Genomic DNA, 57,671 nt, shown 5'->3' with positions numbered 1-57,671 from the left:
TGAAGCCTATATAAAACAAAGTTTTGAGGCGCTGCAAAACTGCCTGGCGAAAGCGCCGAAACTGAATCAGCTGCTGGAAGAAAGGATTCATATATTGATGAACCAATACAAAATGACAGCAAGATTATATGCGGAAGAGGGGTAAACACATGACTGCGAAAGAAGAACGTGTTCACCACGTCTTTGAGAAAATTTCAAAAAACTATGATTATATGAACTCGGTCATCAGTTTTCAGCAGCATAAAAGATGGCGCAAAGAAACCATGAGAAAAATGGACGTGAAAAAAGGCTGCACTGCCCTTGACCTTTGCTGCGGGACGGCAGATTGGACGATTGCACTGGCAGAGGCCGTTGGAGAAAGCGGCCATGTTACCGGTTTGGACTTCAGCGAAAATATGCTGGCAGTCGGGAAAAAGAAGGTGGATGCACGCGGCCTGAAACAGGTAGACCTGATTCACGGCAATGCAATGGATCTACCTTTTGAAAACAATACTTTTGATTATGTAACGATCGGTTTCGGGCTTAGAAACGTGCCGGATTATAAGCAGGTTTTAAGCGAAATGCACCGTGTGCTGAAACCGGGCGGCATGGCAGCCTGCTTGGAAACGTCACAGCCGGTAGTGCCTGTATACCGTGAGCTTTATTATTTTTATTTCCGCTATATGATGCCGGTGCTCGGCAAAATGTTTGCCAAAAGTTATGATGAGTATTCATGGCTTCAAGAATCAGCGAGAAGCTTCCCGGGAATGAAAGAACTGGCTTATTTATTTGAGGAAACGGGTTTCGTGCGGATTTTATATAAACCTTTTGCCGGCGGAGCAGCAGCCGCACATATCGGATTTAAAGAGAACTGACAGACTGGGTGGAAATAGATGAAATTACAAATGATGTATTCGTTTTTAAAAACGGACATAGACCTCATTGAAAAAGAACTGGAGAAGGCCGTTGCATCAAACTCCACTCTAATTGAGCAGGCTTCCTTTAGTTTGCTGAAGGCGGGAGGCAAACGAATCCGGCCCGTATTTGTCCTGCTTGGCGCAAAATTTGGCGACTACCGGATTGAGCGTGTGAAAAATGTTGCAGTTGCGCTCGAATTGATCCATATGGCGTCCCTTGTACATGATGATGTCATTGATGATTCCAAATTGCGGAGGGGGAAGCCGACCGTAAAAGCGGAGTGGGATAACCGTATCGCCATGTATACGGGGGATTATATTTTGGCAAGTGCGCTTGAATACATCACAAAAGTGGAGGATCTCACCGCCCATCAGATTCTGGCGGATACGCTTGTAGAAGTATGCACGGGGGAAATCGAACAAATCAAAGATAAATATCATTTCGGGCAGAACCTGCGCTGCTATTTGCGGAGAATCAAACGGAAAACGGCGCTTTTAATCGCGGTCAGCTGCCAGCTGGGCGCAATTGCAGCGGGGGCAGATGAGCAGGTGCACAAACAGCTGTTCCGTTTCGGCTATAATGTCGGGATGAGCTATCAAATTATCGATGATATCCTGGACTTTACCGGCACTGAGAAAGAGCTTGGAAAGCCTGCCGGGGAGGATTTGCGGCAGGGCAATATTACACTGCCTGTCTTGTTTGCAATGCAGGATACGGCCATAAAAAATGAGTTGCAGCACGTTCATGAACATATGCCGAAAACCGAGCTGGACAGGGTGATTGGCCTGATCAAAAGCTCGGGTGCGATCGAGCAGTCGTACGCCATCAGCCAGCGCTATTTAAGCAAGGCTTTAAAAGCGCTTGAGGGGCTTCCGGACAGCCGTATTAAAAAGACGCTTGCTGAACTTGCAAAATATATGGGGAAAAGGAAATTTTAAAGAGAACCGAAACGATCGGTGCGCCTTGAAAAGGAACTGGTCGTTTTTTGTTTGTACCGGGAGCGGATCAGGAAGATGCCTTTTGTGCTGATAGATAAGGGAAACCGCTTTCTAAAAGATGTTGCGGTTTTGCTTCATGAATGTTACTATTTTTATATCCGGTACATAATTTTGGCAATTTATGATAACGAATGGGAGTGGATTTTTTTTGGAAAGAACCTTTTTGATGGTGAAACCAGATGGGGTACAAAGGCAATTGATCGGCGACATCGTGTCGCGGTTTGAAAAGAAAGGCTTTTGTTTAGCCGGTGCGAAACTGATGCGAATTCCAACCGAACTTGCTGAAAAGCACTATGCTGAACATAAGGAGCGCCCTTTCTTTGGCGATTTGGTTAAATTTATCACCTCCGGCCCGGTATTTGCGATGGTTTGGGAAGGGGAAAACGTCATTGCCACAGCCCGCAAAATGATGGGCAAGACGAATCCGGCCGAAGCGGCACCCGGCACGATCCGCGGCGATTACGGTATGATTGTTAGCAAAAATATTATTCATGGCTCGGATTCTCCGGAAAGTGCAAAACGCGAGATTGCCCTGTTCTTCCGTGACGAAGAACTGCTTCAATATACACGGCCTGCCGACGCTTCTATTTATTAAAATCGCTTTTTAAAGATTGGCGGAAAAATTTCTAAACGCCAATCTTTTTTTATGCTAAAATAAAGAAAATATGCGGCCGGGGCGCCAACTGTTGACTGCCAATGCTGCATGGTGATGAAAATCAACAAGAAAGCCATGGGGAATGCACAATGAAGATTGAACGGGAAGATGACTACAGCCGGTTTATTTCGCAAATCAAAATGAAAACCGGCGTCAATTTGTCTTTGTATAAGGAAGCACAGATGAAAAGAAGACTGACAACGCTCTACGAGAAAAGAGGATTTTCTTCTTTTCAGGAGTTTTTTAACGGATTGGATCAGGACCAGGCCTTATTGGATGAATTTTTAGACCGGATGACGATAAATGTTTCTGAATTTTATAGAAACAAATCGAGATGGGATGTACTGGAACACAAAATTCTTCCCCGCCTGTTTAAAGACAGGGGCATCCCGCTTCGAATATGGAGCGCAGCCGCTTCAACCGGTGAAGAACCCTATACGATTGCAATGATTCTGTCAAAATTCATGCCGCTGGACCTGATTCGGATTCTCGCGACGGATATTGACAGGCATGCGCTGCAAAAGGCGAAAGCAGGGATCTATTCGGAACGGTCCATCAATGAAGTGCCAAAAGAGATGAAATTGAAGTTTTTTGAAAAATGCAGCGGCGGGCCTTTTTACCGGATTGCGGACGGCATTAAGAAAACCGTCACCTTTAAGCAACACAACCTGCTTTCAGATCCCTACCCGAAAGCGGATTTGATTTGTTGCAGGAATGTCTTGATTTACTTTACAGAGGAAGCAAAAAACCAGGTGTACCGGAATTTCAGTACAGCCTTAAACCATCATGGGACATTGTTTGTCGGCAGTACCGAGCAAATCTTTCATCCATCTTCTTTCGGTTTAGAAGTCGAAGACACATTTTTTTATAAAAAAATAGAACATCAGCACTAAAGTGATTGGCATGATTTTTTTAATTTGAAACGTTCAAACCATATTTTCGGATTGCAAAGATTGTGATATAGTTATACATATGTAACGCTTTAAAGTGCTAAAAGGGGGTATTAGATTGAGATATTTGACAGCCGGTGAATCGCATGGTCCGGCGCTTACTACGATTATTGAGGGGCTGCCTGCAGGGCTTCCGCTTACAGCTGAAGATATTAATGCCGATTTGGCACGAAGGCAGCAAGGCTACGGGCGCGGCCGGCGAATGCAAATTGAAAAAGACCGTGCCGCCATTTCTGCAGGTGTACGCCACGGCCTTACGCTTGGATCTCCTGTCGCATTGACAGTTGAAAATAAAGACTGGACCCATTGGACAAACATTATGGGGATTGAGCCGCGTGCGGATGAAGACGAAGAAGTCAAACGCAAAGTGACGCGGCCGCGGCCGGGGCATGCGGATTTGGCAGGCGGTATCAAATACGGCCACCGGGATATGCGCAATGTTCTTGAACGGTCTTCCGCACGCGAAACAACGGTAAGGGTCGCAGCCGGAGCTGTTGCAAAAAGATTATTAAAAGAACTCGGCATTGAAGTGGTTTCCCATGTGGTTGAAATTGGCGGTGTCGAGGCAGAACATACCCAGTACAAATCATTGCAGGACTTAAGGGAAAAGGCGGAGTCCTCCCCGGTCCGCTGCTATGATGATGCAGCCGCCGAAAAAATGATGGCGGCCATTGACCAGGCAAAGAAAAGCGGGGACTCTATCGGCGGGATCGTTGAAGTCGTTGCAGCTGGCATGCCGGCCGGTGTCGGCAGTTATGTCCATTACGACAGGAAGCTGGATGCAAAACTGGCACGCGCCATTGTCAGCATTAACGCTTTTAAAGGCGTTGAATTCGGACTTGGTTTTGAAATGGCACACCGGTTTGGAAGTGAAGTCCATGATGAAATCCTCTGGTCGGAAGAAACGGGCTATACGCGGAGAACAAACCGCCTCGGCGGCTTTGAAGGCGGCATGACAACGGGGATGCCGATCGTCGTCCGCGGCGTCATGAAGCCAATCCCGACGCTGTATAAGCCGCTTCAGAGCGTCGATATTGACACGAAAGAACCGTTTACGGCGAGCATTGAGCGCTCAGACAGCTGCGCGGTGCCGGCTGCAAGTGTTGTGGCGGAAGCAGCGGTGGCCTGGGAGCTGGCAGCAGCCATCGTGGAGCAGTTTTACAGCGACCGTATGGAAGTGCTGAAACAAACAGTGGCTGCGCAAAGAGAATACGGAAGGTTGTTTTAAATGGAAACAATAATCATAGAAGCGGGCACGAAAAAGTACCCCGTATACATAGGCGACGGTGCCATCAGCAGGCTGGATGCGCTGCTTGAAGATTACACAAACCTGATGGTCATAACCGATCGCCATGTGGGGGCGCTGCATTTAAACACTTTAAAAGCCCATCTCCCGGAAGGCGCTGAAACAAATGTCTACACGGCGCCAAATGGGGAGGAAGCCAAAACATTTCTTATTTATAAAGAAGCCCTCGATTTTGCCGTAAAATGCCATTTGGACCGCAAATCGTGCATTTTGGCTTTCGGCGGAGGAGCAGTGGGTGATTTAGCGGGATTTGTCGCTGCTACGTATATGCGCGGGATCGCTTTTATTCAAATTCCGACTACGATTCTCGCCCATGACAGTGCGGTGGGCGGAAAAGTAGCCATTAACCATCCGCTTGGGAAAAACCTTGTTGGGGCATTCTACCAGCCGGAGTTTGTACTCTATGATACTAGCTATCTCGCAACGCTTCCCGAAGTCCAGCTCCGCAGCGGGTTTGCCGAGCTTATCAAACATGCGCTGATTTCGGACGAAGGATTCCTGGACGAAATCAAACGGGCGGTGCCGAATGAACAGCAAATATTAAATGCCAAGCTTCCGGGCCTGCTGAAAAAAGGCATTAAAGTAAAAGCCGGGTTTGTCAAGCAGGATGAAAAGGAAACGGGCGTGCGCGCATACTTGAATTTTGGCCATACGCTCGGCCACGCGCTTGAAGCAAACGGCGGCTTCGGCGGCTTGACGCATGGGGAAGCCGTCATCATCGGGATGGTATATGAACTTTTGATCAGCCGGAAACAAACGGGCCTCGAATTTGATGTTGCTGCGTTTACCGAATGGCTGGGGGCGCTTGGCTATCATTGGAAAATTCCGCAGCAGGCTAATTTCGAAGAAATTTATGCATACATGCTGCGGGACAAGAAAACCATTGCCCATAAACCGAGATTTGTTCTGCTGCGGAAGATTGGCGAACCTGTGATGGCGGAAGTGGACGAAGATTTGTTGCGCAGTTTGTTCGGGCAATTGCAAAAAGGGGGACTGTGTTAAGATGATTCGTGGGATTCGCGGGGCAACGACTGTGGAAAGGGATGACGAGCCACTAATCCTTGCCGCATCGGAAGCATTGCTGCAGGAAATGATCAGCAAGAATGACATTGATCCAAAGCGGGTTGCTTCTCTCTTTTTCTCAGTGACTGCCGATCTCCGCGCTGCTTTCCCTTCTAAAGTGATGCGGAAATTTACAGACTGGAAATTTGTCCCGATTATGAATATGCAGGAAATCCCTGTTGCAGGCAGCCTGCCCCATTGCATCCGTGTTATGATTCACGTGGATACAGACCGGGAACAGGAGAGCATCAAACATGTTTATAGGAACGGCGCCGTTTCATTGCGGCCGGACTTAAACCAGATGGAACAGGAGCTGTGAAATTATGAAATGGAGAGAACAAATTACGGACTTAGCCGTATATGAGCCGGGAAGAACCATTGAAGCAGTGAAGAAGCAGTTCGGATTGGATTCGATTGTAAAGATGGCTTCCAATGAAAATCCGTTTGGCTACTCGCCGAAAGTGGATGAGCGGCTTGCATCCATCCATCGTTCATACACGCTTTATCCGGATGGCTATGCCACCAGCCTGCGGGAAGAAGCAGCAAACTTTTTAGGGGTGGACGAAAAGCAGCTGATTTTCACAAATGGCACTGATGAACTGATCCAGATCATTTCAAGAGCCTTGCTTGAGCCGGGCAAAAATACGGTGATGGCGGTGCCGACTTTTTCCCAGTACAGGCATAATGCCGTGATTGAAGGCGCTGAAATCCGCGAAGTGCCGTTAAGGGACGGTAAGCATGATTTGGACGGGATGCTTGCGCAAATTGACGAAAATACGGCGGTTGTTTGGGTATGCAGCCCGAATAATCCGACCGGAACCTACACTTCCGAAAAAGAAATCACCGCCTTTCTCGATCAAGTGCCGGAAGAAGTGCTGGTCGTTTTAGATGAAGCATACGGAGATTATGTCGTTGCGGCCGATTATTATGATGCCCTTGAGCTGTATAGAAAGTACAGCAATTTGATTGTGACCCGGACTTTTTCAAAAATTTACGGGCTTGCCAGTTTCCGCGTCGGTTACGGGATCGCGAATGAAGCCATTATCCGCGGGCTTGAACCGGTGCGCCCGCCGTTCAACACGAATGTGCTCGGGCAAATGGTGGCGGCTGAGGCGCTCCGTGACCAGGAATTTGTTCGCAAGTGCCGGAAAAAAAACCGCCGCGGCCTGCAGCAGTTCTACGATTTTTGTAATCGGGCCGGCCTTGGTTACTATCCTTCGCAGGCAAATTTTATTTTGATTCATTTTCACTGTGACGCAGACCGTGTATGCCAGTTTTTGATGAAAAAAGGGTTTATCGTGCGCTCAGGCCGGCCGCTTGGCTTTCCGGAAAGCATCCGCGTCACCGTTGGATCGGAAGAACAGAACAAAGGCGTCATCCATGCGATGGAGACGTTTTTGGAAACAACGGCTAAAATTAACCGCTAAACTGCAGGACAATTGCATCCTGCTCTTTTGGTTTTTTGCAAACGATGTGAGGTGGAATGTCGATTGAAAGGAACTGTATTTATGATCGGGCTCGGCTTAATTGGGGGGTCCATTGCGCTGGCCATCAAAAAAGAACATCCGGAAGCGATGGTTATCGGATTTGATGCCAAATTGGAAGAAATGAAAATGGCGAAAGCTTTAATGGTTGTCGATGATTATACAGAGTCGGTGGAAGCAGGTGCCAAACAGGCTGATTTAATCGTTCTGGCAACACCGGTATTGATTACAGAAAAACTGATCGGGCAATTGGCGGACGCGGGTCTAAAGCAAAACGTAATCGTGACCGATACAGGCAGTACGAAAAAGAGCATCGTTGAAAGGGCAGGCTGTCTTCAGGAAAAAGGGATTGTGTTTATTGGCGGCCATCCGATGGCAGGTTCCCATAAAAGCGGGGTGATCGCAGCAAAGCCGACACTTTTTGAAAATGCATTTTATTTGCTTGCCCCTTATAATGAAAAATCAGCCGCGCGAGTGAATGATTTAAGGTGCTGGCTTAAAGGGACACGTGCAGCATTTATTGACGTATCGCCGGCAGAGCATGATGAAATGGTTGCCATGGTCAGCCATTTTCCCCATATAGTCGCTGCATCTCTTGTCCATCTTATACGAAATGCCGACGCGGAGTTTCCGCTTTTAAAGCGGATTGCGGCCGGCGGATTCCGCGATATCACAAGAATTGCCTCTTCAAATCCCCAGATGTGGGCAGATATCAGCATCGGCAACCAGCAGAATCTGATCACGCTGCTTGATCGTTGGACTGCGGATCTTCAAAAAGTCAAACAGGCACTGGCTGGTAAAAAATATGATGAATTGTACAGCTTCTATGCTGAAGCGAAAAAATACCGCGATCAGCTGCCGGTGGGCGGTTCGGGCGCGATTCCTTCGTTTTACGACTTGTTTGTTGATATTCCGGATTATCCGGGCGTCGTTTCTGAAATTATGAACGAACTGGCAGCAGCCAAAATCAGCATTACAAATATCCGGATTCTGGAAACACGGGAAGACGTATACGGCGTTTTACGAATCAGCTTCCAAACGGAAAATGACCGTCACAACGCCTATCGTCTATTAAAAATGAAATCCCCGCATGAAGTATATTTGCAATAATAAAATGGGAGAAGGTGAATTTGGCTGATGTTAAAACTGCAGGCAGCCCGTTCCGGTTTAAAAGGAACGATAAAAGTACCGGGTGATAAATCAATTTCCCACCGTTCAATTATGTTTGCAGCGGTTGCGGAAGGCAGGACAACGATTGAAAACTTTTTATATGGGGTCGACTGTTTGAGCACCATCGATTGTTTCCGCAAAATGGGTGTGTCCATTGTGCAAAATGGCAGCAGTCTTGCAGTTGACGGAAAAGGCTGGGGCGGATTACAGGAACCCAAAAGTGTACTCGATGCCGGCAATTCAGGGACGACCACGCGGCTTATGCTCGGCATTTTGGCGGGCAGGCCTTTCCACTCCGTTATCATTGGAGACGATTCGATTGCAAAACGTCCGATGAACCGTGTTACCAAACCGCTTGCGATGATGGGGGCGGAGATTGACGGCAGAGATCACGGCAATTTGACGCCATTAGCGATAAGAGGCGGAGCGCTGCATGCCATTGATTACAAGATGCCCGTTGAAAGCGCCCAGGTGAAATCAGCCATTTTACTGGCCGGTTTGCAGGCGGAAGGTGTAACGAAAGTCCATGAACTGCAGGAAACGCGCGACCACACAGAACGCATGATTCGCCGTTTCGGGGGAGAAATCCATACAAGCGGCGGCACGGCAGAGGTAGAAGGCGGCCAAACGTTGCATGGAACGGTTGTAAACGTGCCGGGTGATATTTCTTCGGCTGCGTTTTTTATTGCTGCGGCCTGTATTGTACCGGGCAGTGAACTGGTCTTCCCGGGCGTCGGGTTAAACCCGACGCGTACCGGCATCATAGAGGTGCTGCAAAAGATGGGGGCAGATATTGAAATTTTAGAAGACCGGGCAGGCGGACAGTTTGAACCAAAAGGCACCATAGCAGTAAAATACGGCGCTTTAGCCGGTACTGAGATTGGCGGCAGTTTAATCCCGCGCCTGATTGATGAGATCCCGGTTATCGCTCTGCTTGCAACCCAGGCACAAGGAAAGACGATCATAAAGGATGCCGGGGAACTAAAGGTAAAAGAAACGAACCGCATTGATACGGTTGTAAATGAGCTGAAGAAACTGGGCGCAAATATCGAAGCAACGGAAGATGGGATGATCATAGAAGGCCCTGTGCCGTTAACAGGAGGCACGGCAGACAGCCACGGTGATCACCGTATCGGCATGATGCTGGCGGTCGCTTCTTTAATCAGCCGCGGTCCGATTTATTTGGAAAATGAAGGCGCGATTAACGTATCTTATCCCGGCTTTTTTGACAGTTTAAAATCGATTATGCACTGATTGAATATACAGAGGGCTGGTCAGATTGATTTAGCGCTCTGTATATTTTTTTGGCATGGATAAAAAAATAAAGGAATTTCCATGCATACTGAAGAAATAAATCATAGGGGCAGATCCAGGTGCAGGCAGTATATTTGCACTGTCCGGCCGCATTTTTTATGATAAAGTAAAAAGGTATGCTATTTTTTAAGAAAATGGTTTAAAGGAAGGTTTACATGAATTTAGTTGAACAATTGTTGGATCATTTAGAAGAAGGCCGGTTGGATCAGGCGAAAAAGGAATTTGAAACTTTTCTCTCGCTTGGTTCGGATGAAGAAAAATATACGCTGGCCGGGCAATTAATGGGCCTTGGCTTTCTAAATGAGGCGCAGCAGTTATATAAAGATCTTCTGGAAACTTATCCGGAAGACGGCGAGCTTGCTATTTTGCTTGCCGAAACGCTCATTGACATGGATAAAGAAGAAGAAGCGATCCTATATTTAGACCAGATTCCGGAAACAGATCCGGATTATCCGCGTGCACTGCTTTTACTGGCTGATTTATACCAGATGCAGGGGCTGCTCGAAGTCAGTGAAAATAAGCTGTTGGAAGCAAGCGGACAGCTGCCCGATGAACCGGTAATCCATTTTGCACTGGCGGAATTCTATGCATCTGTTGCCCGCTACGCAGAAGCTGTAAAGGATTATGAGTGGCTGCTTGATAAAGGGATTGAAACATTGGGGGATGCCAATATCCACGGGCGTCTTGCCGAAGTACTGAGTGCCGCGGGTGCTTTTGAAGATGCGCTTCATCACTTTGAACATGCAATGGAGGGGAAACCCGGGGCAAATACTTTATTTGGGTACGCCCTAACGGCTTATCAGGCGGGATTTTATCGAAAAGCAATTGAATTATTCAATCAGCTAAAGGAAATGGATCCGGGGTTTCAATCCTTATATCTTTATCTCGGGCGTGCCTACGAACACGAGGAGGAATTGAAAAAAGCGCTTGAAACTGTGGACGAGGGCATCCATGTTGATGAGTTTAATAAAGAACTTTTCTGTTTTGGCGGGAAGGTCGCTTTGAAAACCGGGCGCGAAGATCTCGCAGAAAAGTATTTCCGGGAAGCACTCGGGCTCGATCCGGGTTATATTGATGCTGCGTTAGCTTATCATAAATTATTGCTGCACCAGGAAAGATACGCAGAGATTGCAGAACAAACAACGAAAATGGAAAAAGAAGGGGATGTGGATCCGCAACTTTACTGGGATATGGCATTGTCTTTCCAGAAACTTGAAGAATATTCACAGGCATTAAAGTATTATAGTCTGGCATATAATGATTTAAAAAATGATCCCCAATTTTTATCGGATTACGGCTATTTCCTGATTGAGGATGGTAAAAGGGAACAGGCAATTGAAATTTTCCGCAGCCTCCTTTCAAACGACCCGGTAAATGAGGAATGGGTGGCTTTATTGGAAAGGCTGGAAGAAGAACGCTAAAGTGTTCAGGCAGCATAAAAGTTTTAAAGCGTTTCAAACATATTGGTAGGCGCAGCACTTCAGGAAACGGTATAATAAAGGTACAGGTTATTATTTTCTTAGAAAAACTTCTTTCGCACCAGTCAATGGGAACCATTTCAATTTGCAGAGGAGGGATTACTTTGGCTCTCACCCCTGTTTCAATCAACGAGAAAAAAGAGTTCATACGCTGGTTTTTGAATCATTATCAGTTAAAAAGAAGAGAATCGGTTTGGATTTTAAATTACTTAATGAGCCACGATCAATTGATGGAAAAAGTTCATTTTGTAGAAGAAGCGCATCTTTGCCCGCGCGGCTTGATCATGTCCACCCATTGTGTAGACAATGTGCCGTTTCGTTTCTATAAGGAAAATATTATGACAACAGATGCTGAAAAATCTTTTCATGATATTCGTTTGAACCGCGATGAGGAAATTTATATCCAGCTGAATTTCAAGTCATCCCATTTGTCGTATCAGTATGCAGCGGTGCTGGAAGAGAATCCCTTCATGCCGAAAGATCTGCATATTAATGAAAAGGACAGAATGATGGCCGAAAAGATATTACAGCAAAGCATTTATGATTTTCAAAGAAATAAAATATTAAAGGAAATTGATCATGCCCTGGATGAACGGGACTATGATCGCTTTATCCAGTTAAGCAAACAAGTCAGGCATCTGAAGTAGTTTTCCTCCACCTCTGCTTTTGGCGGGGCCTTCTTTTTCAATCCGGATCGCGGCATTAAACAATGAAAGGGGTACCAAATTGCTTTGGACCGCAAAAGATATTGAACTTTATTTGCAGGAACAGCCTTATATTGACACTGCCATATTGCCGCTTGTTCCTGCTTCATTCGGGCGCGAAATGAAACAGTCGGCATCACAGTATGAATGGATCCGGCTGCTAAGCACCAGCTTGGAAAACCAGTTTAAAGGAAGGCTGGTGCTGATGCCTGCTTATATGTATTTGCAGAGCCTGGGCCCGGAAATGAACCGGGAAGTTTTGCAAAAATGGGAATCAGAAATGGCAGCCGGCGGGTTTCGTCACATTTTTTATATTACGTCCGATCCTGTCTGGCAGCCTTGCCAAACTTCTCTGGAAGGCTCGATCATTTGGCTGCCGGCGATTCCGCTTGCGCATATGGAACAGAAATACCGGGATACAGTTGTAGAAGAACAAGTGAAGCAGCTGATTTCATTAATTGTAAACCAATGGCAGGAAACACTATAGGCTATTGAGATATCAGTCTATTTTGATTAGAAGGATATCAGACACAATTATGACATTTATTCGTTGACCTGATCTGCCGGATGTTTTATGATAATGGAGATAGAGTTCAAAATTATATAAATTTTTATTACAAAGCTTACCTCAAGGGGGGAATTGGGTGAGTAAAGATCCTGTATCAAGGCGGCAGTTTTTGAACTATACGCTAATGGGGGTTGGTGGTTTCATGGCGGCAGGTACGTTGATGCCAATGCTCCGTTTTGCCATTGATCCGGTACTGGAAGCGAAAGCGGCAGGCGATTTTCATGCAACCAAATTAAAGGTTTCGGAATTAACGGGTAAACCGGTCCGCATCGATTTCAAGTACGAACAGGCCGACGGATGGCATAAGTCTGATATTACACAGACAGCCTGGGTCTATAAGGACAATAAGGGGGAAATCGTGGCACTTTCTCCAACCTGCAAACATCTTGGCTGTACCGTGGACTGGAACACCAGCAAGCAGCACCCCAACGAATTTTACTGCCCCTGCCACGGCGGGCGCTATGAAAAAAATGGAAGGAATGTGCCCGGTACACCGCCTTCTGCACCTTTAGACGCTTTTGCGACAAAAGTTAAAGGCGGATATCTATATTTAGGGAAACCACAGGCCAATCCGTATGTAAAATGAGGGGGCAAATACATGCTGAGCAAATTATATGACTGGGTGGATGAACGCCTCGATATCACACCTTTATGGCGGGATATCGCGGATCACGAGGTTCCGGAACACGTAAATCCGGCGCACCACTTTTCGGCTTTTGTCTATTGTTTTGGAGGCTTGACTTTTTTTATTACCGTCATTCAAATCCTTTCCGGCATGTTTTTAACGATGTATTATGTTGCTGATATTAAAAATGCCTGGGAATCCGTATATTATTTGCAAAATGATGTGGCATACGGGCAAATTGTCAGGGGCATGCACCATTGGGGGGCAAGTTTAGTGATTGTGATGATGTTCCTGCACACCTTGCGCGTTTTCTTTCAGGGCGCTTATAAAAAGCCGCGGGAATTAAACTGGATTGTCGGCGTACTGATTTTTTTTGTGATGCTTGGCCTCGGGCTGACCGGGTATTTGCTTCCGTGGGACATGAAAGCGCTTTTTGCCACGAAAGTCAGCTTGGAGATTGCCAACTCTGTGCCGCTGATCGGCCCTTATGTAAAGACGCTTTTAGCGGGGCATCCGGATATTGTCGGCGCCCAAACCTTAACGCGCTTTTTTGCAATCCATGTTTTCTTCCTTCCGGCGGTTTTACTGGCGCTTTTGGCGGCCCACTTCTTCATGATACGCAAGCAGGGAATTTCAGGTCCGCTGTAAAAAAATAGCCTTTTTTTCATTAATGGGCAAAGGGAGGGGCATTGATGCAACGTGGAAAAGGAATGAGATTTGTTGGGGACTCGAGAATTCATGCTGACCGGAAACCGAATATTCCAAAGGATTATTCGGAATATCCCGGCAAGACAGAAGCTTTCTGGCCGAACTTTCTGTTAAAGGAATGGCTGGTCGGCGCTGTTTTTCTGGTCGGCTTTTTATGCCTGACAGCGGCACACCCGTCACCGCTTGAAAGGATAGCGGATCCGACTGACACAAGCTATATTCCAATGCCGGACTGGTATTTTTTATTTCTATATGAACTGTTAAAGTATTCATATGCATCAGGGCCTTACGCTGTGATCGGGCTTGCGATTCCCGGTGTCGCTTTTACGGCGCTGCTGCTTGTTCCGTTTCTTGATCGCGGGCCTGAGCGCCGTCCGCAAAAACGCCCGCTCGCAACGGGATTCATGCTGCTTGCAGTCTGTTCGGTATTTTACTTAACATGGGAAGCAGCCGCCCACCATGACTGGGAAAAAGCGAAAGAGCAGGGGAAAATCACAGCGCAGGCGGATATTGACAAAAATGCCGGCGGGTATAAAATCTATGCCAAGCAAAGCTGTATAACCTGCCACGGTGAAAACCTTCAGGGCGGGTCAGCTGCACCTTCTTTAATCGGAACCGGCTTAAGTGCTGAAGAGGTGGAAAAGATCGCAAAAGATGGAAAAGGAAGCATGCCCGCAAACCAGTATAAGGGATCCGATGAAGATTTGAAAAAACTTGCAACCTTTATTTCAGGTCTGAAAGCAGAATAGATGGGGAGCCGGTTCAGGCATTCCCATTCGGGAGCCGGCGTTTTGCCGGCTTTTTCGATCAGCAAAAGGCATGTTACAATAGGAGCAGTTTACATATAAATGAGGGTGAAAATGAAATGAATACTTTATATGCCGCATTAGCAGACCGCCGCACGCTGCAGTTGCTCTTTTTCATTAATATTGCCGGCACCCTGTACGGTTACTACTGGTACGGATGGCAGTTAAAAGAAACGCCGCCGCAGTTTTTAATATTTGTACCGGACAGCCCGACAGCCAGCCTTTTCTTTGTTTTTGTCCTGCTTGCCTTTTTATTGCGGAAAAGCTGGCCTTACATAGAGGCACTCGCGATTGTGACCTTGTTCAAATACGGAATTTGGGCAGCCGTAATGAATTTGCTTCTGCTGTATGTAAACGGCAGCCTGCCATGGCAGGGGTATATGCTGATCGCCTCCCACTTGGCAATGGCTTTGGAGGGGATGTTGTTTGCGCCATTTTACCGCTTCAAATGGAAGCATCTTATGGTCGCGGCAGTATGGGCTTTACATAATGATGTGATTGACTATGTGTTTATGCAGTTCCCAAGGTATGAAGATTTGGATCGCTATATCCGTGAAATCGGCTATTTTGCTTTTTGGCTGAGTATTGCTTCATTGATGGTGGCTTATGTGCTGGTGATCCGAAAAAAGCGCCGGAAATATCAACGTTATTAAAGCGCCTGTATTTTTAAAGTACTAACCTTGTCCTCCTTTACATAGATTAGTAATAGTTTGAGGGGGGACAAGTATGATGAGAAAAGTGGTTATCCTTCTGTTTGCCATCATGTTTTGCTTTGCAGGAAAGAGTTTTGCCCAAACGTCAGAGCCATCGCTAACGCATTTGAATGATTTAAGTGACGAAGCGCTGCAAATGGCGAAAAACGGACGGTATGAAGAAGCCAAGATTTTATTGAAACAGTTTTCAACGGAGTTTACAAATCTTTCATTGGACGATAAATATTTTACAATGGATGAACTGAGAATTTTAACAGTCACCCATAATGAAGCGCTGAAAGCTTTAACAAAAGCGAGTGTTGATGCAGATGAAAAAGTGGATGCCTGTACAACATTCCGCCTGGTTGTTGATGCGCTTCAGTCAAAATACCAGCCAATGTGGACGGAAATGGAAGAACCGGTGATGGCGTCGTTTGCAGAGGTCAAACAGGCAGCGATAAGTGGAGACCATGCGCGCTATAATATAAAATTAAATACGTTTTTAAAAGAATTCTCCATTATTGAACCCAGCTTAAAAGTGGACATCCCGGCAGAAAAAATACAGCAGCTTGATGCGAAAATTGCATTTATTGACCATTACCGGGCTAATATTTTGCAAGACCGGAAGGATACAAGGGAACTGGAAACCCTGCAGGCCAATCTTGAAGAGTTATTTGATGAAATGAAGGAGGATGAGACAGACCCTTCCCTGTGGTGGGTGATTATTTCGACCGGCAGCATCATTATTCTGACATTATCATACGTAGGATGGAGAAAATATAAAGGCCAGAAAGAAGAACGCCAGCAGAAGGACCATGTTGATTGACCTTTTCCCCTGATTCGCATAAAATATATATTAAGAAAAGACCACCGTGGAGGGTAGCAAATGTCATTTTTGATTTACTATATCATTTTGGCGATCATTCCGATCTGGGCTCAAATTAAAGTAAAGCGCACGTACAGCAAGTATGAAAGAGTCCGTTCTGCTTCCGGGATGACCGGCGCAGAAGTGGCAAGGGCGATTTTGGATGAAAACGGTTTGTATCAGGTGAAAGTGCTCGAACACAGCGGTTTTTTAAGCGACCACTATAACCCGATTAATAAAACCGTCAATTTGTCGACAGCCAATTATCACGGACAGTCGATTGCGGGTGCAGCTGTCGCGGCCCACGAAGTCGGACACGCGATTCAGGATAAAGTCAATTATGGCCCGCTTCGTTTGCGCCACCGCCTTGTCCCGGTTGCAAATCTCGGCAGCAATGCTTCATGGATTTTCATTTTACTCGGCATGTTTACCCAGTTGACCGGCTTGTTTTTACTGGGCATTATTTTGATGGCACTTGCCGTTTTGTTCCAGCTTGTGACATTGCCAGTCGAATTTAATGCATCTTCACGCGCATTAAAGCAGGTAACGACACTCGGCATTATCCAGCATGGGGAAGAAAGAGAGGCACGCCAGGTTTTATCAGCCGCCGCACTTACGTATGTAGCCGCCGCCGCAGTTGCCGTGATTGAACTGTTGCGCCTGATCCTGGTTTTTACCAATTTGACAGGAAATAATAACAATAATAACTAATCCGGATTTCCGGATGCCTGCTTTCCTCGCACATGATGACAGGAAGCAGGCTATTTTTTTTGAGGAAAAACAGCCATTGCGGTAAACCATCCTATTCGTATATAATAGAATAGTTTGGTTGTTTTGCAGGCCCGTGGTTCGAAACCATCCCACGTAAAAAAACTAAGGAGAGATGTTATATGAAACTCAAAACAGTTGCTGTAAACGGGATCCTGGCGGCTTTGTATATTGCTGTGTCGTTTTTAATCCAGCCGTTCGGGTTTACGAATATCCAGTTCAGGATATCTGAAATATTTAACCATCTTGTTGTGTTCAACAAGAAATATATGATTGGGATTGTGATGGGGGTATTTTTAACAAATTTATTTTTCTCGCCAATCATGGCCTATGACTTGATTTTCGGTACCGGCCAGTCCATTGTTGCCCTTCTCATTACGATTTTGTCGTCCCGCTATATTAAACAAATATGGACAAGAATGGCAATCAATACGGTTGTCTTTACTGTAACCATGTTTATTATTGCCTGGGAACTTAATCTTGCTTTCCACTACCCATTCCTATTAACATGGCTGACAACAGCAGCTGGTGAATTCGCCGTTATGCTTGTCGGCATGCCAATCATGTATGCAATTAATAAACGCGTCCACTTCGAAAAGTTGATATAGAAGCGGGAAATAAGAAAGAGCTGCAAACACTTGCAGCTCTTTCTTATTTCCCGGATTTAATCCTCAATTGGCTGTTTATTTTCATCCAGCGTAAAACCTTCCCCTAATACATCATGGACAACCATCACCGAAACAAATGCATGAGGATCCACTGAATTAATGATGCCTTTTAAACGGGAGATTTCATTTTTGCCGACCACGCAGTACAGCACATCACGGTCCCGCTTCGTAAATGAGCCGTGGCCCCGAAACACGGTCACACCGCGGTCCATTTGCTTCATGACTTTTTCGGCGATTTCATCATGCTTGTCCGAAATAATAAAGGCTCCCCGTGCTGTATAGGCGCCTTCCTGGAGGAAATCGATAACGCGCGACCCGACAAAAACGGCGACAAGCGTATACATTGCTTCCCGGTAATGCAAGTAAGTAAGAAGTGAAAGCGTGATGACACATGCGTCAAACATAAACATGGTTCTGCCCATCGCAACTCCCTTGTACTTAAAGACAAGCCTTGCGATAATATCCACGCCGCCTGATGTTCCGCCGTAACGGAAAATAATCCCGAGCCCGACACCGATAAAGACGCCGGCAAACAGAGCAGCCAGGAACATATCGTCCTCAAGCGGAATATGAAAGTGCTTTTTTTCAAAAATCCATAGAAACAGGGAGGTCCCGACCGTCCCGATGATCGTGTAATAAAAGGCCCTTTTTCCCAATAATTTCCATCCAATGATAAAGATTGGGATGTTTAAGATCAGGTTGGAATAAGAAGGGTTCATATGGAACAAATAATAGAGGAGCAGAGTGATCCCAGTGAAACCGCCTTCAGCCAAATGGTTTTGAATATTAAAATGGACAATCCCAAATGAAAAAACGGCGGCGCCTAATAAGATAAAGAAGATATTCTTGATTTTGAGCATGCCTGCTGCCTCCTTGATTGATGTTTTTTCTGATTCCGGCGTACTTATTATATATTAAAGGCAATAAAAGTCCAATATGGATGGGGTCTTCCGGCTGGATCCGGTTGTAATGAAAATCATTTGTAAAATCTTCCGGTTTTGGCTAACATGGAAGAGTATGAATCATCACCGGGAACAGGAAAGGCACCAAAGCAAGACCCGGTGAGGTGCTGATACATATGGATCTTCATGCCGGGTTTTGCATTCATTTGCCGTACCCGGGACATAACCAAAATAACAAAAACGCAATCCTAATAAAGGAGTGATTTGGATATGAGTCAAATTCGTGTCATTATTGCCGGCGCACGCGGAAGAATGGGCAGTGAAGCGGTCCGGCTTGTTTCAAGGGAAGAAAATTTCAAACTGGCGGGGGTGCTGGACCGGAAAGGTGAAGGAAAATTGCTGAATGAGATCGCTGATTTCACGGATGAACCAGCCCCTGTCTATACAGATGTCCGGGAATGCCTGGAAAAATCCAATGCTGATGTTTGGATCGATTTCACCAAACCTGAAGTAGGGTACAGGCATACGAAAGCCGCCCTCGAATACGGTGTGCGCCCGGTTGTCGGAACAACCGGTTTTACATCCGGACAGCTGGATGAATTAAAAGCACTGGCCGATGAAAAAGGGATTGGCTGTATAATCGCACCAAATTTCGCCATTGGGGCTGTCCTGATGATGAAATTTTCACAAATGGCGGCGAAATATTTTCCGAATGTCGAAATTATTGAATTGCATCACGACAAAAAAATCGATGCACCCTCAGGAACGAGCGTGAAAACCGCGGAATTGATTGCCACGGAACGGACAAAAAAAGTGCAGGGGAACCCAAATGAAAAAGAAACGCTGAAAGGTGCCAGAGGGGCTGATTTTGACGGCATGCATATCCACAGTGTCAGGCTACCGGGACTCATTGCCCATCAGGAAGTACTGTTTGGTGGCGGCGGCCAGCTGCTTACAATCCGCCATGATTCATTCGACCGGGTTTCTTTTATGTCCGGTGTTAAAGTTTCCGTTGAAACGGTGATGAATTTAAAGACGTTCGTTTATGGCCTGGAAAATATTTTGGTTTAACGGGGAGTGAAAATCATTGAATATTGCACTGATCGCCCATGATAAAAAGAAAGACGATATGGTCCGGTTTTCATCTGCCCATAAAAAAATACTTGCGCAGCACCAGCTCTTTGCCACCGGGACGACCGGAAAAAGAATTATGGAAGCAACAGGGCTGCCGGTTCACCGTTTCCAGTCCGGCCCCTACGGCGGTGACCAGCAGATTGGCGCGAAAATCGCAAAAAACGAGCTGGATCTTGTCATTTTTTTACGCGACCCGCTTACGGCACAGCCGCATGAACCGGACGTCTCGGCGTTGATCCGCCTCTGCGATGTCCATCGGGTTCCACTGGCGACAAATATCGGTACGGCCGAACTGCTGATGAAGGAACTTCAAAAAGGAGAAACCGTCTGGCCGTCAAAAGCAGGAAGGGGAGACAAGCCATGAGTTGTCAAGCAGATGTGCTGGCGTTCGGGGCACATGCCGATGATGTCGAAATCGGCATGGCAGCTTCGATCGCCAAATGGGCATCACTAGGGAAAAGAATCGTCATTTGTGATTTAACAGAGGCAGAGCTGTCTTCCAATGGAACGGTAGATACACGTAAAGCTGAAGCGCAAAAATCTGCCGGAATCCTCGGTGTTGCAGAAAGAATCACTTTACAGCTGCCTGACCGCGGTTTGTTTATGAAAACGGAATATCTCCGCCAAATTACAGGGGTGATTCGGGCGTACAAACCCGGCGTTGTGTTTGCCCCTTTCCATCAGGACCGGCATCCCGACCATGGTCATTGCGGAAATATGGTTGAAGAAGCCTTTTTCTCGTCCGGTATCCGCAAATACCGTTCAGATCCGGAAAAAGAGGCATACAAGCCGAAGCATTTGTACTTTTATATGGTAAACGGCTTCCACGAACCGGATTTTGTGGTCGATGTCAGTGATTTTATCGAAAAAAAAATTGAAAGCCTGAAAGCGTACGGAAGCCAGTTTGATTTAAGGGACGGCGCTGTAAAGACACCGCTCACGGACGGTTACATTGAAACGGTGCTGGCGCGTGAAAGAATATTTGGAAAAGAACTGGGTATCCGTTATGCTGAAGGGTTTTTAAGCAAGAAGCCACTACTGGTAAACCTGGATGTGCTTCATTTATGAAAAAGAGGTTAAAGATAGGGATTACTTGTTATCCGACAGTTGGCGGCTCCGGCGTAATTGCGACGGAATTGGGCCAGCTGCTTGCAGAAAACGGCCATGAAATCCATTTTATTACGTCAAGTGTCCCGTTCCGCTTAAATAAAATGTACCACAATATCTATTTTCACCAGGTTGAGGCCAACCAGTACGCGGTTTTTCAATACCCGCCTTACGATATCGCGCTGGCAAGCAAAATTGCTGAAGTGGCGGATAGGGAACATTTGGATATTATCCATGTCCATTATGCAATTCCACATGCGGTCTGCGCGATTCTTGGTAAAATGATGGCGCACACGGATTTGAAAATCGTGACGACACTGCACGGCACGGATATCACCGTTTTAGGCTATGACCCGTCACTTGCATCCGCGATCCGTTTTGGCATTGAACAATCTGATGCGGTCACGGCAGTATCCAATGCACTTGTCCGCCAGACCTATGACTTAATCCAGCCGCAGAAAAAGATCGAAACGGTTTATAATTTTGTTGATGAGCGCGTCTACCGGCGTGTCGATGCTGCCCATTTAAAAAAAGAGTATGGCATTACGGAAGCGGAGAAAGTCATCATCCATGTCTCCAATTTTCGGGCAGTGAAACGCGTATCAGATGTCGTACGGGCGTTTGCAAATATCCGCGCACAAATCCCCGCGAAGCTGCTGCTTGTCGGCGACGGCCCGGAGATGAGCGTCATAACGCGGCTTGTCAGGACATTACAGATTGAAAAAGATGTATTGTTTTTAGGAAAGCAGGACCAGCTCGAGGAACTTTACTCGATCAGCGACCTGATGCTGCTGTTATCCGAGAAAGAAAGTTTCGGCCTTGTCGCCTTGGAAGCGATGGCTTGCGGCGTGCCCTGTATTGGTACGATCATCGGCGGCATACCGGAAGTGATCCGGGACGGCTATAACGGGTATCTCGTCTCTCTGGGCGATGTAAAGACGGTTGCCGAAAAAGCCCTGCATGTATTTGCAAATCCCGGCCTGCATGCTGAATTATCCGCGCATGCCCGACAAACCGTCCACAGGAAATTTTATTCGAAAAACATTCTCAAACAATATGAAAAAATATACGATCAATTGATAAATGAGGTTGATGGACATGCTACCGCCATTTCAAACAGCACTCCCGATCTTAAAAACTCTTGAGGATGCAGGATTTGAAGCATTCTTTGTCGGGGGCGCGATTCGTGATATGCTGCTTGAGCGCCCCATCCATGATGTCGACATTGCCACGTCTGCCAAACCGCTTGAAGTCAAGGCGCTGTTTCCGCATACAATCGATATTGGAATCGAGCATGGCACTGTACTCGTTCTGTATAAGGGCGGCCAATATGAAGTCACAACTTTCAGAACGGAATCGGAATATAAGGATTACAGGCGTCCGGAATCTGTTTGGTATGTCGATTCGTTGCTTGAAGATTTAAAACGCCGGGATTTTACGATGAATGCCATTGCCATGGATGATGCCGGAAAGCTGGTTGATCCTTTTTCAGGCTGTGATGCCATCCGCAATAAAACGATTCAGACAGTCGGATCCCCGGAAGAAAGATTCCACGAAGATGCGCTGCGGATGATGCGCGCGATCCGTTTTACGAGCCAGCTTGGTTTTACGATTGAGGCGGAAACAAAGCGCGCGATCAGCCTTCATGCCCCGCTGCTGCAGTATATAGCGGCTGAAAGGATCACACAGGAATTTATCAGGCTCCTTGAAGGCCCCTACCCGTATGAGGCACTGAAACTGCTGTGCGAAACAAAATTACTCTCCTATCTGCCGGGGCTGAACGGGGCGGAAACCAGGCTGGAAGCAAAATTGCATCCGGATTTGAACCGTTTAACAGAAAAACAGCTGTGGCTTTATCTGCTTGCTGTCTGCGGGCTTGGGAATAAAGAGGCATTTTTGCATCAATGGCGCCTGCCGGCAAGCAAACGGAAAGAAATCCTGCGCACGTTTGGCTTTTTGCAGAAACGGCTGCAGGCTGAATGGGATCTTGCGGCGCTTTACGATGCCGGGGAAACGGCGGCAACCGATGCGGAAACCGTTTTCTGGGCGCTTCGCCAAGAAAAGTGGGAGCCGCGCGTCCAAACGATGAAAGAAGAATTTTTAAAAATGAAGATTACAGAAAGAAGCGAGCTTTCTGTAACGGGCACAGATCTTATGCTGTGGTTCGGCAAAAGCGGGGGGCCCTGGATCAAAGAGATGCTGCGCGAATCTGAAATGGCGGTTTTAAACGGGGAAATTGCCAATGACCGGGAAGCAATCAGGAGGTGGCTGATGTGCAAACATCAACGAGAAACAGAATTCTAGAAATATTTACACAAGCCGGGAATGATTTCGTTTCCGGGCAAAAACTTGCCCAATTGCTCGATTGCTCGCGGTCTGCAGTCTGGAAACATATGGAAGAGTTAAGAAAAGAAGGTTTTGAACTCGAGGCTGTCCGCAAAAAAGGCTACAGGATCAAAAGTACACTGGACCGCGTGACGAGGAATGAAATCCAATTCGGCCTGCAGACGAAACGGTTCGGGAAAACGATTTATGATCAGGAAACGATCGACTCCACACAGAAACTTGCACACCGGCTTGTCCAGGAAGGCTGCCCGGATGGTACGGTCGTGATTGCCGAAGAACAGACAGGCGGAAGGGGCAGGCTTCAGCGTGACTGGTACTCGCCGAAATATACAGGCATCTGGATGAGCATTGTATTGCGTCCCGATCTTCCCCCGCAAATGGCGCCGCCTTTTACTTTGATAGCGGCTGTTGCAGTTGCCCAGTCGATTGAAGAAACAGCAGGCGTCCATCCGGAAATTAAATGGCCCAATGATGTTTTAATTGGCGGGAAAAAATGTTCCGGGATCCTGACGGAATTGCAGGCCGACACGGACCGGATCCAGGCCATCATTCTCGGAATCGGAATGAATGTGAACCAAACGGTGTTTCCGGAAGAATTGGAAAAAACGGCGACCTCTTTGCGAATCGAATCAGGGAAAAAAATCAAACGCGCTGTCCTTGTCCAGCGTATTCTTGAAAAATTGGAAAAATACCAGGCAATCTATTTAAAAAACGGTTTTGCTCCGCTGAAACTGCTGTGGGAAAGTTATGCGGTAAGCATCGGCACAAATATTATTGCCCATACGCTTCAGGGCGACATTGCCGGCAGGGCGCTCGGCATTACGGATGAAGGCGTGCTGAAACTAGAAGGCAATGACGGCAGACTGCATGATATTTATTCCGCAGATATCGAAATCGTCGCCAAAGATTAACATATTGAAGCCCAACCTGCTTCATCATAGTGTTTTTATCCGGCTGATCCTGTTATAATGGCTATGGGTAGTATCTATTTAGAACTATACCGGAAAATCATGATGGACATAAAAATAGGTTCTGCCTTGATCCAAAACGGACGGGGACAGCGGGTTAAAATAAACAATGGCAATGTTACGGGCCCTTCTGTCTGCAGGAGGGCTTTTTTCATTTCTGTTGTTTACAGGGTCCTCTAAGCCGGGTGAATATTTTACAGGTGAGGAGAGGTTACGCATGAAACAAACCACGGATTTTTTACACATGAAAAAAGCGGAAGAAAAAATTGCCATGGTTACGGCTTACGATTATCCGACGGCAAAACTGGCTGAGCAGGCAGGCGTGGATCTGATTCTGGTCGGTGATTCTTTAGGCATGGTGGTACTTGGGTATGACTCTACCATTCCTGTAACAGTTTCGGATATGGTTCACCACACGAAGGCGGTAAAGCGCGGGGCAAAGGATACATTTATTGTCACGGATATGCCATTCATGTCCTACCATTTAAACCGCGCTGAAACACTGAAAAACGGCGCCCGCCTGATCCAGGAAGGCGGCGCGAATGCCGTGAAGCTTGAAGGCGGAGCGGAAGTTGCCGGAATAATCGAAAGCCTTACAGAAGCGGGCATTCCGGTGATGGCGCATCTCGGCCTGACGCCGCAAAAAGTCGGGATATTCGGCGGCTACAAGCTGCAGGGAAAAACAGCAGGTGCAGCCAAAAAATTGATTGAAGATGCAAAACTTTGTGAACAAGCAGGCGCGTTTGCGGTTGTTTTGGAATGTGTGCCGCGGCAATTGGCCGAACAAGTCACAAAACGCCTGAAAATTCCTGTAATCGGAATCGGCGCCGGGCCTGATGTCGATGGCCAGGTGCTTGTCTTCCATGATCTGGTCCGGTTTGGCAGCGGAAGGGTTGCAAAATTCGTGAAGCAATTTGCCGATGCGGATGCCGAAATGTTAAAAGGGCTTGAAACCTATGTCCGGGAGGTTAATAACCGGCAGTTTCCTGAAACACAGCATACTTATACGATGAAAGCAGAAGAATTAACGATGCTATACGGGGGGCGCGGCCAATGAATACCAAAAGAGCCATGAAAGTCATCACAACCAAACAAGAAATCCAAAAGATTTTAAGGACATTAAAAAAAGAAGGAAAATCAATCGGCTTTGTTCCGACGATGGGTTTTTTGCATGAGGGGCATTTGGCGCTTGCCGAAAAAGCCCGCAAAGAAAATGATATCGTATGGATGAGCATCTTTGTCAACCCGCTCCAGTTCGGCCCGCACGAAGATTTCGACCGTTATCCGCGTGATGAAGCGGGCGACCGTTTAAAAGCGGAAACGGCAGGGGTGGATTATTTATTTATCCCGCCGGTTGCCGAAATGTATCCGCATGCTCTCTCCGCCACGCTCCATGTTCGTGAGCGGACAGATGTATTGTGCGGACACCGGCGCCCGGGCCATTTTGACGGGGTGGCTGCGGTATTAACAAAACTTTTCCATTTAATCCAGCCGGACCGCGCTTATTTCGGCCTCAAGGATGCCCAGCAGGTTGCGGTAGTGGAAGCTTTGGTCCGTGATTTTGATTTTCCTGTTGAGATTGTCCCGGTGGCCATTGTCCGCGAACAGGACGGCCTGGCGAAAAGCTCGCGGAATGTGTATCTGTCTGAAGCGGAGCGGAAAGAAGCGCCGCAGCTGTACCAAAGTTTGCAATTGGCAAAAAAGGCAATTGCAAACGGGGAGAGGGATCCTGAAAACATCATATCGCTTGTGTCCGGCCATCTTCACGACCATACAAGCGGAAAAATAGACTATGTTGAACTGTATTCGTATCCTGACCTATTACCGCTTCAAAAACTGTCAGGACGTTTCATCCTGGCTATTGCCGTCCAGTTTAAAAAAGCACGTTTAATCGATAATCTGATCCTGACGCTTTAACATAACACCTTTATAAACCTAATTTGTAAACTTAAAACGCCGCATGGCCGGGACAGGCATGCGGCGTTTTAAATCTCTGCCTGAGATATGGCGGATTTAAATTTTTATGTTAAAATAATACAATACAAAAGCTATATTGAAGAAAGACGAAAAACAGGTGATGGAATGGCACAGCGATTTATTGTAGTTGATTTAGAAACAACAGGAAATGCAGCAAAAAAAGGCGACCGTATGATTCAGTTTTCTGCTGTTGCCATTGAAAATGGGGAGATTCAGGACCAATATACAAGTTTTGTGCATCCGGGCCAGCCGGTTCCTGTTTTTATAGAGGAATTAACAGGCATTCATGACCGGATGCTTGCGGATGCACCGGTGTTTTCAGAAATTGCGCCCCGTATTTCCCGGCTGTTGGAGGGCAGCATATTTGTTGCCCACAATGTCATGTTTGATTTGCCTTTTCTGCAGCATGAATTAAAAACAGCCGGATTTGCTCCTTTTCAAGGTTTAAATGTAGATACGGTGGAATTTGCAAGAATCGTGATGCCGGATTTGGATAGTTATAAGCTTTCCGATCTGGCCGAATCCTTATCGCTTTCACATGACAGGCCCCATCAGGCTGATAGTGATGCACTTGTCACCGCAAAACTTTTGCTTGAGCTGATGCGCAGATCTTCAACCCTTCCGCTTGTCACATTGGAAAAATTGGCTGCCCTTTCTTATTCGCTGAAAAGTGACCTTGGTTTTATTTTTCAGGATATACTGGCTAAAAAACGCAGGCATGCGGAGAATCTGCCGCCTGATATTGAAGTATACCGCGGTATTGCTTTGCGGAAAAAAACGATTTCCTCCGGGGGGACGGATTTCAGAAAGATAAACAGCTATCCTTCGGGCAGTATTGAAAAAGAGAAATATTTTTCAGCTGTTTTCGATGAATATGAACGCCGCCCCGGACAATTTGAGATGATGGACCATGTCCGGGATGCGTTTGAAAACAGCCGGCATACCGTAATTGAGGCCGGTACCGGTGTAGGCAAAACGCTGGCTTATTTGCTGCCAAGCGCATTTACGGCAATCAACGGACACGAGCCTGTATTGATCAGTACATACACGGTCGCGCTGGAACACCAATTGCTGAACAAAGAAGTGAAGTTGCTCGAAAAAATGATGCAGGTTCCGCTTCGCACCGTGCTGTTAAAAGGCAGGAGCCATTATCTCTCGCTGTTTAAATTTGAACAGTCACTAAAGGAACAAACCGGCCATTATGAAGACGTGCTCGCGAAAATGCAAATTCTTGTCTGGCTTACATTCACAAGCAGCGGTGATGTTGACGAACTGAACCTGACAAGCGGGGGCAAACGGTATTGGCGGAGAATTAAACAGGATGGCTGGCACCTTGGGCAAAAAGACCCATGGATGTCCCGCGACTTTTATTTGCACGCAAAGCAGGCGGCCGCGCACGCCGATATAGCCGTTACCAACCATGCGATGTTGTGCAGCGAACTTGGCCGCGAGCCATCTCTGTTTGATGATTTTCCATATGTGGTAATTGACGAAGCCCACCATTTTGAACAAACAGCGAGGGAAACATTAGGCATGCGCGCCGGTTTTAACCAAATCAAATATTTAATCAGCTGCCTTGGCCTGTACGAACAGAAACAGATGTTTTACGAACTTGAACGGCTAACAGAAAAATACGGGATCATCGGCAAATGGCATACATTTGAAATCAACACGCTTTTGCAGGCGCTTGATGCCGATATGGATGATTTATTCGGCATACTGGCAAAGAAAGTGATGGAAAGAAAAAAAGATACGGCCGGCTACCAGAAAATTAAGTTCAGGATTAACAAGGCGCAATGGAAACAAAAAGCGTGGCAGGCTGTGTTGCTGTGCGCTGAACGGATTTATGCAACGCTAAAAGACATCCGCCGCGCACTGATCGGCAGACTGGAACTGCTGCAGGAAAAAGCAGCCGGACTGACCGAGAAAGAACAGGCCTTTATTGAAGAACTGTACAGTTTTTTAAATGACTGGGAATATCTGATGGAAGGTATGCTGCAGCTGATGGGGAAGGATGATGAGAACCGGAAAGTGGTTTGGCTGGAAGGTGATTTGCGGGCACTTCCAAACAGCCTTGTTATTCAATGCCAGCCGGTCAGTGTTGCAAGTACGCTCCAGAAAGAACTGTATGCGAAGAAGAAATGCGTCGTCATGACTTCTGCAACGCTGACTGTGAATCATTCGTTCCAATATTTCCTGAACGAGGTCGGCCTGCCAAAACAAAATGTGAACACTGTGCAAATCCGCTCGCCGTTCCAGTACGACAAGCAGGTGCAGTTTATTATTCCAAATGATCTTCCCGATATTTCCAGTACGGGGCAAGAGGTGTTCGCTGAAAAAATGGCAGCCTATTTGCTTGCAATTGCTGCGGAAACAAAGGGCCGGATGATGATACTGTTCACATCCTTCGATTTATTGAAAAATGTATATCATTTGATGAATGAAAGCGGCCTGCTTGATGATTTTATGCTGATTGCACAGGGGATATCGAGCGGAAGCCGTTCCCGGTTGACAAAGAACTTCAAGAAATTTGACAAAGCCATACTTTTTGGTACAAGCTCTTTTTGGGAGGGCATTGATATCCCCGGTGAAGATTTGTCTTGCCTGGTTATGGCAAGGCTGCCTTTTCTGCCGCCGGGCGAACCGGTGACAGAAGCGAAATGTGATGATCTCCGCACGCAAGGAAAAAATCCGTTTTCAGCCTATTCGCTGCCGGAAGCGGTGCTGCGCTTTAAACAAGGCTTTGGACGGCTGATCAGAAGAAAGTCGGACCGCGGCATTTTTATTGTGCTTGACAGAAGAATTGAAACCACCACATACGGAAGGGCTTTTATCCGCTCCATCCCCGCCGTGCAGGTTAAACACCAGGGGCTGGATGAAACGCTTAAGATGATTGGAAAATGGTTATAAAAATAACGCTGCAGCGAAGGCAGCGCTTTTAAAAGGGTGGACTGGAAAAAATTTTGGGGTTTATTCAATTCATCATTTTTTCATTCATTTTTACTGTTATAATGATGAAGTAATGATTCAGTAATCATATTATAGCCCGCGTGCTGTTTGATATAAGTAACAATATTTGTTTATCATGACTGTGCCAAAAAGCTGAATAGAAAGAGCTTTTAGCGGGAGCGTCATCCTGATTTTTTGCTTGTGCAAAGACCAGTGCGCCATAACGAAATGGGCATCACGGAGTCTGATATCCGGCCCTGTATTGGATGCAAAAAGTGCAGGAGGGCAATATTTACTTTTCTGCTGTACATAAGATTGAAGTGAATGAGGGTTATGAATGAAAAAGATACTGATCATCATTGGTATTATCATCATCGTGATTGCCGGTCTTGGCCTTCAGACCTATATGGAAGCCCGGAAACCGTATAACGATGCATACAAAAAAGCAGAAACGATTGCAAAATCGGAAGCAGGCATTCGCACAGTGGACCAGTTTTATCTGTACCACGGAAAGAACACCTGCTATGTTGTTGTCGGAAAAGGAAAGAACAATGTAAAGAAAGCAGTCTGGATTCCTGAGAAGCATCCGCGCCGGCCTGTTGTCATGAAATTTAGCGCAGGCATTTCAAAACAAACGGCAGTCCGTACGGTTCAAAGCGAAAAGCAGCCGGACAGAATCCTTTCTGCACGTTTAGGAATGGACAGCCAAGTTCCCATTTGGGAAGTTGCCTATATAAAAGGCAGCAGCCTCAACTATTATGAGGTGCCTTTTGTAAAAAATAATTCCCAGGATAAATGAATTATGGAGAGGTGAATGGTATGGAATTAGCAAGACGTGTAAGTAATTTAACCCCATCAACGACATTGGCGATTACGGCAAAGGCAAAAGCAATGAAAGCAGAAGGCATTGATGTGATCGGCCTTGGCGCGGGTGAACCTGATTTCAACACGCCGCAGGAGATCATTGAAGCTGCATACCGTTCGATGCTTGACGGCCAAACAAAATATACACCGGCAGGCGGTATGGTATCGCTGAAACAGGCCGTTATCGACAAATTTCAGAGAGACCAGCAGCTTACTTATAAAACAAACGAAGTCATCATTACCAATGGTGCAAAACATGCGCTGTATACGCTGTTCCAGGTATTGCTGAATAAAGACGATGAAGTTATTATTTCAGCCCCGTATTGGGTCAGCTATCCGGAGCAGGTGAAACTTGCGGAAGGGAAGCCGGTTTTTGTTGAAGGAAAAGAAGCCAACCGGTTCAAAATCACGCCTGAACAGCTTGAAGACGCCATTACACCCCGGACTAAGGCTTTCATTTTAAATTCGCCGAGCAATCCGACGGGCATGATTTACACAAGGGAAGAACTTGAAAAAATCGGTGAAGTCTGTCTGGCACACCATATTTTGATCGTTTCGGATGAAATTTACGAAAAATTGATTTATGGCGGCAGCAAGCATGTGTCTATCGCTGAACTTTCACCTGAGTTAAAGGCGCAGACCATCATCATAAATGGTGTTTCAAAATCGCATTCCATGACGGGATGGCGGATCGGTTATGCTGCCGGAAATGCAGAAATCATCAAAGCGATGACAAGTCTTGCCAGCCATTCCACATCCAACCCGTCTACCACTTCCCAGTTTGCGGCGTTGGCTGCCTACAATGGGGATCAGGCACCGGTTGAAAAAATGCGCCAGGCTTTTGAAGAACGTTTAGACGCAGTTTTCGAACAGCTGAATGCAATCGATGGGGTAACCTGTTTGAAACCGCAGGGCGCCTTTTATCTGTTTCCAAATGTGAAAGAAGCCGCAAAATTGACGGGTTTCGAAACGGTTGATGAATTTGTGGCTGCCCTGCTGGAAGAAGCAAAGGTAGCGGTTGTGCCGGGGTCCGGTTTTGGCTTTGAAGACTGCATCCGCCTTTCCTATGCAACTTCACTCGACTTATTGAAAAAGGCGCTGAACAGGATTGATCAATTTATCGCAGCGCATAAAAAGTAATCCCCCGGCTTTTTCCGCCTGATTTTATTTTTGTCTGCTGGTTTAGTATAATAAAGGTTGGTACATATTGCTAAAACAGCCGGAAAGAGTTGCTGGAAGTTTTTGGAGGGAAATCATGTGAAAATAACAATCGCAGAAGTTCGCCAGCATATAGGTGAGGAAGTGACCATCGGTGTCTGGTTGAATCATAAACGTTCAAGCGGAAAAATTGCATTTTTGCAGCTTCGTGACGGGACAGGCTTTATCCAGGGTGTCGTGGTAAAAAACGAAGTGGACGAAGACATTTTTAAAACAGCCAAGTCACTAAGCCAGGAAACATCATTCTACGTGACCGGTACAGTCCGGGAAGATGAACGTTCCCCGTTCGGTTATGAATTGCAGGTCTCAGGGATCGAGGTTATCCATGAGTCTGTTGACTACCCGATTACGCCGAAAGAACACGGAACCGAATTTTTAATGGACCACAGGCATTTATGGCTCCGTTCAAGCCGCCAGCATGCCGTCATGAAGATCCGGAACGAAATCATCCGGTCTACTTATGAATTTTTCAATGAGCATGGCTTTACGAAAATTGACCCGCCGATTTTAACAGGCAGCGCACCAGAAGGGACAACAGAGCTGTTCCATACAAAATATTTCGATGAAGATGCTTATCTCTCGCAAAGCGGGCAGCTGTACATGGAAGCAGCTGCAATGGCTTTTGGGAAAGTATTCTCTTTTGGTCCGACTTTCCGGGCTGAAAAATCGAAAACGCGCCGCCATTTAATCGAATTTTGGATGATCGAACCGGAAATGGCTTTTTACGAGCATGAAGACAGCCTACAGGTACAGGAACAATATGTTTCCCAAATTGTCCAATCGGTATTAAAAAACTGTAAATTGGATTTGCAACGATTAGACCGTGATACAACGAAATTGGAAAAAGTAAAAGCACCATTTCCGCGGATTAGTTACGATGATGCTATCACTTTGCTTCATGATAAAGGCTTTCATGATATCCAGTGGGGAGAAGACTTCGGCGCGCCGCATGAAACGGCCATTGCTGAAAGTTTTGACATGCCGGTCTTCATTACGAATTATCCGGCTGCCATTAAACCGTTTTATATGCAGCCGCATCCGGACAGGCCTGAAGTCGTATTGTGCGCGGATTTAATTGCTCCTGAAGGCTATGGCGAAATTATCGGCGGCAGCGAGCGGATCCATGATTACGGCTTAATGCTTGAGCGGATAAAAGATTTCAATCTGTCTGAAGACGCGTATAAATGGTATCTTGATTTAAGAAAATATGGTTCAGTACCGCACGCCGGATTCGGGCTCGGCCTGGAACGCACAGTGGCATGGATTGCCGGTGTCGAACATGTCCGTGAAACAATACCGTTCCCGCGTTTATTGAACCGCATATACCCCTAAACCTTGAAAAAACGATTACGCATGGCTGCCTGCGTAATCGTTTTTTGGATTTATACTGGCTGGGGAGAACCGGTAAGGATTTTCATTCCTATCCGGCTTTCAAACATGCTATACTTTATACGTGAGGTGTCCGAAATGGATAAAGAAATGTTACTGGAATGGTTTGAAGAAGGGGAAGTATCAATCCCGCAGCAATTATTGAAAAAATATAAGCAGCTGGGTTTGGACGAAACAGAACTGGTGCTTTTATTGCAAGTGTATTCTTTTTGTAAGGAAGGGAATCTGTTTCCGACGCCGGAAGACCTTGCCAACCGGATGACAATTCCTGAAAGCAGATGTGTATCCATCTTGCGGCGCCTGATTCAGAATCAGTTTTTATCCATAGAGGAAGGCTCGGGGGAAGGCGATATTCTTTATGAGAAGTATTCGATTAAGCCTTTATGGGAAAAATTAGTGGATGACTGGATATACGGGAAAAAGCAGGATGAACTTGAAAAAAGTTTAAATGAGGAAACCGATATATATACAACGTTTGAGCAGGAATTTGGCAGGCCGCTGTCACCGCTGGAATGCGAAACGCTGGCGATGTGGATTGATCAGGACCAGCAATCCCCGGAACTGATTAAGGCTGCCTTGCGTGAAGCTGTTATCTCCGGGAAGCTCAATTTCCGCTACATAGACCGCATCCTTTTTGAGTGGAAAAAGAACCGGGTCCAAACTGTCGAGGAAGCGCGCGAATACAGCCGTCATTTCCGCAAACCATCAAACCCAAAAACCAATAAACAAACCAATCCAAATCCCATTCCTTTTTACAACTGGCTCGAAAAATAGAAAAAGCCGCGGCTGGACAATCAATAAGTGAAAGCACGCGTTCAGGAGATAATAATCTATGTTATGTAAACTTGTGGAATTTTAATAGGAGTTATCGATATGCTGACAAAACAACAAATCCGCTTTTGCCTGGATGAAATGGGTAACATGTTTCCTGATGCCCATTGTGAATTAAACCACTCCAATCCTTTTGAACTTGTGATTGCTGTTTCTCTTTCTGCGCAATGCACCGATGCCCTTGTCAACAAAGTGACAAAAAATCTGTTTCAAAAATACAAAACACCGGATGACTATCTTGCCGTCCCTTTGGAGGAGCTGCAGCAGGACATACGCTCTATCGGCCTGTACCGGAACAAAGCGAAAAATATCCAAAAACTTTGCCGGATGCTGATTGATGTTTACGACAGGCAGGTTCCGCGTGATCTGGATGAATTAATCAAATTGCCGGGCGTGGGAAGAAAAACTGCAAATGTGGTCAGGTCTGTTGCATTCGGAATTCCGGCTATTGCGGTCGATACCCATGTGGAGAGGGTCAGCAAGCGGCTCGGTTTTTGCCGATACAAGGATAGTGTCCTGGAAGTCGAAAAAACATTGATGAAAAAAGTGCCGAAAGAAGAATGGTCCCGCACACACCACCGGATGATCTTCTTCGGCCGTTACCATTGCAAAGCGCAAAATCCGCAGTGCGGAATCTGCCCGTTTTTAGACTTATGCCGCGAAGGGAAAAAACGGATGAAGAAAAGGGCAGCGGCTGAAAATGGAAATCACCATGCCGGGGCAAAAGGGCTTGGATAGAACAGGGAAACAATCAGAACTGTTTAGAAGCATAATACAAATGAAAAAAAGCATACCGGGCGGAAACTTGCCCGGTATGCTTTTTTTCGTGAAGTGCCTGTTGATTTTGCCTGTTTCGATGCATGCTGCTGTTTATGATTTTACTGTTTTCACTTTATTCTTCGTTACGATTGTCCGCCGGTTTGCCAGATTCTTTGTCCTGGTTGTCTTTCGTACCGCTGTCGGTCTTTTTCTCGCCGGAACCATTCGTTGTGGAACTATCATTAGAACCACCGGAATCGTCTTCTACATCGTTGCCGTTAGAATGATTGTCCCCGGAATTGTTATGATTGGAACTGTCGTCGTTAGAATTGTTGTCATCAGAACCGCTGTTTTGATTTGGACTATTGCCGTTATTGGAACTGTTGTTGCCGTTCGAACCGCTGCCGTTTGTGTCATTTCCGGATGAATTGCTATTGTTAGAATCAGCATTGCCGTTTTGATTGCCGGCATTTTGATCTGTGCTGCTGTCATTAGCGTTCTGATCGTCTGAATGATCCTCATCGTCGCTGTTGGTTTGTTTATCCGTCGATGCATCATCATCACCGCCCGGAATCGTCACTTTTGCCGTGGCTGCTTTACTTGTCATCCCGTTTAGGGTGGCTGTGATGTTAAACGTATAGGTAGCACCTGCAACCGGGTTGGAAATGCTTAATGATTTTCCGGTTGTCGTCCCGTAAGATTTTCCTGTCCCGTCCACAGATCCGGTAATGTTGTAAGTCGCACCGGATTCAGTATATTTCCATGTCAAATTAATTTTTTTGCTGGCTTCATCATAAACCGCACTTGCATTTGTCGGCGCAGCCAGTTTGCTCGTATTGGCAATGGCTGTGTCCTGATGCCCGCGGATAAAGAGTTCGTAAGCACCGGACCCGGATGGAAGCCGCACGACACTTTTTGGCATCGTGAAGTCCGAAGTCGTTTTATCCTCGGAAATATAGCTCATTAAGTGCCTGTAGATCTGCTGGGCGATCGTCTGATAAGGCCTTGTAATCCCGTATTTTTTGCCGTCTTTGCTCTCATATCCGGTCCAAACCGATAACGAGTATCTCGTTGTATACCCGGTAAACCATGCATCCGGGACGGAAGAACTCAAGATGCCGTATTTCGTAAGGTCTTCATCGCTGAAATTCGTGGTCCCTGTTTTTCCGGCTTCAATGAGCCCCGGGACATTCGCAGAAGTACCGGTTCCTTTTGTCAGCACATCTTTCAGCATATCGGTAATCATATAAGCGGTATAGTCGCTCATCGCAATTTTTGATTCGTAATGCGGCTTGATTTCCGTTACACCATCGCGCAGGACAATTTTTTTGATTGTATGCGGCTTGTTATAAATGCCTTGATTGCCAAATGCGGCATAGGCTGCTGCCATTTGCACCGGGGATACCTGCAGCCCGCCGCCAATTGACGCGGATTCTTTGAGTCCGTCGTCCCCAAAGTTAAAGCCGAGTTTTTTGGAGAATTTGACAGCATTTGTACCGCCTACAGTTTTATAGGCTTCCAATGCCGGGATATTTCTTGATTTATAAAGGGCAGTTCTCATGGTCATCGCGCCGAGATACTTATTATCCCAGTTATTGATTTCCGTGCCATTACTGTAAGTTGTTTTGACATCATTGAGCTTATGGGCAGTCGACCACTTTAAATATTCAATCGCCGGGCCGTAATCTATGATCGGTTTAATCGTAGAACCAGGTGAGCGCTTTGTATCAACAGCATAATTGAAACCACGCTGTACTTTCATGTTGCGCCCGCCGCCGAGCGCGCGGATTTCACCGGTTTTGGTATCAATCAGTGCAATCCCGGCCTGAAATTGTTTGTCCGGATAGGAAACAACAGAATTTGAATTTAATATCTTCTCTGTGTACTTTTGTGCTCTTGTATCAAGGGTCGTATAAATTGTCAACCCATCTGAGTAGACATTGTAGTCCCCAAGATCCTGGACTTCATCAATCACTTCATTAACAAACGCCGTATATTTATTGGCAGAAGAATTTCTGTCTTTTTGCTTCACGAGCCCCTCTGAAATTGGCACGGCTTTGGCTTTTTGCATTTCCGCTTTTGTAATTTTGTTGTTCTGGTACATCAAAGACAGTACAATGTTTCTTCTTTTTTCGGCGAGATCCGGATGGTCATAAGGATTGTAATTATTCGGGCTTTGCGGCATACCGGCAATCATGGCAATTTCAGGCAGTGATAATTTGCTTAAGCTTTTGCCATAATAATGTTCAGCTGCTGTTTCAAAACCGAAAATGCCATCTGACATATAGACTTTATTGACATACATTTCGAGAATTTCGTGCTTTGTATATTTCCTTTCAAGCTGGACTGCAAGCCATGCTTCCTGGGCCTTACGTTTCAACGTTTTCACATCATTCGAAGTTGCCATTTTTACAACCTGTTGTGTCAAGGTGCTGGCGCCTTCCGATCCGAAACCGCGTGTGAAGTTGGCAATAACGGCACCGCCAAGGCGGATCGGATCAATCCCGAAGTGTTTATAAAATCTTGCATCTTCCGTAGACAGAACCGCATCTTCCACGCGGCCCGGCAGCTGCTCATAGTCAATGTATTCCCGGTTTTGTGTGCCTAGTGTCGTAACCGTATGATTGCTGCTGTCTTTAATGACGGAAGGAATCGGATCTGATAGTTGTTTTTTTGATAATTTCGGGGCATTGCTGGCATAATAAGCAAAAGTGCTGATACCGGCAATGAGCCCGGCAAGCCCTAATAGGAAACAGACGAGAATCAAACGTTTCAGAAAGGTAACAAACTTACTTTTCGGTTTTTTATTTTTTTGTTTTTTATTTTTATTTGCCTGCATTTGTTTTCGGCGTTCTTCGCGGGTCTGATATTTTTCTGCCATGTCTTTTAAGCATTCCTTTCTTCTAAATCATATGAAAAGATTTAGATTGCGAATCGCAATACTCGAAAAGGGAAAGACTTAGGAATCATATGCCCTTTTATCATACTGCATGCATACACGAAATCAACCATCTAAAATGAATAAATTTTTTTTAAGATGGCGAGATAATCGATCCGCGGCTGGTAGCCAATCGGGATCGGGTGCGCAACCGCTTCAATTTCCTCTTTTTTTATTGATTTTCTCCCTCCGGAAAGCATTCTATCCCAATAATAAAATAAATGTTGGCATTCCAATAAAAAAATTTCCTCACTTTTCGCAAAACGCAGGATCACAAAACAGATGCCGTGTTGTTCTGCGACCTGTTTCATGTGCGCAATTTGATGCTTGTGAAAGTTATGAAGCGGGAAAGAGGTTTTATTTTGCGTTTCTTTCGCTTCAAAATCAATGTATTTTCCCCTGCAAACCCCATTATAATCGGTAGTTGACGGCTGTTTAAAATAAGCTTCTTTTATGACAGCAGTGCTTCTGGATTGGTAATCGACTTGCACAATTTGAATCGGGGTAGGCTTTTTATGAATAACGGCAATCCCTTCATGTAAATAATACTGGTTAGTTTCGTTGATGTCATCTTCTAAAGTCATTCCCCGGTTGCTGTACGAAAAGTTCTTCGCTTTGATTTGTTTATTTTCGGCATTTGATTCTTTGTATACCTTGCCGTTTGGGTAACGCAGATCCATGTTCCCTCACCTCATAAGCTAAATTATATCATAGCAGAACGGGCAAAAAATATGTACTTTAAAAAACAAACTGCGAGGCGATCCATTTAGATGGGAGACAAAACCATGTGCGATTCCGGAAGAACACATCCAAAGCGGCAGCAGGAGCATGATCTGGCCGCACGGATCCAGGCTTTGACAACGGAAAAAAACCGGGACAATCTTACGCGGACCGATGCCTATTTCCGGTTTTACTTGCGCCACCCGGAAATCAAATGGGCATTTCTCGCATCCATGGTCTCAAGGAATGCAGGCTGGAATATGTGCGACCTTGAAGGTGCTGATTTGCCGGGCATAATCCCCGCAAAAGACCGGAGACAGCTGTTTTTAACCTATGAGCGCGCAAACTGGGCAATTTTTGAAGATGCGTTCCCGCAGCTGCTTGCGTACCATTATGTGCAAGGAAATCGCCTGTTCCGGCTGCTTACGATTTTGAAAACTTCAAGATTTATGATAACCGAATGGAGGCATTTTTTTCAAACCCATGATGAAGGACGTCTATTATCAGCACTTATTATCAATGAACAAAATATCATCCAAAACCCGGTGATTGAACAGCCCTATTATAAAAAACAGGTTTTTTCATCGAAATGGTTTTGGCTTCAGGACCTCTTCCATTTAAACAGCGTGGTTTTTCCAACACCGGATGGGAAGTTATATGGAGATGCTGTTGTCCATTTTAAAAATGTGCCGGCAAGAATTGCACTTGGCAAGCGGCTGGCCGGGATTCTCTTTCATCCCGATTTATACGGCCGTTTTTTAGAATTTGCGTCCACACAGCCGCACACCGGTTCCCGGTATGATTATGAACATTTTCTTCCTACAGGGGCCGGCAAAAATACACCATGCCTTCGCGAGGTTTATCCCGCCCTGTCCCATCATTGGCAGCGGAAGGAAGACTGGAGTGAAAGGAAGAAAGTAAAAAAGGCCTGGTATGCGCCAGCCAGCCTGCCGCATGACATGGATATCACAAATTGGTATCTGGCAAAGCGGAAAAGGATCCGCCAAATCAGCGGGTTTGTAAGGAAACTGAAACGGTTGGGAAGAAGGGGGGCTTACTGACAGACCGGGCCGGCTGAAAGGGAGAGAAATTGGAAAAAGCAAGGATGCCAATATCCTTGCTTTTTTTGCCGCCGGTTATGAAATCAGGTTGACGGGCGGTCAGGGCCGTTCAGTTTAGGATTTCCCGTATTCAGATTCGAGTTTTTCGATTGCTTCGCTTTTTTCTGTTGTTGTGCTTTGTTGTCATTTGTTTTCAAAGAAGCCACCTCCAAGAAATTTTATCAACCGTAACCGGCCGTTCCCCTCTATTGTTTGCAAACATATCGGGTTGCATTCATCCTGTCGAAAAAGAAGCGCAAAAATGGTTGAAATCCACTTTCTTTGGCGAATTGCTTCTAGTTTTGTCAAGCATGCAGGGACACCGTGAAATGGCTTAGAATACAACACATATAAAGAAAAAAAGCACCGGTCGCCGGGAAAATAAGCAAGGAGGAAAAGAGATGCGGGGAAACGATGAATTATTAGAGTGGCTGGACACATTTGAATCGGAATTGGAAAAAGTTGAGTGCAGTTTGGAGGGCGCCATCCAAAAAGAAAGGAAAAACCGCTGTATCAGATTGTGGCACCGCTTTAAAAAAGCAGAAAGGAGGGTGGAAAATCTCGAAAAAAGGGCGGCAGCATTCAAAAACTTAACTGCCTGCCGGAAAGATGTGCACGATTTTATTGAACAAAGCAAAAAAACCTCCTAAAATAAAGAAAGAAATACAGTTGTGGGGGAATCAGAATGAAAGACAGCCCGCTCTTTGCCTTAAACAGGCAGCTCATTGACTATACTGAGCAATTGTCAGACACATATTTTGAAGTAAGAGAACGGGGAGAAGCAAAAGACTTTTTCCGTGAGGTGAAGCCGTTCTGTGACCGGGTGAAGGCTGTCTGCGATGAGTGGCTGCCGCTTGCCGGAGAGTGGGTGGATGCGCACCATCCGAAGCATCTTCATGCCATCCAGCTTCAGCATACTGCCGAAAATTTGCAGATGGTTTCCGTGCGCGCTTTTTATCCGGAATCAAGCCGCAAGCAAATGATCAATCATCTCCACTCCGTTGATTACGTTTTGCGGCGGCTTGAAGAGGAATTACAAAACGAATAGCCCGTGTGTGGACCTATCACCATTTCTTTCGTTTTTCATAAATTAATCATGAGAGCACCGCAGAAGGAGAATGATGATGCACATGTATTCTGAATCCTATGTCTACCCGCCGCAGCGCTTCAGGCCCAGTCCGCCGCATCTTGCGCAAATGCCGCAGCAGGGTGCTTATTATCCTGCTTTTTACGGAAATCCGCAGATGCCGGCTTACAACCAGCCGTACCCGCCGCAGATGTATCCGCAATTTCAAGGCGGTGGATACGCCGGGGCATACGGCAATAACCAGCCGGCAGGAAATGGGCCTTATCATTCATCAAATGAGGCTTTTTTGTTTGAAAATCCGCTTAATCCCGGCTATCACCACACAAAAGCGGAGCAGCCGGGCAGCGGTGGCTATCTGAATCCGTACCCGAAGTATATGTATCCGCAGAAACCATCGCAGCCGGTTCAGGGTTCATTTTTAAATTCATTTAAATCTCAGGATGGATCCATTGATTTTAACAAAATGATGAATACGGCCGGGCAAATGATGAATGCCGTAAACCAGGTGTCATCGATGGTGAAGGGGCTCGGGGGCCTGTTTAAAACATAGGCTTCCGGGCCGTTTCTAATGAAAGGAACAGCAGGTAGACGGGGGAATCCATCCAATGCCGTGTCTTTCTTTTGCGGCTTCCGGCGTATCACAACGGAAAAAAGTGAATACCGCGGGAAGAAAATGCTTTTAAAACGAACGTTTATTCGCTATAATTAGGGAATGAGGTGAAGAATTTGAACAAGAAAAAGGATTTGCAGGCATTATTGGAAATGTTTCAGAAAGATTCTTCATTTAAAGACCGGATTGTGCACTGGCATACGATTGAAGCAAAGCCGGCGGTTACGGGGCCGTTTCCGGAAAACGTTCATCCGGCACTGAAAGCGGGCCTCGAAAAAAGAGGGATCAAAGACCTGTACTCCCACCAGGTGACAGCATTTCACCTGGCGCTTTCAGGCAAAAACTTTGTCGCAGTGACACCTACTGCTTCAGGCAAAACCCTCTGCTATAATTTGCCGGTTTTGCAAACAATACTCGACAATCCGAACACGCGTGCTTTGTATATGTTTCCAACTAAAGCACTTGCGCAGGACCAAAAAAGTGAAATGAATGAAATCATTGAAGAAGCGGGTGTGCCCGTGAACAGTTATACATATGATGGAGATACGCCAGGCAATATCCGGCAGCGCGTGCGCAAAGCCGGCCATATTGTCATCACCAATCCGGACATGCTCCATTCGGCGATTTTGCCGCATCATACAAAGTGGGTTTCATTTTTTGAAAACCTGAAGTTTGTTGTCATTGATGAACTGCATATTTATCGCGGCGTGTTCGGAAGCCATGTCGCCAATGTGCTGCGCCGGTTACAAAGGATTTGCCGTTATTACGGAAGCGATCCGGTTTTTATATGCACATCGGCAACGATTCAAAATCCGAAAGAACTTGCGGAGAAGCTGACTGGCAAAACGATGGAACTGATTGACCATAACGGCGCGCCGAGCGGTACAAAACATTTTTTATTTTACAATCCGCCGATCATAAACGTTCCGCTCAATATTCGCAGGAGTGCAACCCTTGAAGTCCGGAATATTGCAACGGAACTTTTAAAAAATAAAATCCGGACAATTGTATTTGCGAGAAGCCGGGTCCGGGTAGAAATCATTTTAAAATATCTGCAGGAACTTGTAAAAAAAGAGCTTGGAAGAAAATCAATCATGGGTTACCGGGGCGGTTACCTGCCGACAGAACGGCGCAAAATCGAGCAAGGCTTGAGAAACGGGGACATTTACGGGATTGTCAGCACAAATGCATTGGAACTTGGCGTTGATATCGGGCAGCTCCAGGTCTGTGTCATGACCGGCTATCCAGGCACTATTGCGAGTGCATGGCAGCAGGCCGGGCGTGCAGGCAGGCGGCAGGGCGAGTCGGCTACGATCATGGTCGCCAGCTCTTCACCGCTTGACCAGTACATTATTCGCCATCCTGAATATTTTTTCAGCAAATCCCCGGAAACGGCCCGCATCAATCCCGATAATCTGATCATCTTAGTCGATCATATTAAATGTGCGGCCTATGAACTGCCGTTTAAAAAAGGCGAACGCTTTGGCGATGCTGAAATTGAAGATATCCTTGAATTTCTAACGGAAGAGCGGATTCTTCACCAGCGCGGCGATGCATGGTATTGGATGAACGATTCATTTCCGGCCCATAATATCAGCCTGCGCTCTGCTTCGCAGGAAAATGTCGTCGTCATCGACATCAGCGACCGGGCAAATGTGCGGGTGATCGGGGAAATGGACCAGTTCAGCGCGCTGACATTGCTGCACGAAGAGGCAATCTATCTCCACCAGGCAGTCCAGTACCAGGTAGAAAAACTCGACTGGGAAGAGAAAAAAGCGTTTGTCCGCGAAGTTGCAGTTGACTATTATACGGATGCCAATCTTGCCGTTGAACTGCGCGTGCTTGAAGAGGATCAGCACACCCGGCTTGCCGGGGCGGAAATCGGCTACGGCGATGTAATGGTCCGGGCGATGCCGACAATTTTTAAAAAAATTAAATTTAACACGCATGAAAATATTGGGTCCGGCCCGATCCATCTGCCCGAAATGGAACTTGATACCAATGCGGTATGGTTTTCTCTGGATGAAGGCATGATGCAAAAAGAACAGCAGGAGAGTGCGCTTGTGGGGGCGAGCCACGCACTCCAGGCGATCGCCCCGCTGTTTGTCATGTGTGACCCCCACGATATTCAGGCTGTTCCGCAAATCAAAGCCATCCATAACGAAAAACCAACAATTTTCTTTTATGACCGTTATCCGGGCGGCATCGGGCTAAGCGAGAAAATCTACAAACAGGCGCAAAAGATACTGGCAGCGGCAAAATCGATGATTACATCATGCGGATGTGAAAATGGCTGCCCGTCCTGCATCGGGACAGAAACTGCTGCGGACAACGCCAAAGCAGTTTCCGTCAAACTGCTGGACATGTGGCTGAATGCTTTTTGCGGCAGGGAGAGAGAAAATGTCATCACTGAAAAATAAATTAAACCGGATGAAAACCCATATTGTAAAAGAACAGGATGTTAAGTCGCGGCAAATAACGGGGTTGCAGCAGCCGGTACCAAGCATTCCCTATTTGGATATGTGGCAAAATGCGAATACTTCTCCCTATTTTCTGGACGGGGAATACTGCCTGATCAGGGAAGTGCATTATCCGCTTGCAGCCCGTCACGGCAAATACTGCTTCGCGGATTTTCCGGAGGCGGTTGCAATGTGGAACAACAGCCCTGTGTGCCACCCTCTGTCTGCAAACGGGTTTCATGCGCAGGACTTATTTTTCTTTGACACCGAAACCACCGGCCTTGGCGGCGGGGCAGGCAATACGATTTTTCTGCTTGGATATGCCTTTTTTACACAGTCGGAAGTGGTGCTCAAACAGCATATACTGCCGGAGCCGGGGCTTGAAATTCCCCTTTATTACAGCTTTTTGGAAAACATTAACTACACTACGCTTGTGACATATAACGGGAAAGCATTCGACTGGCCACAGGTAAAGACAAGGCATACGCTTGTCCGCGACCATGTCCCGAAACTGCCTGAATTCGGCCATTTTGATTTGTACCATGCGGCAAGGCGGCTCTGGAGGGATGAACTGGATTCGGTTAAACTGGCAAATGTCGAGCGGGACATTTTAGGTTTTGAGAGGGAAGGGGATATTCCGGGTTTTTTGGCGCCAATGATTTATTTTGATTTTGTTGAGCGCAAAAACCCGGAAGGCCTGATCGGGATCCTGCAGCATAATGAACTCGATATTTTATCTTTGATTACCTTATATACACATTTAACGTTTCAAATCCTGCAGCAGGATCCTTTGCAATCTGCTAAAGAAAAACGGATGGTCGGGAAGTGGTTTGAGTACATCGGCGAGTATGATGCAGCCCTTCATACTTATGAACGCGCCGCAGCCGCAAATGATCTTGCCGCCAAGCACCGGCTCGCATTCCAGATGAAGCGGAGAAAGGAGCTTGGCCGGGCACAGATGCTTTGGACGGAAGTTGCGAAGCAGGCACGTCATGAAATAAAAGCTGAAGCATGCATCGAACTGGCCAAACTGTTTGAACACCAAAAGAGAGATTTTAAGTCCGCTGCTGCGTATACGGAGAAGGCCCTCGAAATTTATGAATGCTTCATTTCTCCTGGATCTGCGGGTTGGAGAAAGCAGCGGGAAGAAGCCGAAAAGCGCCTTTTCCGTTTAAACATGAAAATGAAAAAACGGGGAATCAATTAAGGAAAATTTCTTGCATTTCCCGGGTAAGCGCAGAATTCGACGGTATGTCATGAATGGCTTGTGATTGGTGGTAGGTTTTGTCGGAAACGGGAGCAAGCGTGAGAATTCGGTCCGGGTTTGTCGGTTTCACTGCTGCTTCAGGATGGCTTTTAAATTGGGTTTTTTCCTTAGTACATGTTCTTCCCTTTTGTCATAGGTTATTAATGTAAGTAAAAAGACTATTGATGACGAAAGGAGAATGACCCATGTTTAGGCACCATTGTCGTCCACATGTTTTACCGGCGGTCGTCCATCCGACGAAATGCTGTGTTACCCATACACATCAGGATTTTATCGTACCGCATATTTTCCCGACGCATACGACACATGTAAACCATCAAGTATACCACCAGCAAAATTATTTCCCGCATACGCATTCATTTGTGAATGAAACTGATCCGGGGACGGTTACAAACTTTTGTGATCCCGGCCGCAGACCAGGGTGCTGCTAGCAACGGAAATGCAGCAAGGATAATGATTATCCTTGCTGCATTTGCATAGGGAGAGCTAAAATAAACGTAAAAGAAAAACGGGGGGCGGAAGGATTTGGGAAAAGTTGTCGCCATTACCGGTTATAAACCGCATGAACTCGGAATCTTTCAATTGGAACATCCGGCAGTCCATTACATCAAAAAAGCCATCAAAAAACGGCTGCTTGAACTGCTGGATGAGGATTACGAATGGGTCCTGATTTCCGGGCAACAGGGCGTTGAATTATGGGCAGCCGAAGTTGTCTTTGATCTGCAGCAGGACTATCCGGAATTAAAATTGGCAGTTTTGCCGCCGTTTGAAGGGCAAGAGGAAAAATGGAAGGATGAGCAAAAAGAATATTATGAAATGATTCTCACGCAAGCTGATTTTACCGCTTCGATTTCCAGACAACCGTATGAAAGCCCGCAGCAATTCCGCAATAAAAACCGGATATTTTTACATAAAAGCGATTGCCTGCTCGTATTATATGATGAAGAACGTGAAGGTGTTGCAAAATTTCTTTATGAAGAGGCGAAAAAATACCAGGTTTCGCATCCGTATGACATCCGGGTCATTGACTTTTACGAATTACAAGTAATAATAGAAGATGAACAAATGAATTTTTAATGTTTATGTACAATAAAATTGACAAACAATTTTGTTTTTGAAAAAATGAAATTATGTTTGGTGAATGATAAGGTGGTGCAGATGATGTTAGCTGATCAGATTAAATTGACCGCTAAGGATATTTTGGAAAAGGAATTTAAAACGGCTGTGAGAGGCTACAGGCAAGAAGAAGTGGATAAATTTTTGGACTTAATCATAAAGGATTATGAGACCTTTCATCAAACCATTGAGGAACTGCAGCAGGAAAACCTCCGTCTCAAAAAACAAGTTGAAGATGCCGGCAAGCGGGCCCCCGTTCAGCAGCAACTATCCGGGACAACCAATTTCGATATTTTAAAACGCTTGTCGAATTTGGAAAAACATGTGTTTGGCAACAAACTGAACGATTAAAACAGCTTTTGCTGCTTTTCAAGGTTTCCGGTCATCGTGCGGGATTCTTTGTAACCTTCACACTGGCAATTTTTCCAAAACGCGTAAAAAATTGCTGCTTGCATGTTTTGTTATCTTTGTATATAATAAATAAGCATTCGCAAATAACGTTTGGGTAATCGCTGCAGCAGCTTCCGGCTGTTGTTGAGGAAAGTCCATGCTCGCACGGTGCTGAGATGCCCGTAGTGTTTGCGCCCAGTGAATCAATAAGCTGGGGCGGCCTGTAATCAGGCTGACGGCAGGGAAAATGCCTAACCCGCTTTTCTGCGGCATGGCACGAATACCTTGAAAGTGCCACAGTGACGAAGCTTTATGGGAAACCATAAAGGTGGAACGAGGTAAACCCCGCAAGCGAGTAACTCAAATTATGGTAGGGGCACTCTTTCTGAGGAAATGAACGAAGAAAGAGACAAGCTTTTGGCTTGTAGATAGATGATTACCGCCTTCGTACGAGATGAAACCACATCGTTTGCAGTACAAGGGCACAGAACATGGCTTACAAAACGTTATTTTGGTTTGATACTGTGATGAATGGGGGCCTGGCGCCGCAATCCGTAAAATGCCTGGTGCATGCGCGGAAGGGTGTCCGGCCTTTTTATACATAATCGGATGGTTAAAGAATTCAGGTGAAAACATGTCTAACTTTCAGATCATCGCAACAAGTGCGATGGGCATTGAAGCGATTGTCGCAAAAGAGGTAAGGGCCCTCGGATATGAATGCAAGGTGGAAAACGGCAGAATTGAATTTACGGGAGATTCTGCCGCGATTGCGCGTGCGAATCTCTGGCTTCGTTGTGCAGACCGCATCAAAATCAAAGTTGCAGCATTCAAGGCTGAAACGTTTGACGAACTGTTCGAACAGACGAAAGCGATTCACTGGGAAGATTATCTGCCGGTTGATGCCGAGTTCCCTGTCCAGGGGAAGTCGGTAAAATCAAAGCTTTTTAGTGTCCCGGACTGCCAGGCAATTGTAAAAAAAGCTATTGTGGAACGTATGAAGTCCCATTACAAACAAGTGAACTGGTTTACGGAAAACGGGCCGCTTTTTAAACTGGAAGTGGCTTTATTGAAAGATGTGGCCACGATCACCCTCGATACGAGCGGAGCAGCCCTGCATAAACGCGGCTACCGTGCAGCACAGGGGCCGGCGCCAATTAAAGAAACGCTTGCTGCTGCAATGATCCGGCTGACAAACTGGCATCCTGACCGCCCGTTCAGGGATCCGTTTTGCGGTTCAGGCACGATACCGATTGAAGCGGCGCTGATTGGCCAGAATATTGCCCCCGGTTTTAACCGTGATTTTATCAGTGAAACATGGCCGTGGATGGACAAAGAGGTCTGGCGTGCGGCGCGTGAAGAAGCGGAGGATTTGGCCCGTTATGACCAGCCATTAAATATCATGGGCTCCGATATCGACCATAAGATGATTGAGATCGCCAGCCAAAATGCCAATGAAGCGGGGTTGGGCGGGATCGTCCGTTTCAAACAGATGCAGGTGGCCGACTTTACTTCAAAAGAGGAATACGGCGTAATCCTCGGCAACCCGCCATACGGGGAACGCCTTGGCGACCGTGCGGAAGTGGAAAATATGTACAGCGAGATGGGCCGGGCATTTTCAAAATTGGAAACATGGTCCGTCTATATGCTCACGTCATATGAAAATTTTGAGCAAGTTTACGGAAAAAAAGCGACGAAAAAACGGAAACTGTTTAACGGCTCAATCCGGACAGACTTGTACCAGTTTTGGGGGCCGAGGCCGCCGAGAAAAACGGAATAAAAATAAGCACAGCCAAAAGGGTTGTGCTTATTTTTTGGGATTCTCCATATCCATAAATGTATTTTTTTGAAAAATATGCTAGCATGAACTTGCGAAACTTTATTTGGGGGAATGAAAATGGCTGGCGGACAAAACCTGCAGTTGGAAACTGAATTTTTAGAATATGTGAACAAAATGAAAGGATATGAAGAGGCACTCGGGTTAATCTACTGGGACTTGCGGACCGGGGCTCCGAAAAAAGGTGTTGAGCAGCGTGCTGAAGTCATTGGCATACTATCAGGTGAACTTTTTGCCATGTCGACTTCAGAGAAGATGGCCGCTTTTATTGCCGGGCTTACCCCGCAAAAGGACAGGCTTTCGGCAATCACCGCTAAAACACTGGAAGAATGCAGAAAAGAATACGACCGCAACAAAAAAATTCCGGCTGCTGAATTCCAGGCCTATACAGTACTGCAATCAAAAGCTGAAAGTGTCTGGGAAGAAGCGAAAGCAAAGGCTGATTTTTCTTTATTTGAACCCTATTTGGAAAAAATCGTTTCCTATAAGAAAAAGTTTATCCAATATTGGGGATATGAAGGCAACCCGTACAATACACTTTTAGACTTATACGAACCAGGCATGACAACTGCGGTTCTTGATGACGTGTTTGCACAAGTAAAGCGCTCAATTGTGCCGCTCGTTCAGAAAATCAGTTCATCCGCCCAAAAACCGGAAACCGCTTTTCTTTTTAAAACATTTCCGAAAGAAAAGCAAAAGGCTTTTACGCTAAAAATACTGGAACAGATGGGTTTCGACTTTCAGGCAGGCAGGCTGGATGAAACGGTCCATCCATTTGCGACCGGCTTAAATCCCGGGGACGTAAGGATTACAACACGATATGACGAGAATGACTTTCGTATCGATGTATTCGGCGTGATGCATGAAGGCGGGCATGCGCTGTATGAACAAAATATTTCAAAAGATTTGACGGGTACGCCGCTTGCTGCCGGCGCCTCGATGGGAATACATGAATCGCAGTCATTGTTTTATGAAAATATCATTGGACGGTCTTACGCTTTTTGGAAAAAGAATTACGATGTATTAAAGGAATTTGCGCCCGCACAATTTGATGGTGTGCCGTTAGAAGATTTTTACCGGGCTGTAAATGAATCCAAACCATCGCTGATCCGCATTGAGGCAGACGTTCTGACTTATCCGCTCCATATTATGGTTCGCTACGAAATTGAAAAAGCGCTTTTTAATGATCATATTGAGGTAAAAGACCTGCCGCAGGTATGGAACGATAAATATGAAGAATATCTCGGAATCCGTCCGGCAAATGACGGAGAAGGCGTGCTCCAGGATGTGCACTGGGCCGGCGGCGATTTCGGATATTTTCCGTCTTATGCGCTCGGTATGATGTATGCAGCGCAATTGAAGCATGCCATGTTGAAGGAGCTTCCAAATTTCGATGAATTGTTGGCGGCAGGCAATTTGCAGCCCGTCCGGGAATGGCTGACAGCCCGCATCCACCAGTACGGCAAAATGAAAAAACCGCTTGAACTCTTGCGTGAAGCAACAGGTGAGGGGTTGAATGCGCAGTATTTAATCGACTATTTAACCGATAAATATACGGATGTGTACCGCTTAACAAGATAGTGAATGGAATTTTAAATTTTCGCTTTTTTCTCTTTAACTTTTCAAATATAGCATTCTAATGTTATAATACGATTACAATTAAATCAGCATTCACTCATATAATCGCGGGAATATGGCCCGCAAGTATCTACCAGGCTGCCGTAAATGGCCTGACTATGGGTGAGCAATGGAAACTCCCACTTACAGGATGTTCTTTTTTTAAAAACATGCTCAAGGGGCATTGCTTACTCATTTTACATGGGGATGCAATACCTTTGAGCTTTTTTGTTATTTTGGTAAACAGCTGCCGCAAAGGGATCAAGTTACAACCACAGCAAAGAATTTTTGCAGCAGAAGACAAGAGGAGGAAGCAATTTGAGGGCATTACAGGAAAAAATTAAGCAGGACGGGCTCGTTTTAAGTGAAAATGTGCTAAAGGTGGATTCGTTTTTAAACCATCAGGTCGATCCTCTTTTAATGAAACAAATGGGGGAAGAGTTTGCCCGTCTGTTTGCAGGGGAAAAGATCACCAAGATTTTAACGCTCGAATCATCCGGGATTTCGCCAGCACTGATGGCGGCTATGGAATTGCAAGTGCCGATGGTTTTTGCCAGAAAAAGAAAACCCTTGACACAGGATTCGGACATGTATACTGCTGCTGTGCGCTCATTTACAAAAAATGAAACAAATAAAATTTCCGTATCCCGCTCCTTTTTAAACGGGACAGACCGTGTTTTAATCATTGACGATTTCCTCGCAAACGGACAGGCGGCAAACGGATTAATAGAGATCGTGAACCAGGCGGGCGCTTCACTTGCCGGTATTGGAATTATCATTGAAAAAGCCTTCCAGCCGGGCGGGCGCGAACTCCGCAGCCATGGCATCCGCGTGGAATCCTTAGCAATGATACAATCACTGAAAAACGGCAAGGTTGAGTTTTTAGAGGAGGCATACGCAAAATGAGATCGAACCAAGCAAAAGTCACCGTATTGGCGATTCAACACGTGCTGGCGATGTACGCAGGGGCTGTCATTGTCCCGATCATTGTCGGCAGTTCACTCGGTATGACCAGCAAACAATTGACATATCTCGTATCCGTGGATATTTTCATGTCCGGGCTTGCGACTTTGCTGCAGGTTTGGAAAAATAAATTTTTCGGCATTGGTTTGCCGATTGTTTTAGGGTGTACGTTTACAGCCGTGGCACCTATGATCGCGATCGGCAAACAGTTCGGGGTTTCGGCCATTTACGGCGCCATTATTGCTTCCGGTTTATTTGTTGTCATCATTAGTCAATTTTTCAGCAAATTGGTGCGTTTCTTCCCGCCGGTTGTCACCGGCTCGGTCGTCACGATAATCGGCATTACCTTAATTCCGGTTGCCATGAATAATATGGCAGGCGGCACAGGCAGCAAGGATTTCGGTTCCATTTCCAATATTGTGATGGCTTTCGGGACATTACTGGTGATTATTGTGCTGCAGCGCTTTTCGGAAGGCTTTATCCGTTCAATTTCTATATTAATCGGCCTTGTACTGGGCGCAGTTGCGGCTGCTTTTGCCGGAAAAGTCAGCTTCGCCCCGGTTTCAGAAGCATCATGGGTGCATATCGTCCAGCCACTGTACTTCGGAACTCCGTCGTTTGAATGGAGTTCTATCGTGACCATGATCCTCGTTGCCATTGTCAGCCTTGTAGAATCAACAGGCGTTTATTTCGCGCTGGGGGATATAACCAAAAAACAGCTGGATGAAAATGATTTGGCAAGGGGCTACAGGGCTGAAGGGCTGGCTGTCATGTTCGGCGGAATTTTCAACTCATTCCCTTATACCGCTTTTTCGCAAAATGTCGGGCTTGTACAGTTATCCGGCATGAAGTCTAAAACAGTCATGTATTTGGTTGCTGCATTTCTGATGATATTCGGCACAATTCCGAAACTGGGGGCACTGGCAACTATTATCCCTGCTTCCGTACTCGGCGGTGCCATGGTCGCGATGTTCGGCATGGTGATCGCATCCGGTATTAAAATGCTGAGCCGGGTGGATTTCTCGAAAAATGAAAATCTATTTATCATTGCCTGCTCAGTCGGCATCGGCCTGGGTGTTACGGTGGTGCCGAATATGTTTTCCCATCTTCCCAATAATATCCAGCTGCTAACAAGCAACGGTATTGTGGCGGGCAGTTTTACAGCCATCCTGCTAAATGCCTTCTTCCATTTGGTTCCATCAAAGGAAAAGGCAAAAATAAAAGAACCCGGGACACAGGTTTCATAAGCATGCAAAAAGGGATCAAATCTATGGGGATTTGATCCCTTTTTGCATGTATCTCAGGTAAAAATGCCGGGTGTCAAACGATGATGGTTGCTAAAATCGGGCAAATGGAATAAAGCCGCTCCCTAATCCGTTTGGCGGCTTTCCCGGCTTAAATCTGATTTTTTGCCCAATCGCTGAATGTACCACTCCCATTGCAGCTTGTGCAATCAAAAGGATAAGCGTATTCGTAACCGGCAGGCGCAATAAAACCGCGGCCGTAACAGTCCGGGCATTTGTTTTTTTTATGCATATTGGCGACAAACTTTTCCTGCCGCGCCGTCTGCCAGCTTGAAATGGCACTGAACAAACCCATTATTTTCACCTCCTGCGCTTCTTTTTATTATTGGAATGCTTTCCCTTTTTTATCCCTTTAGCCGGACCCGTCATAATTTTTAACATCTCCATGATAAAAATGAGTGAATTATAGTATGATTAAGATGAAAAATTCGTTAAAATAGACCTAAATCAAACATTGGGGAGCATAGATAAGATGGTCAATCATTTACAGGAAAAAAACAGTCAGGCAGCAAACAAAATTCTTGCTTTAGTTGAGCACTTTGACCGTAATGGGGATGCGGTCCGCTCCGAAAAAGCCAAAAATCTTTTGAAAAAAGTCCACCAGCAAGATTTTCATATCGCATTTTGCGGCCATTTTTCGGCCGGAAAATCAACGATGATCAATGCATTATTGGGCGGGCATATTTTGCCTTCAAGCCCGGTTCCGACAAGCGCAAACCTGGTAAAAATCCACAATGGCATCGAAAATTTTGCAATCGTTTACGAGGAAGGCAAACCGCCGCTGATGTTTCAGGCGCCATATGACTTCAAACTGATCAAAAATTACTGCAAAAAAGGAAATATCCGTGAAATTGAAATGAGCAGGCCTGGTTCCGAACTTCCGCCGGGTTTAACGGTGATGGACACACCCGGCGTTGACTCGAACGATGATGCGCACCGGATTGCGACCCAGTCTGCCATTTATCTCGCGGATATGATTTTTTATGTGATGGATTATAATCATGTCCAATCCGAACTCAATTTTACGTTTACAAAAGAACTGCTTGGACATGGGCTTGATCTCTACCTGATTGTCAACCAAATTGACAAGCACAATGAAGAGGAGCTGCCGTTTGAAGCATTCCAACAAACGGTTGCAGCTTCATTTGCATCGTGGCAGGTGCATCCGCGCGGCATTTTTTATACATCCTTAAAAGAACCGGGTCATCCCCATAACCAATTCGGGGAATTAAAGCAGCTGATCGAACAGGCTGTAGCCGAAAAAGATCAACGTCTGGCGGCTTCGGTTGAAACCTCATGGCATGTACTGGAAAAAGAACACAGCGCGTGGCTGGAGGAAAAATACAGCGCAAAGGCTGCGGCCTTCGAAGAGATCATTTCCGCACATCCTGAAACAGGAAAGATAGAGGCCTTTGAGGCAGAACAGCAATGGCAGGATAAGGAGAAAGAAGTAAAGGAGCGCGCCGGACAATGGGAGGCTTCTTTTCAGGACTCGCTCGGAACGCTGCTTCAAAATGCCTATTTAATGCCGTTTGAAACAAGAGAAAAGGCGCGGCTGTTTCTTGAAGCTGCCCAGAAAGATTTTCAGGCCGGCTTTTTTTTAAAGAAGAAAAAAAGGGATGAAGCGAGAAGGAAACGCCTGCATGACTTTTATTCCGTCTTGCGGGAAAATGTCGAGGCGCAAATCAATTGGCATATCCGCGCGCTTGCCCAGCAATCGTTAAAGGGCTTGGAGCTTCCGAATGCCGTCATGCTTGAACAGCAGGGAAGAAAGCTTTCCGTTTCTTTCAATGAAGATCTGCTGAAGCAGCAGGTAAAGGACGGGGCGCGGATCACCGGCGACTATATCCTGCGCTACTGTGAAGATGTCTCAGAAAAAATAAAGAGTCTCACGCGGCGTGTTTGTGACGAATGGAAGCAGCAGGTGCTTAAGATGCTCCATATGGAAACAGAAACCCGGCTGGCCGGCATCCGCCGTGAAGTTGCCGCCTGGCAGGCACTGGCCGATGCATACCGTGCAGTGGACCGGCTCAAGCAGGAATTGGCGGAAAAAAAGGAACAGCTTCAAGAACCTGCCCTGGAGCGGGATCAGCTTTATACGCAGCTGCTGCAGGAATGGGAAAATGAGAAGTCCTTGTACCGTGTTTACCGGCAGGAAGATGCGGAAGCGCCGAATGCAGCCGTTGACATGCATGATGATGTATCCGCTGTTAAGGCGGCAGAAGAAACGGCTCCTGTTTCACCGCCGCAAGCTGTGCTGGCTAAAATCAAACAGGCTGCTATACTGCTCGCCGATAAACAAGGTTTTAAACGTTATATTGACCATCTGCGCCAAAAAGCGGGGCGGCTTGAACATCAGCACTATACGGTCGCATTGTTCGGGGCGTTCAGCGCCGGCAAATCGTCCTTTGCCAATGCACTGATCGGCGCAAAGGTTCTACCGGTCTCGCCAAACCCGACAACGGCTGCGATTAACCGAATTTGCCCGCCGGTTTCCGGACATCCGCATGGGACAGCGGCCGTACATATAAAAACGGCTGCACAACTGCTGGAAGACCTTCAACATTCATTGTCCGTATTCGGGCTTTCCTGTACAAATTTTCAGGAGGCGCTGGAATATATCGAAAGCATCCGTTCCATGCAGACTTCAAAACCGAAAGAAAAAGTGCACTTATCCTTTCTGCGCGCGTTTCAAAAGGGCTATCCGCGGTTTCAGGACATACTTGGTTGCGACATTGAAGCCGATTTGCACAGTTTCAGCGATTATGCAGCAAACGAAGAACAGTCCTGTTTTGTCGAATCCATTGATCTGTACTATAGCTGCAGCCTTACGCGGATAGGGATCACGCTTGTAGACACGCCGGGAGCTGATTCGATCAACGCCCGCCATACGGGTGTTGCCTTTAAATATATCAAAGAATCGGATGCCATTCTTTTCGTAACCTATTATAACCATGCGTTTGCGAGAGCAGACCGTGAATTTTTAATTCAGCTTGGGCGTGTAAAGGATGCATTTGAACTGGATAAAATGTTCTTTGTGGTAAATGCAGTTGACCTGGCGGAATCAAATGCCGAATATGAAGAAGTGATGTCCTATGTCAAAGGCCAGTTGTTGCAGTTTGGCATTCGTTCCCCAAGGCTGTACGGCGTATCAAGCCTGCTCGCGTTGAAGGGAGAAACGGAAAAATCACAGCTTGCCGCTTTCCAAACAGGATTCCGCCGCTTTCTCCAAAATGATCTGCTGAAGATGGTGGTCCAGTCCGCGGAAAATGAGCTGGCGCGCGGCCGGCAAATGGTGGAAGCAATCATTTCGTCCGCAAACGAAAGCAGGGAACTCAAAGAAAGCAAACGTGCCCGGCTGCAGGCAATGCAGGAGCAGACAGCCCGCATATTGAAAGAATCAGGCCCTGCGGATTTAGAAGCAGGGGTTGCCCAGGAACAGAAAGAATTATTATATTATGTAAAACAACGCGTTTTTTACCGTTTTCCTGATTTCTTTAAAGAAGCCTTTAACCCGGCTGTCTTAAAAAATGCCCAAGGGCTTCCGGATGCTTTGTCCGAACTGGCGGAAAGCATCGGTTTCGATCTTGCCCAGGAGATGCGCGCTACAACGATAAGATTGGAGAAATACACGAAACAATTATTTCATTCCTGGCAGGCGGAATTGAATACGCGCATCAAAAACGTGCTCGCTGACTTGAACATTCCGGATTTCGAAGCAAAAGACCACGAAACCCCGGATTTTCAGGCTGCTTTTTCAAATTTGGACACCAAACCGTTTGAAAAAACATTCAAGTATTTTAAAAGTGCGAAATCATTTTTTGAGAAAAATGAAAAACAAAAAATGCAGGAGGAACTGCAGGCATTATTCGAGCCGCTTGCCGATGCCTATTTGAACCGGCAGGGGGAAAAATTGGCCGCTTCACTTCATAAATGGATGGAAAAAGAATTCAAACGCCTGCTTTCAGAAGCCGCAATGGATTTGAATGAACAATTTGCGGGTCGCTTTGAAGCCCTGCAGGAAAATGTTAACATAGAAGAATGGATTGAAATCAGAAGAAAACTTGCCGAAAGTTTATCTGACTGATTGCTTATAAGCGGCAAAAGTCATAAACCGGAGAAGTACAGGACAAAGATGAGCGCAGCAGCAGACAATTCAAAGCAAAAAAATAACGAAAAAATATGTAAGATATTCTAACATGTTATTGACAAAAAAACTCACATCGAATATAGTAAAAATATAAAGAAAAGGAGAGTTCAATCATGGGGCGAAAAGAAATACGCCGTTCAATGCCGCTGTTGTCTATTGGCACCGTCATGAAACTGACCGAGTTATCGGCCAGGCAGATCCGTTATTATGAAGAACACGATCTGATTACTCCTGCAAGAACAGATGGCAACCGCCGGCTCTATTCGTTGAATGATGTTGACCAGCTTCTGGAAATTAAAGATTTGCTGGATCAGGGAATCAATGTTGCAGGAATCAAAAAAGTTTTCAATATGAAAAATGAGCAAGCTGCCAGCCCGGTCCCTATTTTTGCGAAAAATCAGGTAACAGATGATGAAATCAGGAAGCGGCTGCGCCAGGAACTATTGCAAGCCGGGCGGTTCCAAAGCCCGAGCTACAAATTGAACGATGCGTCCAGGTTTTTCCATTAATTCGTTTCAGAGCTAGTTTTATAGCTTTAGATATATATTTAATGTCCAAAGGGAGGAATACTGTTCATGCCAAAGTTTACACGCGAAGATATTTTGAAAAATGCTGAAGAGCAAAATGTTAAATTCATCCGTCTGCAATTTACAGACATTTTAGGAACCATCAAAAACGTGGAAATTCCATTCAGCCAGCTTGAAAAAGCGCTGGACAATAAAATCATGTTTGACGGTTCATCTATTGAAGGTTTTGTACGTATTGAAGAATCCGATATGTACTTATACCCTGATTTTAATACCTGGGTGATTTTCCCTTGGACTGCTGAAAAAGGTAAAGTCGCACGCCTCATCTGCGACATTTACAACCCGGACGGCACACCGTTTGCAGGCGATCCGCGCAACAATTTGAAACGGGTTCTGAAAGAAATGGAAGAGCAAGGCTTTACTCAATTTAACCTGGGGCCGGAACCGGAATTCTTCTTGTTTAAATTGAATGAAAAAAATGAACCTACCCTGGAATTGAACGATAATGGCGGCTACTTTGACCTTGCACCGACCGACCTGGGCGAAAACTGCCGCCGTGACATCGTGCTGGAACTTGAAGAAATGGGCTTTGAAATTGAAGCTTCCCACCATGAAGTGGCACCTGGCCAGCATGAAATTGATTTCAAATATGCAGATGCCATCACAGCTTGCGACAACATCCAAACGTTTAAACTTGTTGTGAAAACAATTGCCCGCAAGCACGGCCTGCATGCTACGTTTATGCCGAAACCATTATTCGGCGTCAACGGTTCCGGCATGCACTGCAACTTGTCGCTGTTTAAGGGGAAAGAAAATGCATTTTTTGATCCCGGTGAAAAAAATCTGCAGTTAAGTGATACAGCTTACCAGTTTATCGCCGGCGTTATCAAACATGCGACAAATTTCACAGCTGTAACGAACCCGACAGTGAACTCATTTAAGCGCCTGGTTCCGGGCTACGAAGCACCTTGCTATGTTGCCTGGTCAGCACGTAACCGCAGCCCGCTCATGCGTATCCCGGCTTCCCGCGGCTTAAGTACACGTGTCGAAGTCCGCAGTGTTGACCCGTCTGCCAACCCTTACCTGGCAATGGCTGTCCTGTTGAAAGCAGGCCTTGACGGCATTGTAAACAAGCTTCCGGCACCGGCTCCGGTTGACCGCAATATTTATGTGATGACAAAAGAAGAAAGAGAAGAAGCTGGCATTGTCGACCTGCCTGGAACACTTCTTCAAGCGCTTGACTTCCTCAAATCCGATGAAGTCATGGTTGAAGCACTGGGCGACCATATCGTTGAACACTTCCTTGAAGCAAAAGAAATTGAATGGGATATGTTCCGTACACAAGTGCACCAATGGGAAAGAGACCAATACCTGCAAATGTATTAATAAACGAAACCCCTTGAAGTGTAAGGCTTTGAGGGGTTTTT

General features: G+C 46.1%; 56 protein-coding genes, 1 other RNA gene and 2 riboswitches (1 of these 59 running past the window's edge). Of the genes, 53 read left to right on the top strand and 4 right to left on the bottom strand.

From position 1 onward, the window contains the following. The 21 genes from C232_RS0101230 to C232_RS0101130 form a co-directional block, all read left to right on the top strand. Positions 1-145: the 3' portion of a heptaprenyl diphosphate synthase component 1 gene (locus C232_RS0101230; RefSeq protein ID WP_018660420.1), read on the top strand. The gene continues 674 nt to the left of window position 1, outside the view; only the last 145 of its 819 coding nucleotides appear in the window; its start codon lies off the left edge, out of view; its stop codon occupies positions 143-145. 4 nt (positions 146-149) lie between these two features. Then, positions 150-854 (top strand): demethylmenaquinone methyltransferase, encoded by a 705-nt coding sequence (locus tag C232_RS0101225; protein ID WP_018660419.1) that lies wholly within the window; start codon positions 150-152, stop codon positions 852-854. An 18-nt stretch (positions 855-872) separates the two neighbouring features. Next, positions 873-1,835: a heptaprenyl diphosphate synthase component II gene (gene hepT / locus C232_RS0101220; RefSeq protein ID WP_018660417.1), complete on the top strand. Its 963-nt coding sequence runs from the start codon at positions 873-875 to the stop codon at positions 1,833-1,835. Positions 1,836-2,043: 208 nt separating this feature from the next. Continuing rightward, positions 2,044-2,490, top strand: a complete 447-nt coding sequence (gene ndk, locus C232_RS0101215; RefSeq protein ID WP_026314422.1) for a nucleoside-diphosphate kinase — start codon at positions 2,044-2,046, stop codon at positions 2,488-2,490. 149 nt (positions 2,491-2,639) lie between these two features. Then, positions 2,640-3,443 (top strand): CheR family methyltransferase, encoded by an 804-nt coding sequence (locus C232_RS0101210; RefSeq protein WP_018660412.1) that lies wholly within the window; start codon positions 2,640-2,642, stop codon positions 3,441-3,443. A gap of 115 nt (positions 3,444-3,558) precedes the next feature. Further along, a complete protein-coding gene (aroC, locus tag C232_RS0101205; RefSeq protein WP_018660410.1) occupies positions 3,559-4,728 on the top strand; it encodes a chorismate synthase in 1,170 nt (389 codons plus the stop codon). After that, positions 4,729-5,808, top strand: coding sequence for a 3-dehydroquinate synthase (aroB, locus tag C232_RS0101200; RefSeq protein ID WP_018660408.1), 1,080 nt, complete (start codon positions 4,729-4,731; stop codon positions 5,806-5,808). Between the two features lies 1 nt (position 5,809). Further along, positions 5,810-6,187, top strand: a complete 378-nt coding sequence (gene aroH, locus C232_RS0101195; protein ID WP_018660406.1) for a chorismate mutase — start codon at positions 5,810-5,812, stop codon at positions 6,185-6,187. 4 nt (positions 6,188-6,191) lie between these two features. Continuing rightward, positions 6,192-7,295 (top strand): histidinol-phosphate transaminase, encoded by a 1,104-nt coding sequence (hisC, locus tag C232_RS0101190; RefSeq protein WP_018660404.1) that lies wholly within the window; start codon positions 6,192-6,194, stop codon positions 7,293-7,295. A 63-nt stretch (positions 7,296-7,358) separates the two neighbouring features. Then, the gene (locus C232_RS0101185; RefSeq protein WP_018660402.1) at positions 7,359-8,462 is read left to right on the top strand and encodes a prephenate dehydrogenase; all 1,104 of its coding nucleotides are present in this window, start codon (positions 7,359-7,361) and stop codon (positions 8,460-8,462) included. A gap of 27 nt (positions 8,463-8,489) precedes the next feature. Continuing rightward, positions 8,490-9,776 carry a 3-phosphoshikimate 1-carboxyvinyltransferase gene (aroA, locus tag C232_RS0101180; RefSeq protein WP_018660400.1) on the top strand — a complete coding sequence of 429 codons (1,287 nt, stop codon included), beginning with the start codon at positions 8,490-8,492 and terminating at the stop codon, positions 9,774-9,776. 215 nt (positions 9,777-9,991) lie between these two features. Then, on the top strand, positions 9,992-11,257 hold the full coding sequence (locus C232_RS0101175; protein ID WP_018660398.1) for a tetratricopeptide repeat protein: 1,266 nt from the start codon (positions 9,992-9,994) through the stop codon (positions 11,255-11,257). A 161-nt stretch (positions 11,258-11,418) separates the two neighbouring features. Beyond that, the gene (locus tag C232_RS0101170; RefSeq protein WP_018660396.1) at positions 11,419-11,961 is read left to right on the top strand and encodes a ReoY family proteolytic degradation factor; all 543 of its coding nucleotides are present in this window, start codon (positions 11,419-11,421) and stop codon (positions 11,959-11,961) included. 79 nt (positions 11,962-12,040) lie between these two features. Then, the gene (locus tag C232_RS0101165) at positions 12,041-12,505 is read left to right on the top strand and encodes a YpiF family protein (RefSeq protein WP_018660394.1); all 465 of its coding nucleotides are present in this window, start codon (positions 12,041-12,043) and stop codon (positions 12,503-12,505) included. 157 nt (positions 12,506-12,662) lie between these two features. Beyond that, positions 12,663-13,172 carry a QcrA and Rieske domain-containing protein gene (locus C232_RS0101160; protein ID WP_018660393.1) on the top strand — a complete coding sequence of 170 codons (510 nt, stop codon included), beginning with the start codon at positions 12,663-12,665 and terminating at the stop codon, positions 13,170-13,172. Positions 13,173-13,184: 12 nt separating this feature from the next. Further along, the gene (qcrB, locus tag C232_RS0101155; protein ID WP_018660391.1) at positions 13,185-13,859 is read left to right on the top strand and encodes a menaquinol-cytochrome c reductase cytochrome b subunit; all 675 of its coding nucleotides are present in this window, start codon (positions 13,185-13,187) and stop codon (positions 13,857-13,859) included. A 44-nt stretch (positions 13,860-13,903) separates the two neighbouring features. Then, complete coding sequence (locus C232_RS0101150) at positions 13,904-14,668, top strand: menaquinol-cytochrome c reductase cytochrome b/c subunit (RefSeq protein WP_018660389.1); 765 nt, start codon at positions 13,904-13,906, stop codon at positions 14,666-14,668. A 116-nt stretch (positions 14,669-14,784) separates the two neighbouring features. Next, positions 14,785-15,378: a lipoprotein heptaprenylglyceryl N-acetyltransferase LhaT gene (gene lhaT / locus C232_RS0101145; RefSeq protein WP_018660387.1), complete on the top strand. Its 594-nt coding sequence runs from the start codon at positions 14,785-14,787 to the stop codon at positions 15,376-15,378. Between the two features lie 73 nt (positions 15,379-15,451). Next, the gene (gene ypjB / locus C232_RS0101140; protein ID WP_018660385.1) at positions 15,452-16,243 is read left to right on the top strand and encodes a sporulation protein YpjB; all 792 of its coding nucleotides are present in this window, start codon (positions 15,452-15,454) and stop codon (positions 16,241-16,243) included. 60 nt (positions 16,244-16,303) lie between these two features. After that, positions 16,304-16,993, top strand: a complete 690-nt coding sequence (locus C232_RS0101135; RefSeq protein WP_018660383.1) for a zinc metallopeptidase — start codon at positions 16,304-16,306, stop codon at positions 16,991-16,993. Positions 16,994-17,120: 127 nt separating this feature from the next. Beyond that, a riboswitch (PreQ1 riboswitch) is annotated at positions 17,121-17,165 on the top strand. Positions 17,166-17,172: 7 nt separating this feature from the next. Then, the gene (locus C232_RS0101130; RefSeq protein ID WP_018660380.1) at positions 17,173-17,658 is read left to right on the top strand and encodes a QueT transporter family protein; all 486 of its coding nucleotides are present in this window, start codon (positions 17,173-17,175) and stop codon (positions 17,656-17,658) included. A gap of 56 nt (positions 17,659-17,714) precedes the next feature. Here the strand turns inward: C232_RS0101130 and C232_RS0101125 are convergent, their stop codons facing one another. Beyond that, a complete protein-coding gene (locus C232_RS0101125; RefSeq protein WP_018660375.1) occupies positions 17,715-18,578 on the bottom strand; it encodes a YitT family protein in 864 nt (287 codons plus the stop codon). Between the two features lie 312 nt (positions 18,579-18,890). Here C232_RS0101125 and dapB point away from each other — a divergent pair, with 312 nt between their 5' ends. From dapB to nth, 14 genes are all read left to right on the top strand, one after another. After that, a complete protein-coding gene (gene dapB / locus C232_RS0101120; protein ID WP_018660373.1) occupies positions 18,891-19,691 on the top strand; it encodes a 4-hydroxy-tetrahydrodipicolinate reductase in 801 nt (266 codons plus the stop codon). Positions 19,692-19,707: 16 nt separating this feature from the next. Further along, a complete protein-coding gene (gene mgsA / locus C232_RS0101115; RefSeq protein ID WP_018660371.1) occupies positions 19,708-20,118 on the top strand; it encodes a methylglyoxal synthase in 411 nt (136 codons plus the stop codon). Beyond that, positions 20,115-20,822 carry a bacillithiol biosynthesis deacetylase BshB1 gene (bshB1, locus tag C232_RS0101110; protein ID WP_018660369.1) on the top strand — a complete coding sequence of 236 codons (708 nt, stop codon included), beginning with the start codon at positions 20,115-20,117 and terminating at the stop codon, positions 20,820-20,822. The genes mgsA and bshB1 overlap by 4 nt, the downstream gene beginning before the upstream one ends. Next, positions 20,819-22,006 (top strand): N-acetyl-alpha-D-glucosaminyl L-malate synthase BshA, encoded by a 1,188-nt coding sequence (gene bshA / locus C232_RS0101105; protein WP_018660367.1) that lies wholly within the window; start codon positions 20,819-20,821, stop codon positions 22,004-22,006. The genes bshB1 and bshA overlap by 4 nt, the downstream gene beginning before the upstream one ends. Beyond that, positions 21,960-23,165 carry a CCA tRNA nucleotidyltransferase gene (locus C232_RS0101100; RefSeq protein WP_018660365.1) on the top strand — a complete coding sequence of 402 codons (1,206 nt, stop codon included), beginning with the start codon at positions 21,960-21,962 and terminating at the stop codon, positions 23,163-23,165. The genes bshA and C232_RS0101100 overlap by 47 nt, the downstream gene beginning before the upstream one ends. Next, positions 23,135-24,118, top strand: a complete 984-nt coding sequence (locus C232_RS0101095) for a biotin--[acetyl-CoA-carboxylase] ligase (RefSeq protein ID WP_018660363.1) — start codon at positions 23,135-23,137, stop codon at positions 24,116-24,118. The genes C232_RS0101100 and C232_RS0101095 overlap by 31 nt, the downstream gene beginning before the upstream one ends. 274 nt (positions 24,119-24,392) lie before the next feature. Continuing rightward, on the top strand, positions 24,393-25,232 hold the full coding sequence (gene panB / locus C232_RS0101085; protein WP_018660359.1) for a 3-methyl-2-oxobutanoate hydroxymethyltransferase: 840 nt from the start codon (positions 24,393-24,395) through the stop codon (positions 25,230-25,232). Between the two features lie 14 nt (positions 25,233-25,246). Continuing rightward, the gene (gene panC, locus C232_RS0101080) at positions 25,247-26,092 is read left to right on the top strand and encodes a pantoate--beta-alanine ligase (protein ID WP_169338739.1); all 846 of its coding nucleotides are present in this window, start codon (positions 25,247-25,249) and stop codon (positions 26,090-26,092) included. A 165-nt stretch (positions 26,093-26,257) separates the two neighbouring features. Further along, positions 26,258-29,062: an ATP-dependent DNA helicase DinG gene (gene dinG / locus C232_RS0101075; RefSeq protein WP_018660354.1), complete on the top strand. Its 2,805-nt coding sequence runs from the start codon at positions 26,258-26,260 to the stop codon at positions 29,060-29,062. Positions 29,063-29,438: 376 nt separating this feature from the next. Next, on the top strand, positions 29,439-29,900 hold the full coding sequence (locus C232_RS0101065; protein WP_018660350.1) for a cell wall elongation regulator TseB-like domain-containing protein: 462 nt from the start codon (positions 29,439-29,441) through the stop codon (positions 29,898-29,900). Between the two features lie 20 nt (positions 29,901-29,920). Beyond that, a complete protein-coding gene (locus C232_RS0101060) occupies positions 29,921-31,105 on the top strand; it encodes a pyridoxal phosphate-dependent aminotransferase (RefSeq protein ID WP_018660348.1) in 1,185 nt (394 codons plus the stop codon). A 117-nt stretch (positions 31,106-31,222) separates the two neighbouring features. After that, positions 31,223-32,515, top strand: coding sequence for an asparagine--tRNA ligase (gene asnS, locus C232_RS0101055; RefSeq protein WP_018660346.1), 1,293 nt, complete (start codon positions 31,223-31,225; stop codon positions 32,513-32,515). Between the two features lie 135 nt (positions 32,516-32,650). Then, positions 32,651-33,346, top strand: coding sequence for a DnaD domain-containing protein (locus C232_RS0101050; RefSeq protein WP_018660343.1), 696 nt, complete (start codon positions 32,651-32,653; stop codon positions 33,344-33,346). Positions 33,347-33,445: 99 nt separating this feature from the next. Next, entirely contained in the window at positions 33,446-34,141 is a 696-nt protein-coding gene (gene nth / locus C232_RS0101045) for an endonuclease III (RefSeq protein ID WP_018660340.1), read from the top strand. A gap of 154 nt (positions 34,142-34,295) precedes the next feature. On the opposite strand, the gene C232_RS0101040 is transcribed toward nth, so the two are convergent. Further along, a complete protein-coding gene (locus tag C232_RS0101040) occupies positions 34,296-37,043 on the bottom strand; it encodes a transglycosylase domain-containing protein (protein WP_018660338.1) in 2,748 nt (915 codons plus the stop codon). Positions 37,044-37,174: 131 nt separating this feature from the next. Further along, a complete protein-coding gene (gene recU / locus C232_RS0101035) occupies positions 37,175-37,780 on the bottom strand; it encodes a Holliday junction resolvase RecU (RefSeq protein WP_018660335.1) in 606 nt (201 codons plus the stop codon). Between the two features lie 105 nt (positions 37,781-37,885). Here recU and C232_RS0101030 point away from each other — a divergent pair, with 105 nt between their 5' ends. The 15 genes from C232_RS0101030 (at position 37,886) to C232_RS0100950 (ending at position 51,510) form a co-directional block, all read left to right on the top strand. Beyond that, positions 37,886-38,881, top strand: a complete 996-nt coding sequence (locus C232_RS0101030; RefSeq protein WP_018660332.1) for a DUF2515 family protein — start codon at positions 37,886-37,888, stop codon at positions 38,879-38,881. A 440-nt stretch (positions 38,882-39,321) separates the two neighbouring features. Continuing rightward, the gene (locus tag C232_RS0101020) at positions 39,322-39,570 is read left to right on the top strand and encodes a hypothetical protein (RefSeq protein WP_018660328.1); all 249 of its coding nucleotides are present in this window, start codon (positions 39,322-39,324) and stop codon (positions 39,568-39,570) included. 35 nt (positions 39,571-39,605) lie between these two features. Beyond that, entirely contained in the window at positions 39,606-39,968 is a 363-nt protein-coding gene (locus tag C232_RS0101015; RefSeq protein ID WP_018660326.1) for a YppE family protein, read from the top strand. Between the two features lie 76 nt (positions 39,969-40,044). Next, the gene (locus tag C232_RS18295) at positions 40,045-40,557 is read left to right on the top strand and encodes a YppG family protein (protein ID WP_018660323.1); all 513 of its coding nucleotides are present in this window, start codon (positions 40,045-40,047) and stop codon (positions 40,555-40,557) included. Between the two features lie 212 nt (positions 40,558-40,769). Next, positions 40,770-43,037, top strand: a complete 2,268-nt coding sequence (locus C232_RS0101005) for a DEAD/DEAH box helicase (RefSeq protein WP_081622711.1) — start codon at positions 40,770-40,772, stop codon at positions 43,035-43,037. Beyond that, the gene (locus C232_RS0101000) at positions 43,018-44,283 is read left to right on the top strand and encodes a ribonuclease H-like domain-containing protein (RefSeq protein ID WP_018660313.1); all 1,266 of its coding nucleotides are present in this window, start codon (positions 43,018-43,020) and stop codon (positions 44,281-44,283) included. Before C232_RS0101005 ends, C232_RS0101000 begins: the two co-directional genes overlap by 20 nt. Before the next feature lie 245 nt (positions 44,284-44,528). Then, entirely contained in the window at positions 44,529-44,774 is a 246-nt protein-coding gene (locus C232_RS0100995) for a CotD family spore coat protein (RefSeq protein WP_018660311.1), read from the top strand. A gap of 94 nt (positions 44,775-44,868) precedes the next feature. Continuing rightward, entirely contained in the window at positions 44,869-45,420 is a 552-nt protein-coding gene (locus C232_RS0100990) for an SLOG family protein (protein WP_018660309.1), read from the top strand. Positions 45,421-45,504: 84 nt separating this feature from the next. Continuing rightward, complete coding sequence (gpsB, locus tag C232_RS0100985; RefSeq protein ID WP_018660308.1) at positions 45,505-45,810, top strand: cell division regulator GpsB; 306 nt, start codon at positions 45,505-45,507, stop codon at positions 45,808-45,810. Between the two features lie 146 nt (positions 45,811-45,956). Next, an RNA gene (gene rnpB, locus C232_RS19150) (RNase P RNA component class B) lies at positions 45,957-46,353 on the top strand. 130 nt (positions 46,354-46,483) lie between these two features. After that, positions 46,484-47,626 carry a THUMP domain-containing class I SAM-dependent RNA methyltransferase gene (locus C232_RS0100970; protein WP_018660302.1) on the top strand — a complete coding sequence of 381 codons (1,143 nt, stop codon included), beginning with the start codon at positions 46,484-46,486 and terminating at the stop codon, positions 47,624-47,626. 117 nt (positions 47,627-47,743) lie between these two features. Beyond that, positions 47,744-49,264 (top strand): carboxypeptidase M32, encoded by a 1,521-nt coding sequence (locus tag C232_RS0100965; protein ID WP_018660300.1) that lies wholly within the window; start codon positions 47,744-47,746, stop codon positions 49,262-49,264. A gap of 74 nt (positions 49,265-49,338) precedes the next feature. After that, positions 49,339-49,440, top strand: a riboswitch (purine riboswitch). Further along, complete coding sequence (locus C232_RS19710) at positions 49,420-49,644, top strand: hypothetical protein (RefSeq protein WP_155891524.1); 225 nt, start codon at positions 49,420-49,422, stop codon at positions 49,642-49,644. It overlaps the preceding riboswitch by 21 nt. After that, entirely contained in the window at positions 49,619-50,206 is a 588-nt protein-coding gene (locus tag C232_RS0100955) for a xanthine phosphoribosyltransferase (RefSeq protein WP_018660298.1), read from the top strand. Before C232_RS19710 ends, C232_RS0100955 begins: the two co-directional genes overlap by 26 nt. Continuing rightward, the gene (locus tag C232_RS0100950) at positions 50,203-51,510 is read left to right on the top strand and encodes a nucleobase:cation symporter-2 family protein (protein WP_018660295.1); all 1,308 of its coding nucleotides are present in this window, start codon (positions 50,203-50,205) and stop codon (positions 51,508-51,510) included. Before C232_RS0100955 ends, C232_RS0100950 begins: the two co-directional genes overlap by 4 nt. Positions 51,511-51,658: 148 nt before the next feature. Here C232_RS0100950 and C232_RS0100945 read toward each other — a convergent pair whose 3' ends face one another. Continuing rightward, positions 51,659-51,862, bottom strand: a complete 204-nt coding sequence (locus C232_RS0100945) for a hypothetical protein (RefSeq protein WP_018660294.1) — start codon at positions 51,860-51,862, stop codon at positions 51,659-51,661. 177 nt (positions 51,863-52,039) lie between these two features. Here C232_RS0100945 and C232_RS0100940 point away from each other — a divergent pair, with 177 nt between their 5' ends. The 3 genes from C232_RS0100940 to glnA all read left to right on the top strand — a co-directional run bounded on the left by C232_RS0100940 (position 52,040) and on the right by glnA (position 57,630). Then, the gene (locus C232_RS0100940; RefSeq protein ID WP_018660292.1) at positions 52,040-55,654 is read left to right on the top strand and encodes a dynamin family protein; all 3,615 of its coding nucleotides are present in this window, start codon (positions 52,040-52,042) and stop codon (positions 55,652-55,654) included. Positions 55,655-55,830: 176 nt separating this feature from the next. Continuing rightward, the gene (locus C232_RS0100935; RefSeq protein ID WP_018660290.1) at positions 55,831-56,226 is read left to right on the top strand and encodes a MerR family transcriptional regulator; all 396 of its coding nucleotides are present in this window, start codon (positions 55,831-55,833) and stop codon (positions 56,224-56,226) included. Between the two features lie 66 nt (positions 56,227-56,292). Continuing rightward, positions 56,293-57,630, top strand: coding sequence for a type I glutamate--ammonia ligase (glnA, locus tag C232_RS0100930; protein ID WP_018660288.1), 1,338 nt, complete (start codon positions 56,293-56,295; stop codon positions 57,628-57,630). Positions 57,631-57,671: the final 41 nt, after the last annotated feature.

Source organism: Heyndrickxia acidiproducens DSM 23148 (assembly GCF_000374345.1).
In the GTDB taxonomy this organism is placed as follows: domain Bacteria; phylum Bacillota; class Bacilli; order Bacillales; family Bacillaceae_C; genus Weizmannia; species Weizmannia acidiproducens.
This window is presented reverse-complemented; position numbering and strand designations above follow the sequence as displayed.

Bases quoted from the DNA above. Each gene is read 5' to 3' on its own strand.
- C232_RS0101020 (WP_018660328.1), top strand. From the start codon at position 39,322: ATGCGGGGAAACGATGAATTATTAGAGTGGCTGGACACATTTGAATCG.
- C232_RS0101050 (WP_018660343.1), top strand. From the start codon at position 32,651: ATGGATAAAGAAATGTTACTGGAATGGTTTGAAGAAGGGGAAGTATCA.
- dinG (WP_018660354.1), top strand. From the start codon at position 26,258: ATGGCACAGCGATTTATTGTAGTTGATTTAGAAACAACAGGAAATGCA.
- C232_RS19710 (WP_155891524.1), top strand. From the start codon at position 49,420: ATGGGTGAGCAATGGAAACTCCCACTTACAGGATGTTCTTTTTTTAAA.
- panC (WP_169338739.1), top strand. From the start codon at position 25,247: ATGAAAGTCATCACAACCAAACAAGAAATCCAAAAGATTTTAAGGACA.
- C232_RS0101030 (WP_018660332.1), top strand. From the start codon at position 37,886: ATGTGCGATTCCGGAAGAACACATCCAAAGCGGCAGCAGGAGCATGAT.
- hisC (WP_018660404.1), top strand. From the start codon at position 6,192: ATGAAATGGAGAGAACAAATTACGGACTTAGCCGTATATGAGCCGGGA.
- panB (WP_018660359.1), top strand. From the start codon at position 24,393: ATGAAACAAACCACGGATTTTTTACACATGAAAAAAGCGGAAGAAAAA.
- recU (WP_018660335.1), bottom strand. From the start codon at position 37,780: ATGGATCTGCGTTACCCAAACGGCAAGGTATACAAAGAATCAAATGCC.
- C232_RS0101130 (WP_018660380.1), top strand. From the start codon at position 17,173: ATGAAACTCAAAACAGTTGCTGTAAACGGGATCCTGGCGGCTTTGTAT.
- C232_RS0101040 (WP_018660338.1), bottom strand. From the start codon at position 37,043: ATGGCAGAAAAATATCAGACCCGCGAAGAACGCCGAAAACAAATGCAG.
- lhaT (WP_018660387.1), top strand. From the start codon at position 14,785: ATGAATACTTTATATGCCGCATTAGCAGACCGCCGCACGCTGCAGTTG.
- glnA (WP_018660288.1), top strand. From the start codon at position 56,293: ATGCCAAAGTTTACACGCGAAGATATTTTGAAAAATGCTGAAGAGCAA.
- aroB (WP_018660408.1), top strand. From the start codon at position 4,729: ATGGAAACAATAATCATAGAAGCGGGCACGAAAAAGTACCCCGTATAC.
- C232_RS0100995 (WP_018660311.1), top strand. From the start codon at position 44,529: ATGTTTAGGCACCATTGTCGTCCACATGTTTTACCGGCGGTCGTCCAT.
- C232_RS0101100 (WP_018660365.1), top strand. From the start codon at position 21,960: ATGCTACCGCCATTTCAAACAGCACTCCCGATCTTAAAAACTCTTGAG.
- qcrB (WP_018660391.1), top strand. From the start codon at position 13,185: ATGCTGAGCAAATTATATGACTGGGTGGATGAACGCCTCGATATCACA.
- C232_RS0100970 (WP_018660302.1), top strand. From the start codon at position 46,484: ATGTCTAACTTTCAGATCATCGCAACAAGTGCGATGGGCATTGAAGCG.
- C232_RS0101015 (WP_018660326.1), top strand. From the start codon at position 39,606: ATGAAAGACAGCCCGCTCTTTGCCTTAAACAGGCAGCTCATTGACTAT.
- C232_RS0101005 (WP_081622711.1), top strand. From the start codon at position 40,770: ATGTTTCAGAAAGATTCTTCATTTAAAGACCGGATTGTGCACTGGCAT.
- C232_RS0101125 (WP_018660375.1), bottom strand. From the start codon at position 18,578: ATGCTCAAAATCAAGAATATCTTCTTTATCTTATTAGGCGCCGCCGTT.
- C232_RS0100945 (WP_018660294.1), bottom strand. From the start codon at position 51,862: ATGGGTTTGTTCAGTGCCATTTCAAGCTGGCAGACGGCGCGGCAGGAA.
- bshA (WP_018660367.1), top strand. From the start codon at position 20,819: ATGAAAAAGAGGTTAAAGATAGGGATTACTTGTTATCCGACAGTTGGC.
- C232_RS0100935 (WP_018660290.1), top strand. From the start codon at position 55,831: ATGGGGCGAAAAGAAATACGCCGTTCAATGCCGCTGTTGTCTATTGGC.
- C232_RS0101060 (WP_018660348.1), top strand. From the start codon at position 29,921: ATGGAATTAGCAAGACGTGTAAGTAATTTAACCCCATCAACGACATTG.
- aroH (WP_018660406.1), top strand. From the start codon at position 5,810: ATGATTCGTGGGATTCGCGGGGCAACGACTGTGGAAAGGGATGACGAG.
- C232_RS0101210 (WP_018660412.1), top strand. From the start codon at position 2,640: ATGAAGATTGAACGGGAAGATGACTACAGCCGGTTTATTTCGCAAATC.
- C232_RS0101065 (WP_018660350.1), top strand. From the start codon at position 29,439: ATGAAAAAGATACTGATCATCATTGGTATTATCATCATCGTGATTGCC.
- aroA (WP_018660400.1), top strand. From the start codon at position 8,490: ATGTTAAAACTGCAGGCAGCCCGTTCCGGTTTAAAAGGAACGATAAAA.
- C232_RS0100965 (WP_018660300.1), top strand. From the start codon at position 47,744: ATGGCTGGCGGACAAAACCTGCAGTTGGAAACTGAATTTTTAGAATAT.
- C232_RS0101150 (WP_018660389.1), top strand. From the start codon at position 13,904: ATGCAACGTGGAAAAGGAATGAGATTTGTTGGGGACTCGAGAATTCAT.
- bshB1 (WP_018660369.1), top strand. From the start codon at position 20,115: ATGAGTTGTCAAGCAGATGTGCTGGCGTTCGGGGCACATGCCGATGAT.
- C232_RS0101000 (WP_018660313.1), top strand. From the start codon at position 43,018: ATGTCATCACTGAAAAATAAATTAAACCGGATGAAAACCCATATTGTA.
- C232_RS18295 (WP_018660323.1), top strand. From the start codon at position 40,045: ATGCACATGTATTCTGAATCCTATGTCTACCCGCCGCAGCGCTTCAGG.
- C232_RS0101175 (WP_018660398.1), top strand. From the start codon at position 9,992: ATGAATTTAGTTGAACAATTGTTGGATCATTTAGAAGAAGGCCGGTTG.
- nth (WP_018660340.1), top strand. From the start codon at position 33,446: ATGCTGACAAAACAACAAATCCGCTTTTGCCTGGATGAAATGGGTAAC.
- hepT (WP_018660417.1), top strand. From the start codon at position 873: ATGAAATTACAAATGATGTATTCGTTTTTAAAAACGGACATAGACCTC.
- gpsB (WP_018660308.1), top strand. From the start codon at position 45,505: ATGTTAGCTGATCAGATTAAATTGACCGCTAAGGATATTTTGGAAAAG.
- C232_RS0100940 (WP_018660292.1), top strand. From the start codon at position 52,040: ATGGTCAATCATTTACAGGAAAAAAACAGTCAGGCAGCAAACAAAATT.
- ypjB (WP_018660385.1), top strand. From the start codon at position 15,452: ATGATGAGAAAAGTGGTTATCCTTCTGTTTGCCATCATGTTTTGCTTT.
- C232_RS0101225 (WP_018660419.1), top strand. From the start codon at position 150: ATGACTGCGAAAGAAGAACGTGTTCACCACGTCTTTGAGAAAATTTCA.
- C232_RS0100950 (WP_018660295.1), top strand. From the start codon at position 50,203: ATGAGATCGAACCAAGCAAAAGTCACCGTATTGGCGATTCAACACGTG.
- C232_RS0101135 (WP_018660383.1), top strand. From the start codon at position 16,304: ATGTCATTTTTGATTTACTATATCATTTTGGCGATCATTCCGATCTGG.
- dapB (WP_018660373.1), top strand. From the start codon at position 18,891: ATGAGTCAAATTCGTGTCATTATTGCCGGCGCACGCGGAAGAATGGGC.